This is a genomic window from Empedobacter falsenii (assembly GCF_013488205.1).
Classification (GTDB): domain Bacteria; phylum Bacteroidota; class Bacteroidia; order Flavobacteriales; family Weeksellaceae; genus Empedobacter; species Empedobacter falsenii_C.
In genome coordinates this window covers 3,054,386-3,112,056 of the sequence record NZ_CP040908.1, presented here as the reverse complement: position 1 = coordinate 3,112,056, position 57,671 = coordinate 3,054,386, and the positions used below count along the sequence as shown (strand labels likewise).

General features: G+C 32.2%; 53 protein-coding genes (2 of these 53 running past the window's edge). 26 read left to right on the top strand and 27 right to left on the bottom strand.

The genetic code is table 11. The features are described from left to right. Positions 1-907, bottom strand: the 5' portion of a protein-coding gene (gene gpmI, locus FH779_RS14575) for a 2,3-bisphosphoglycerate-independent phosphoglycerate mutase (RefSeq protein ID WP_180905212.1). It extends 629 nt beyond the left edge of the window; only the first 907 of its 1,536 coding nucleotides appear in the window; the start codon lies at positions 905-907; its stop codon lies beyond the left edge, outside the window. A gap of 66 nt (positions 908-973) precedes the next feature. Then, positions 974-3,175: a DNA helicase RecQ gene (gene recQ / locus FH779_RS14570; protein WP_180905211.1), complete on the bottom strand. Its 2,202-nt coding sequence runs from the start codon at positions 3,173-3,175 to the stop codon at positions 974-976. A gap of 164 nt (positions 3,176-3,339) precedes the next feature. On the opposite strand from recQ, the gene FH779_RS14565 reads away from it, so the two are divergent. From FH779_RS14565 to FH779_RS14540, 6 genes are all read left to right on the top strand, one after another. Beyond that, positions 3,340-4,305, top strand: coding sequence for a KpsF/GutQ family sugar-phosphate isomerase (locus FH779_RS14565; RefSeq protein WP_180905210.1), 966 nt, complete (start codon positions 3,340-3,342; stop codon positions 4,303-4,305). 4 nt (positions 4,306-4,309) lie between these two features. Next, complete coding sequence (gene tatC / locus FH779_RS14560; RefSeq protein ID WP_115001876.1) at positions 4,310-5,143, top strand: twin-arginine translocase subunit TatC; 834 nt, start codon at positions 4,310-4,312, stop codon at positions 5,141-5,143. 68 nt (positions 5,144-5,211) lie between these two features. Continuing rightward, positions 5,212-5,958 (top strand): electron transfer flavoprotein subunit beta/FixA family protein, encoded by a 747-nt coding sequence (locus FH779_RS14555; RefSeq protein WP_038332616.1) that lies wholly within the window; start codon positions 5,212-5,214, stop codon positions 5,956-5,958. A 26-nt stretch (positions 5,959-5,984) separates the two neighbouring features. Continuing rightward, the gene (locus tag FH779_RS14550) at positions 5,985-6,941 is read left to right on the top strand and encodes an electron transfer flavoprotein subunit alpha/FixB family protein (RefSeq protein ID WP_180905209.1); all 957 of its coding nucleotides are present in this window, start codon (positions 5,985-5,987) and stop codon (positions 6,939-6,941) included. A gap of 108 nt (positions 6,942-7,049) precedes the next feature. Next, on the top strand, positions 7,050-7,682 hold the full coding sequence (locus tag FH779_RS14545; RefSeq protein ID WP_115001870.1) for a bifunctional nuclease family protein: 633 nt from the start codon (positions 7,050-7,052) through the stop codon (positions 7,680-7,682). Between the two features lie 18 nt (positions 7,683-7,700). Then, a complete protein-coding gene (locus FH779_RS14540; RefSeq protein WP_180905208.1) occupies positions 7,701-9,035 on the top strand; it encodes an MFS transporter in 1,335 nt (444 codons plus the stop codon). Between the two features lie 59 nt (positions 9,036-9,094). On the opposite strand, the gene FH779_RS14535 is transcribed toward FH779_RS14540, so the two are convergent. The 3 genes from FH779_RS14535 to FH779_RS14525 form a co-directional block, all read right to left on the bottom strand. Beyond that, positions 9,095-9,583 (bottom strand): dihydrofolate reductase, encoded by a 489-nt coding sequence (locus tag FH779_RS14535; protein ID WP_115001867.1) that lies wholly within the window; start codon positions 9,581-9,583, stop codon positions 9,095-9,097. 67 nt (positions 9,584-9,650) lie between these two features. Continuing rightward, positions 9,651-12,185 (bottom strand): M1 family metallopeptidase, encoded by a 2,535-nt coding sequence (locus tag FH779_RS14530; RefSeq protein WP_125349791.1) that lies wholly within the window; start codon positions 12,183-12,185, stop codon positions 9,651-9,653. Positions 12,186-12,274: 89 nt separating this feature from the next. Next, on the bottom strand, positions 12,275-13,069 hold the full coding sequence (locus tag FH779_RS14525; protein ID WP_180905207.1) for a thymidylate synthase: 795 nt from the start codon (positions 13,067-13,069) through the stop codon (positions 12,275-12,277). Positions 13,070-13,112: 43 nt separating this feature from the next. On the opposite strand from FH779_RS14525, the gene FH779_RS14520 reads away from it, so the two are divergent. The 3 genes from FH779_RS14520 to FH779_RS14510 are packed head-to-tail and all read left to right on the top strand — an operon-like array spanning position 13,113 to position 14,485. After that, complete coding sequence (locus tag FH779_RS14520; protein WP_038332632.1) at positions 13,113-13,376, top strand: hypothetical protein; 264 nt, start codon at positions 13,113-13,115, stop codon at positions 13,374-13,376. Between the two features lie 29 nt (positions 13,377-13,405). Continuing rightward, positions 13,406-14,155 carry a 23S rRNA (guanosine(2251)-2'-O)-methyltransferase RlmB gene (gene rlmB / locus FH779_RS14515; protein ID WP_038332636.1) on the top strand — a complete coding sequence of 250 codons (750 nt, stop codon included), beginning with the start codon at positions 13,406-13,408 and terminating at the stop codon, positions 14,153-14,155. A 12-nt stretch (positions 14,156-14,167) separates the two neighbouring features. Beyond that, a complete protein-coding gene (locus FH779_RS14510; RefSeq protein ID WP_038332637.1) occupies positions 14,168-14,485 on the top strand; it encodes a hypothetical protein in 318 nt (105 codons plus the stop codon). 36 nt (positions 14,486-14,521) lie between these two features. On the opposite strand, the gene FH779_RS14505 is transcribed toward FH779_RS14510, so the two are convergent. Both FH779_RS14505 and xrtF read right to left on the bottom strand, forming a co-directional pair. Then, a complete protein-coding gene (locus tag FH779_RS14505) occupies positions 14,522-14,968 on the bottom strand; it encodes an exosortase F system-associated membrane protein (RefSeq protein ID WP_180905206.1) in 447 nt (148 codons plus the stop codon). After that, on the bottom strand, positions 14,958-15,500 hold the full coding sequence (gene xrtF, locus FH779_RS14500; RefSeq protein ID WP_180905205.1) for an exosortase family protein XrtF: 543 nt from the start codon (positions 15,498-15,500) through the stop codon (positions 14,958-14,960). Before xrtF ends, FH779_RS14505 begins: the two co-directional genes overlap by 11 nt. A 95-nt stretch (positions 15,501-15,595) precedes the next feature. On the opposite strand from xrtF, the gene FH779_RS14495 reads away from it, so the two are divergent. The 3 genes from FH779_RS14495 to gyrB all read left to right on the top strand — a co-directional run bounded on the left by FH779_RS14495 (position 15,596) and on the right by gyrB (position 18,806). Continuing rightward, positions 15,596-16,042: a GAF domain-containing protein gene (locus FH779_RS14495; RefSeq protein WP_038332644.1), complete on the top strand. Its 447-nt coding sequence runs from the start codon at positions 15,596-15,598 to the stop codon at positions 16,040-16,042. A gap of 6 nt (positions 16,043-16,048) precedes the next feature. Continuing rightward, positions 16,049-16,675, top strand: a complete 627-nt coding sequence (gene rsmG, locus FH779_RS14490; protein ID WP_180906869.1) for a 16S rRNA (guanine(527)-N(7))-methyltransferase RsmG — start codon at positions 16,049-16,051, stop codon at positions 16,673-16,675. Between the two features lie 187 nt (positions 16,676-16,862). Continuing rightward, a complete protein-coding gene (gene gyrB / locus FH779_RS14485) occupies positions 16,863-18,806 on the top strand; it encodes a DNA topoisomerase (ATP-hydrolyzing) subunit B (RefSeq protein WP_125349786.1) in 1,944 nt (647 codons plus the stop codon). 62 nt (positions 18,807-18,868) lie between these two features. Here the strand turns inward: gyrB and FH779_RS14480 are convergent, their stop codons facing one another. The 5 genes from FH779_RS14480 to FH779_RS14460 form a co-directional block, all read right to left on the bottom strand. Beyond that, positions 18,869-19,681 carry a hypothetical protein gene (locus tag FH779_RS14480; RefSeq protein WP_125349785.1) on the bottom strand — a complete coding sequence of 271 codons (813 nt, stop codon included), beginning with the start codon at positions 19,679-19,681 and terminating at the stop codon, positions 18,869-18,871. A gap of 30 nt (positions 19,682-19,711) precedes the next feature. Beyond that, positions 19,712-21,988 (bottom strand): cation:proton antiporter, encoded by a 2,277-nt coding sequence (locus FH779_RS14475; RefSeq protein ID WP_221414068.1) that lies wholly within the window; start codon positions 21,986-21,988, stop codon positions 19,712-19,714. 98 nt (positions 21,989-22,086) lie between these two features. Beyond that, positions 22,087-22,746, bottom strand: coding sequence for a LytR/AlgR family response regulator transcription factor (locus tag FH779_RS14470; protein ID WP_244957972.1), 660 nt, complete (start codon positions 22,744-22,746; stop codon positions 22,087-22,089). Between the two features lie 31 nt (positions 22,747-22,777). Beyond that, positions 22,778-23,473: a sensor histidine kinase gene (locus tag FH779_RS14465; protein ID WP_084106856.1), complete on the bottom strand. Its 696-nt coding sequence runs from the start codon at positions 23,471-23,473 to the stop codon at positions 22,778-22,780. Positions 23,474-23,632: 159 nt separating this feature from the next. Beyond that, positions 23,633-25,255: an ABC-F family ATP-binding cassette domain-containing protein gene (locus tag FH779_RS14460; protein ID WP_115002136.1), complete on the bottom strand. Its 1,623-nt coding sequence runs from the start codon at positions 25,253-25,255 to the stop codon at positions 23,633-23,635. Positions 25,256-25,321: 66 nt separating this feature from the next. Between FH779_RS14460 and smpB the strand changes: the two genes are divergently transcribed. After that, positions 25,322-25,774: an SsrA-binding protein SmpB gene (smpB, locus tag FH779_RS14455; protein WP_038332657.1), complete on the top strand. Its 453-nt coding sequence runs from the start codon at positions 25,322-25,324 to the stop codon at positions 25,772-25,774. Positions 25,775-25,839: 65 nt separating this feature from the next. Then, a complete protein-coding gene (locus FH779_RS14450; RefSeq protein ID WP_180905203.1) occupies positions 25,840-27,342 on the top strand; it encodes an OmpA family protein in 1,503 nt (500 codons plus the stop codon). A 77-nt stretch (positions 27,343-27,419) separates the two neighbouring features. On the opposite strand, the gene FH779_RS14445 is transcribed toward FH779_RS14450, so the two are convergent. Next, complete coding sequence (locus FH779_RS14445) at positions 27,420-29,051, bottom strand: ABC1 kinase family protein (protein ID WP_180905202.1); 1,632 nt, start codon at positions 29,049-29,051, stop codon at positions 27,420-27,422. Between the two features lie 241 nt (positions 29,052-29,292). Between FH779_RS14445 and rpsA the strand changes: the two genes are divergently transcribed. The 3 genes from rpsA to FH779_RS14430 all read left to right on the top strand — a co-directional run bounded on the left by rpsA (position 29,293) and on the right by FH779_RS14430 (position 32,806). After that, on the top strand, positions 29,293-31,119 hold the full coding sequence (gene rpsA, locus FH779_RS14440; protein WP_180905201.1) for a 30S ribosomal protein S1: 1,827 nt from the start codon (positions 29,293-29,295) through the stop codon (positions 31,117-31,119). Between the two features lie 188 nt (positions 31,120-31,307). Further along, positions 31,308-31,784: an Lrp/AsnC family transcriptional regulator gene (locus FH779_RS14435; protein WP_038332665.1), complete on the top strand. Its 477-nt coding sequence runs from the start codon at positions 31,308-31,310 to the stop codon at positions 31,782-31,784. Positions 31,785-31,798: 14 nt separating this feature from the next. Continuing rightward, positions 31,799-32,806, top strand: coding sequence for an EamA family transporter (locus tag FH779_RS14430; protein WP_180905200.1), 1,008 nt, complete (start codon positions 31,799-31,801; stop codon positions 32,804-32,806). A 57-nt stretch (positions 32,807-32,863) separates the two neighbouring features. Here FH779_RS14430 and FH779_RS14425 read toward each other — a convergent pair whose 3' ends face one another. The 9 genes from FH779_RS14425 to FH779_RS14385 form a co-directional block, all read right to left on the bottom strand. Then, positions 32,864-34,177, bottom strand: a complete 1,314-nt coding sequence (locus FH779_RS14425) for a gliding motility protein GldB-related protein (protein WP_180905199.1) — start codon at positions 34,175-34,177, stop codon at positions 32,864-32,866. Positions 34,178-34,284: 107 nt separating this feature from the next. Then, a complete protein-coding gene (gene ribB / locus FH779_RS14420; protein ID WP_180905198.1) occupies positions 34,285-35,409 on the bottom strand; it encodes a 3,4-dihydroxy-2-butanone-4-phosphate synthase in 1,125 nt (374 codons plus the stop codon). A gap of 9 nt (positions 35,410-35,418) precedes the next feature. Continuing rightward, positions 35,419-36,879 (bottom strand): LptF/LptG family permease, encoded by a 1,461-nt coding sequence (locus FH779_RS14415; RefSeq protein ID WP_038332671.1) that lies wholly within the window; start codon positions 36,877-36,879, stop codon positions 35,419-35,421. A gap of 3 nt (positions 36,880-36,882) precedes the next feature. After that, positions 36,883-37,512 carry a LolA family protein gene (locus tag FH779_RS14410; protein WP_115001837.1) on the bottom strand — a complete coding sequence of 210 codons (630 nt, stop codon included), beginning with the start codon at positions 37,510-37,512 and terminating at the stop codon, positions 36,883-36,885. 32 nt (positions 37,513-37,544) lie between these two features. Next, positions 37,545-40,118, bottom strand: coding sequence for an FtsK/SpoIIIE family DNA translocase (locus FH779_RS14405; protein ID WP_180905197.1), 2,574 nt, complete (start codon positions 40,116-40,118; stop codon positions 37,545-37,547). Between the two features lie 216 nt (positions 40,119-40,334). Next, positions 40,335-40,799, bottom strand: a complete 465-nt coding sequence (locus FH779_RS14400) for a hypothetical protein (protein WP_115001833.1) — start codon at positions 40,797-40,799, stop codon at positions 40,335-40,337. Positions 40,800-40,863: 64 nt separating this feature from the next. Continuing rightward, complete coding sequence (locus FH779_RS14395) at positions 40,864-42,108, bottom strand: amidohydrolase (protein WP_115001831.1); 1,245 nt, start codon at positions 42,106-42,108, stop codon at positions 40,864-40,866. A 6-nt stretch (positions 42,109-42,114) separates the two neighbouring features. Next, on the bottom strand, positions 42,115-42,786 hold the full coding sequence (locus tag FH779_RS14390) for an ankyrin repeat domain-containing protein (RefSeq protein ID WP_038332680.1): 672 nt from the start codon (positions 42,784-42,786) through the stop codon (positions 42,115-42,117). Between the two features lie 43 nt (positions 42,787-42,829). Beyond that, positions 42,830-44,158 (bottom strand): amidohydrolase, encoded by a 1,329-nt coding sequence (locus FH779_RS14385; RefSeq protein WP_038332683.1) that lies wholly within the window; start codon positions 44,156-44,158, stop codon positions 42,830-42,832. A gap of 149 nt (positions 44,159-44,307) precedes the next feature. On the opposite strand from FH779_RS14385, the gene FH779_RS14380 reads away from it, so the two are divergent. Then, positions 44,308-44,811 (top strand): hypothetical protein, encoded by a 504-nt coding sequence (locus FH779_RS14380; protein ID WP_180905196.1) that lies wholly within the window; start codon positions 44,308-44,310, stop codon positions 44,809-44,811. Positions 44,812-44,833: 22 nt separating this feature from the next. Here the strand turns inward: FH779_RS14380 and FH779_RS14375 are convergent, their stop codons facing one another. Then, positions 44,834-45,694: a helix-turn-helix domain-containing protein gene (locus tag FH779_RS14375; protein ID WP_180905195.1), complete on the bottom strand. Its 861-nt coding sequence runs from the start codon at positions 45,692-45,694 to the stop codon at positions 44,834-44,836. A 146-nt stretch (positions 45,695-45,840) separates the two neighbouring features. Here FH779_RS14375 and dnaX point away from each other — a divergent pair, with 146 nt between their 5' ends. From dnaX to FH779_RS14360, 3 genes are all read left to right on the top strand, one after another. Further along, complete coding sequence (dnaX, locus tag FH779_RS14370; protein ID WP_180905194.1) at positions 45,841-46,929, top strand: DNA polymerase III subunit gamma/tau; 1,089 nt, start codon at positions 45,841-45,843, stop codon at positions 46,927-46,929. A 209-nt stretch (positions 46,930-47,138) separates the two neighbouring features. Continuing rightward, positions 47,139-47,570 (top strand): hypothetical protein, encoded by a 432-nt coding sequence (locus tag FH779_RS14365; protein ID WP_115001825.1) that lies wholly within the window; start codon positions 47,139-47,141, stop codon positions 47,568-47,570. Between the two features lie 41 nt (positions 47,571-47,611). Further along, positions 47,612-48,562: an FKBP-type peptidyl-prolyl cis-trans isomerase gene (locus tag FH779_RS14360; protein ID WP_038332691.1), complete on the top strand. Its 951-nt coding sequence runs from the start codon at positions 47,612-47,614 to the stop codon at positions 48,560-48,562. Between the two features lie 68 nt (positions 48,563-48,630). Here FH779_RS14360 and FH779_RS14355 read toward each other — a convergent pair whose 3' ends face one another. From FH779_RS14355 to FH779_RS14340, 4 genes are all read right to left on the bottom strand, one after another. Further along, positions 48,631-49,119: a TlpA family protein disulfide reductase gene (locus FH779_RS14355; RefSeq protein WP_180905193.1), complete on the bottom strand. Its 489-nt coding sequence runs from the start codon at positions 49,117-49,119 to the stop codon at positions 48,631-48,633. Between the two features lie 118 nt (positions 49,120-49,237). Next, entirely contained in the window at positions 49,238-51,406 is a 2,169-nt protein-coding gene (locus FH779_RS14350; protein ID WP_125349772.1) for a TonB-dependent siderophore receptor, read from the bottom strand. A gap of 134 nt (positions 51,407-51,540) precedes the next feature. Further along, a complete protein-coding gene (gene rsmD, locus FH779_RS14345; RefSeq protein WP_180905192.1) occupies positions 51,541-52,083 on the bottom strand; it encodes a 16S rRNA (guanine(966)-N(2))-methyltransferase RsmD in 543 nt (180 codons plus the stop codon). After that, positions 52,059-52,850 carry a DUF3822 family protein gene (locus FH779_RS14340; RefSeq protein WP_180905191.1) on the bottom strand — a complete coding sequence of 264 codons (792 nt, stop codon included), beginning with the start codon at positions 52,848-52,850 and terminating at the stop codon, positions 52,059-52,061. The genes rsmD and FH779_RS14340 overlap by 25 nt, the downstream gene beginning before the upstream one ends. A gap of 200 nt (positions 52,851-53,050) precedes the next feature. On the opposite strand from FH779_RS14340, the gene kdsB reads away from it, so the two are divergent. The 5 genes from kdsB to FH779_RS14315 all read left to right on the top strand — a co-directional run. Beyond that, on the top strand, positions 53,051-53,794 hold the full coding sequence (gene kdsB / locus FH779_RS14335; protein ID WP_180905190.1) for a 3-deoxy-manno-octulosonate cytidylyltransferase: 744 nt from the start codon (positions 53,051-53,053) through the stop codon (positions 53,792-53,794). A gap of 144 nt (positions 53,795-53,938) precedes the next feature. Beyond that, complete coding sequence (locus tag FH779_RS14330; protein ID WP_038332702.1) at positions 53,939-54,490, top strand: HNH endonuclease; 552 nt, start codon at positions 53,939-53,941, stop codon at positions 54,488-54,490. A 79-nt stretch (positions 54,491-54,569) separates the two neighbouring features. Beyond that, on the top strand, positions 54,570-55,238 hold the full coding sequence (locus tag FH779_RS14325; RefSeq protein ID WP_221627915.1) for a LolA family protein: 669 nt from the start codon (positions 54,570-54,572) through the stop codon (positions 55,236-55,238). A 108-nt stretch (positions 55,239-55,346) separates the two neighbouring features. Further along, the gene (locus tag FH779_RS14320; RefSeq protein ID WP_180905189.1) at positions 55,347-57,308 is read left to right on the top strand and encodes a site-specific recombinase Gcr; all 1,962 of its coding nucleotides are present in this window, start codon (positions 55,347-55,349) and stop codon (positions 57,306-57,308) included. 6 nt (positions 57,309-57,314) lie between these two features. Next, positions 57,315-57,671, top strand: partial view of a deoxycytidylate deaminase gene (locus FH779_RS14315; protein WP_180905188.1) — the 5' portion only. It continues 87 nt past the right edge of the window; only the first 357 of its 444 coding nucleotides appear in the window; it begins with the start codon at positions 57,315-57,317; the stop codon falls past the right edge of the window.

Genomic DNA, 57,671 nt, shown 5'->3' with positions numbered 1-57,671 from the left:
CCGCAACTCCAGTATATGTAGCATCATATTCTGTGAGAGTGATATATTTTAGATTTAATTTATGCATTCCAAATTCTGGAAAATCATGTTGCGTTAAAACTTCTGTGATTTCACGTCCACGATCAGTTCTAAAATTGAAACAAATCACTACATCATCATTCTCGATTTTAGCTTTTGGCTGATCATTTTCATCCGTTACAATAATCGGTTTGATGAATTCATCTGTCACGCCTTCATTATAAGATGCACGAATTGCTTCTAATGGATTTGTTGTTGTTTCACCAACTGCATTTACCATTGCATCGTATGCTAATTTCACGCGTTCCCAACGTTTATCACGATCCATTGCATAATAACGACCAGTAATCGAAGCGATTTCTCCTGTTGATTTTGTCATGTGGTTCATCAATTCTGTGATAAATCCTTCGCCAGATTTTGGATCGGTATCACGACCATCTGTGAAAGCATGTACAAAAACATTTTGTTGTAAACCTGATTGATTTGCTGCATCTAACAAACCTTTCAAATGATTGATATGTGAGTGTACACCACCATCAGAAACTAAACCGATGAAATGTACTTTTTTGTTATTCTCTAAAGCATATTGAAAAGCATCTTTTAAGATAGGTTCGTTTTGTAACGTTCCGTTTTCAGCCGCCATATTGATTCGAACTAAGTTTTGGAAAACTACGCGTCCAGCACCCAAGTTCATATGTCCAACTTCCGAATTACCCATTTGTCCTTCTGGTAAACCAACGGCTAAACCAAACGTATCCAACGTAGAATGTGGAAATTTCTCGAAACAGCTATCTATAAAAGGTGTATTTGCTTGCGCGATTGCAGAAACAGCAGGGTTTGGTCCAATTCCCCATCCGTCCAAAATCATTAATATTGCTTTATTGTTCATTTTTCTTGTAATAATTAAGCCCAAAGATAAGCATTCCTTGGGCTGAAAGTTTATTTTTTGTATGGTTTAATTTGCGACTTCACTGATGAATTTGATACGCATTAAACGTAATTCTTCTTCATCATAATCGTCACCAAATTCATCTAACAATGATGACATTGAGTCAGAATCTGCGTCCATCAAGAATTCATAAATTTCCTCTTGTTGATCTTCGTCCAAAACTTCGTCAATGTAATAATTGATATTTAATTTTGTTCCTTGATAAACGATACTTTCCATTTCTGAAAGCAAATCGCTCATCGTCATATTTTTTGCTTCCGCAACATCTTCAAGATTTAACTTTCTGTCTGTCGATTGAATGATATAAACTTTGTGACTCGATTTGTCAGCAACTTGTTTAATCACCATATCTTCAGGTCGAATAATGTCGTTGTCTTTAACATATTGCGCAATAAAATCTACAAATTCTTTCCCGAATTTCTGAGCTTTTCCTTCTCCAACACCAAATACATTTGTTAACTCCTTAACTGTTGTTGGATATTGCATTGTCATATCATCTAAACTCGAATCTTGGAAAACTGCAAAAGGTGGAATTTGATGTTTTTTAGAGATTTTTTTACGTAAATCTTTCAATTGTTTCAATAAAACATCATCAAAAGCAATAGGTGCAGAAGATGTTTCTTCTTTTTCAAAGCTACCTTCTGATAATAATTTTTTGAAATCAATATCTTCGGCAATTTCAAAAGAAGTTGGCTTACTAATGAAATCTTTTCCAGATTTGGTAATTTTTAAAATACCATATGATTCGATTTCTTTCTCTAATAAATTACGTACAATTAATTGGCGTAAAATAGATTTCCAATAATAATCTTCTTTTGCTTTTCCAATTCCGAAGAAATCTTCAGAGCTCAAATTATATGATTTTGTAATAGAAGTTTCTTTACCAACTATAACATTTACAACATCATTTAATTTTAATTTTTGATTTGTTTTCTGAACAACATCTAATGCAATTACTGCATCAACTTTTGCCTCAATCATTTTTTTAGGATTGCGCATATTGTCGTCCATATTTGCCCCTTCGCCGTTTTTGTCGTCAAATTCTTCTCCAAAATAATGTAACAAAAATTTACGACGCGACATCGAAGTTTCGGCATATGCTACAACCTCAGAAAGTAATTGCATTCCAACTTCGCGTTCTGCAACAGGTTTACTTGCTAAGAATTTTTCTAACTTTTCGATATCTTTATAATCATAGAAAGCAATACAAACACCTTCACCACCATCGCGACCTGCACGACCAGTTTCTTGGTAATAACTTTCTAACGATTTTGGCATATCGTAATGCATTACAAAACGTACATCTGGCTTGTCAATTCCCATTCCGAAAGCAATTGTAGCGACAACGACACTTGCATCTTCCATCAAAAACATATCTTGATGTTTGCTACGTGTTTTGGCATCTAAACCTGCGTGATAAGGAATAGCATTGATTCCGTTTACTTGTAAAAGTTGCGTAATTTCTTCAACTTTTTTACGACTCAAGCAATAAATGACACCAGATTTACCATCGTTTTGTTTGATAAATTTGATGATTTGTTTGTCTTGATCAACCTTTGGGCGGATTTCGTAAAATAAATTCGTACGATTAAAAGAATCTTTAAAAACTTTAGCGCTTTGCATTCCCAAAGTTTTCTGAATATCTTCTTGTACTTTTGGTGTTGCTGTTGCTGTTAAAGCAATAATTGGCGCATCACCAATTTTGTTGATAATCGCTTTTAGATTACGATATTCTGGTCGAAAATCGTGTCCCCATTCAGAAATACAGTGCGCTTCATCAATCGCAAAAAAAGAAATTTTCACCGATTTAAAGAAATCGATGTATTCTTCTTTTGTCAAAGATTCGGGCGCAACGTACAACATTTTAGTTACTCCATCTTTAATATCTGTCATAACTGTTTTTGTTTCTGACTTATTTAAAGATGAGTTTAATACGTGGGCAATTCCATCATTTTCAGAAATTCCACGTATAGCGTCTACTTGATTCTTCATCAGCGCGATTAAAGGGGATACAATAATCGCAACTCCATCTGACATTAATGCCGGTAATTGATAACATAAAGACTTACCTCCTCCAGTTGGCATCAAAACAAATACATCTTCTTTATTTAGTAAGCTTGTAATGATTTCGTGCTGCTGTCCTTTAAATTGGTCGAAACCAAAATATTTTTTTAGGTAAGATGTTAAGTTTTTCGAAGTGGCTTCCATCTACACAAAAGACTAAAATTAATATTATAAATTAAATAGTTCCTATATTTGATAACTCTTAAATATACACATAAATTTTATATGATTTATATATAATTGAGTGTAAATAAAAAAGGAGAGTAAAAGTACGAAAAATTTTAAAAATAGACAATAGAAATTTTATTGTGGGAAATTCAGAATTAATACAAATAGCGCAAGGTGTTTTTCGAGAAGAAATTCAAGCGCTGGAAGCAATAGCTTCTCGTATTAGCGAGTCTTTTGTTGATGCGGTAAATGCGATATATAACACGAAAGGAAAGTTGGTAGTTGTTGGAGTAGGAAAGAGTGCACATATTGCAAATAAAATTGTAGCAACGTTAAATTCTACCGGAACTCCAAGTCAATTTTTGCATGCGACGGAAGCCATTCATGGCGATTTGGGTCTTGTAAGACCAGAAGATGTAGTGATTTGCATCTCGAAAAGTGGAAATACGCCAGAGATTACTTACTTGGCTCCGATTCTTAAACAATATGCTTCGGTTTTGATTGGATTGACATCAAATTTGAAATCAGAATTAGCAAAAAATTCAGACATTGTTTTGGATGTTAATATTGATAAAGAAGCTTGTCCAGTAAATTTGGCACCAACAACTTCTACAACAGCTCAATTAGTAATGGGTGATGCTTTGGCAGTTGCTTTGATGAAATTGAGAGCATTTACACAAAACGATTTTGCAAAATATCATCCAGGTGGAGCATTAGGGAAACGATTATTGTGGACAGTTGAAAATATTGTCGATCCAGAAAGAAAACCTTTTGTACATCCAGATTCTTCGATTACAGAAGTGATTAATTCATTAACATCAGGTCGTCATGGAATTACAGTTGTGATTGATCATGATAAAATTGTTGGTGTGATAACAGACGGAGATTTGCGCCGAATGTTATTAAATAATGAAACTTTTGCGCATTTAACAGCGAAAAATATTGCTTCAATGAATCCGAAAACAATTCAAAAAACTGAAAAAGCAAGAGAAGCTTTAGCGATTCTTCGTCACAACAGTATTGGACAATTGGTGGTGGTTGATGAAGAAAATCATTATTATGGAATTTTGGATATTCACTCAATTTTAAACGAAGGAATCGAATAAGCGTATGGCAGATAATACAAAATCGAGTATGTCATTTTTGGCTCATATTGGTGAGTTGAGAGGACATTTGGTTCGTTCTATTTTATCAATTGTGATTACATCTATTGCAGTCGCTATTTATTGGGACGAATTGGTGGAACATGTAATAATGGCTCCACTAAAATCAACTTTTCCTACGTTTGATATTTTTAATCAATTTGGTGAATTAACAGGTTTCGGAAAAATTTATACTGAATCATTTGACATTTCGAAAGAATTGACCAATCTTAATCCATCAGGACAGATTACTTCACAGTTTTTTGCAGTAATTGTGTGTGGCGTAATTATCGCAATTCCTTATATTATTTTTGAAATTTGGCGATTTGTAAAACCAGCCTTAAAAGAAGCTGAACGAAAGTATGCAGGATTTACCATCTTTGCTGTTTCGTTTTTCTTTGTGACAGGAGTACTATTTAGCTACTATATGCTGCTACCATTATGTACGCAATTCTTATTTACTTACGATCCTTTTGGTGTAGGAAATACATGGACATTGCCAAGTTATATCGATTTATTTGTTCAATTATTATTATCGATGGGAGTTATGTTTTTGATGCCAGTTTTCGTTTACTTCTTAACGAGTATTGGAATCTTAACACCAAAATTCTTGAAAGAATACCGTAAACACGCATTTATCGTTGTATTAGTGATTGCAGCTGCAATTACACCAAACGATGTGTACAGTATGATTTTAGTTACAATTCCTCTTTGGTTATTGTACGAACTAAGTGTATTGGTTTCAAATTCAGTTTATAAAAAACAATTGAAAGCGAAAAGTAACGACTTAGTAAAGAATTAACAATGTTATGCTTGCATAATAAAATAAATTAGTTATTTTTACATAAAAGAAAGAGTAAACACAAAATTATGAAGATATTAGTTTGTATTAGTAGTGTACCAGATACTACAGCAAAAATCAACTTCACAGCTGACGGAAAATCATTTGACAAAAATGGCGTTCAGTTCGTTATTAACCCGCACGACGAATTTAGTTTAAACAAAGCAGTAGAGTTACAAGAAAAACAAGGCGCTACTGTTACAATTTTAACTGTTGGAGATGCAACTGTAGATCCAGTTATGCGTAAAGCTTTAGCAATTGGTGCGAATGATGGAATTCGTATTGATGCTGATGCTCGTGATGATTTCTTTGTTGCTACACAAATCGCAAAAGCTGCTAAAGATGGTGGTTTCGATTTAGTATTGACAGGAAAAGAATCAATTGATTATAATGGAGGTTCTGTACCAGGATTAGTTGCAGCAATGTTAGATTATGGTTTTGTAAACGGATGTATCGGTCTTGATGTAGAAGGTTCTTCTGCAAAAGCTGTTCGCGAAATTGATGGAGGAAAAGAAACTGTAGAAGTTGCTTTACCAGCTGTTATCGCAGGACAAAAAGGATTGGTTGACGAAGCTGCATTAAGAATTCCTAACATGCGTGGAATTATGCAAGCGCGTACAAAACAAATCACAGTTGTTGCACCAGAAGCAACAGAAACTAAAGTTGAAGTTGTTGGTTATGTAAAACCTGCTGAAAGAGGTAATGTAACATTAATCGACAAAGACAATGTAGCAGAATTGGTAAGATTATTACACGAAGAAGCTAAAGTAATCTAATTATTCACCTAAAAAGAAATTAAAAAATGGCAATTTTTGTATACGCAGAGTCACACGACGGAAAATATAAAAAAGCAGGATTAGAAGCAGTTTCTTATGCAAAAGCTACAGCTGATGTTGCTGGAGATACTGTTACAGCAATCGTTTTTGGAAATGCTGCTGCTGACGAATTATATAAATATGGAGCATCTAAAGTAGTTAAAGTTGAGAATGCAGCTTTAGTAAAATTTGATGCAAATTCTTACGCAAAAGCTTTGGCTGAAGTTGCTCAAGGAGATGTTGTAGTTTTACCATCAACAAACGAAGGAGCGACTATAGCACCAGTTTTAGCATACAAAACAGGAGCATCTTTAGTAACAAATGTAGAAAAAGCTCCAACAGCAGTTTCTCCATTCACAGTTGCACGTAAAGCATTCTCAGGGAAAGGAGTAGAGACTGTTGCAGTTTCAGGAAAAGTTGTAGTTACAGTTTTACAAAACGCATTCGGAGCAAAAGAAAATGCAGTTTCAGGTTCAGAAGAATCAGCTTCAGTATCAGTTTCTGATGCAGATGCTAAAGTAAAAGTTGTTTCAACAGAAATGGCTTCTTCTGATAAAATCGATTTGAAAGAAGCTGATATCGTAGTTTCTGCAGGTCGTGGAATGAAAGGTCCTGAAAACTGGGGAATGATCGAAGATTTAGCAAAAGTTTTAGGAGCTGCTACAGCATCATCTAAACCAGTTGCTGATATCGGTTGGAGACCTCATGCTGAGCACGTAGGACAAACAGGAAAAGCAATTGCGCCAAATTTATACATCGCAGTTGGTATTTCAGGAGCTATTCAGCACTTAGCTGGAGTTAACGGATCTAAAACAATTGTTGTGATCAACAATGATCCAGAAGCGCCTTTCTTCAAAGCAGCAGATTACGGAATCGTAGGAGATGCTTTTGAGATTGTTCCTAAATTAACTGAAGAGTTAAAAAAATATAAAGGTCAAGCTTAATCATTTTAAGCTTATAAATTCAATCCGAATCATTTAGGTGGTTCGGATTTTTTTTATTCATTAAAAAAAGATTAAATATTCATCAGTTTTTCATAGATTTACGCCCAAATGGACAATTTAATTAGATTAAATATTAAAGGAATATCTTACAGTCAAACTCAGACTGGCGCATATGCGTTGATTCTAGAGGAAAATGTAGGAGGAAGAAAGTTGCCAATTATTATTGGGAGCTTTGAGGCACAATCAATCGCATTAGCTTTAGAGAAAGATATTAATCCACCTCGTCCATTAACACACGATTTGTTTATTTCATTAGGAAAAGAATTTCAATTGAATGTTGATTCTATTTATATTTATAAATTAGAAGATGGCGTTTTCTATTCGAATATTATTTTTGTAAATAATGATGGACAACGTGCCGAAATTGATTCGAGAACTTCTGATGCAATTGCGTTGGCTGTTCGTTTCAATGCACCTATCTATGCCTATGATAATGTTGTAGAAAAAGCTGGAATTCATTTGGACGTTATTGAAGAAGAAGAAAATATACGTCGCGCAGCAAATAACTTTGAAGATGATTTGGATATCTTGGCTGGTTTGGAAAATGATTTGTCTGATATCAATGAATATGAAGGTTGGACAAAATCTGAACTTGAAACTGAGATGGAAAAAGCTGTGAAGAATGAAGATTATGAATTGGCAGCTCGCCTTCGTGATCAAATCGATAACATGGGAAACTAATAACTATTTCAAATAATTATGTCTGTAAAGCTTAGACTTACAATCATGAGTTTCCTTGAGTTTGCGGTATGGGGAGCATACCTAACCTCTATGGGAAATTACTTAGGATCAGTTGGCTTAGGTCCAAAAATTGGTCTTTTTTACGCGATGCAAGGTATTGTGTCGATTTTTATGCCCGCAATAATGGGTATTGTAGCGGATAGATGGATTCCTGTACAACGTTTGTTGGGATTGAATCATTTATTAGCTGCGATTTTTATGTTTGCAGCAGGTTATTACGGAATGACAGCTGGAAACGATGTAGATTTTACAACAATCTTCGCACTTTATTCGGTTAGTGTGGCGTTCTTTATGCCAACAATCGCCCTTTCTAACTCAACAGCCTACACAATTTTAAAACAAAATAATTTAGACACAATCAAATCCTTTCCTCCAATCAGAACGTTTGGAACAGTTGGTTTTATTGTAGCGATGTTATTTGTTAATTTCTCTGGATTTAAAGATGGTGTTTTTGGATTTAACTTTTCAAGTGATCCAACATTCGTAAGTTTTCAATCCAATTATTATCAGTTCTTTGTATCTGGATTTTTAGGAGTTATATTGTTTTTATACAGTTTCTTATTACCTAATTGCCCAGTTAACAAAAGTTCTGAAAAACAATCTATTTCTGATGCATTTGGTTTAAAAGCTTTTGCATTATTTAAAGATAGAAAAATGGCAATTTTCTTTATCTTTTCAATGCTTTTAGGCGTTTCTTTGCAAATTACAAATGGATATGCAAATCCATTTATCACAACGTTTAAGGATATTCCAGATTATGCCAATACGTGGGGAGCAAGTAATGCAAATGCTTTAATTTCGTTGTCTCAAGTTTCTGAAACATTGTGTATTTTATTAATTCCTTTCGTGCTAAAACGATTCGGAATCAAAATCGTGATGTTGATGGCAATGGTAGGTTGGGTCTTACGTTTCGGATTATTTGGATTAGGAGATCCAGGATCTGGTGTTTGGATGTTTATCTTATCAATGATTGTTTACGGAATCGCTTTCGATTTTTTCAATGTATCAGGTTCGTTGTATGTAGACAAAGAAACAAACGAAGAAATTCGTTCTTCTGCACAAGGAGTTTTTATGATGATGACCAATGGTTTTGGAGCAACAATCGGAATGTTAATTGCACAATACATCGTGAATCATTTAGTGTATAGTCAAACTGATTTGACATTGCAGCTAGAAGGATGGAGACATTCTTGGTTTATTTTCGCAGGCTACGCATTAGTTGTTACGGTATTGTTCGCAATTGTGTTCAAATACAAACACAATCCAGACGAAGTACAAGATGTAAAACATTAAGGTGTAAAAAATATAAAAGCAAGAATCAAAATTCTTGCTTTTTTTATGCACGAAAGTTTCTAATCTATTCTTTTATACGTCACAAACGAGTAAGCATATGGATGTTTTTCATCTTTTTTGAAATCTTCTCGTTCTACTTCTTCCCATTCGTCCAAGTCTATTTCTGGGAAATAAGTGTCTCCATCAAATTCGTGATGAACTTCTGTGATGTACAAAATATCAGTAAATTCCATCGCTTGTTTGTAAATATTTCCACCACCGATAATGTAAATATCATCGTCAATTTTTTTCGCAACTTCTATTGCTTTTGGTAAAGAAGACGCAATTTCGATACCTTCTGTATTCCAATTCTGATCTCTTGTCACAACAATATTGGTACGATTTGGTAAAGGTCTACCCAATGATTCGAACGTTTTTCGTCCCATAATAATAGGATGCCCAGAAGTTATACTTTTGAAATGTTTCAGATCATTTGGTAAATGCCAAATCAAATCATTTTTTGCACCAATTACGTTGTTGCTTGCTTTTGCTACTACAATGTTTATCATAAGTTATAAGGTAAAAAAAGCTATCCTCTTGCAAGGATAGCTTAACAAATATAATAATTTTAGTGAATTATTTCATTTTATTTATAGCATCTTGTAATTGCTCCACTTGTTTTGCAATAGTTGCTGATTTAATTGTTTTTGCAGCATTCGTTTTTACTTGCAATGCTTTTTCAGCCATCATTTTCACAGCTTGTCCTGCTTGTGGATTTTGTTCATTCAAATATGGATAATAACGCGAATATGTTTTAGCAATTTCAGCCGTTGCATCTGGTGTGTCATTGTTCATAATCCAATTGAAAGCTTGTTCAGCAATTTTTCCTTTTTCTGGATCTTGGAATTTTACGAATTCATACATCGCAGCAGATTCCGAAATTAAAGCAGCTTTATCCAATTGATTATTTTTGATCCAAGTCGGAACTAATGCCATTGCTAAATCTGGTGAACCTTTAATCACTTCATTATCAAGATTAGTTGTTAAATCATTAATTTTTGAAGGATTATTTTTTAAGATTCCAGTTAACGAGGCTCCTTGAACACTAAATGAAGGGCTTTTTGAAGCTTTCTCGAAAATTGCTACATCATAAATATTGGCATCATTCAAAGCACTTAAAGCAGCCGCTTGAACCAATGTTTTAGGATCATTAGAAGCCAATTGTTTTAATTTTGATGAAGCTTTATCAACAATCGTTTTTGATTTTGTGTCCAATTTATGAATCGCATAAATTCTTAATCCATCAAATGAATCATCTAAAGCATTAACCAAGGCATCAGCCGCTTTTGGATTAGTTGCTTGCGCATTTGCCATTGCTTCAATCGCTAATAAACGTGTCGTGTAATTTCCTTTTCCAGCTTTGTATTGCGCAATAAAATCTTCAACAGGTTTTTTATCGTCGATATCTGCTAATAAAACTTGATCCGCATTTGGAATAACGACATCAGGTTTTTGGTTTGCTGCAAATTCGAAAACAGTTTCGGCTTGTTTTGGAACCCAAACTTGTTGACGCGTTGTTTTTCCATTTTCGACAATATCAATCGCAAAAGGAAATTCAAATAATTTTGAAGCATCTTGACGAACAACAACTTTTATTTTTTTATTTGCTGAAGAATAATCTGAAACAACTGTTAATTTTGGATGACCATTTTCGTAATACCATTGATTGAAAAACCAATTTAAGTCACGACCAGAAACTTCTTCCAAAGCCAATCGTAATTGAGCAGATTCAGCTTTTCCGTATTCATTATCTTTCAAATATTTGTTCAAACCTTTGAAGAAAGCATCATCTCCTAAGAAGTTTCTCAACATATGTAAGATAATTCCACCTTTGTTGTACGAAACACCATCAAACATGTCTTCGCGAGAATTGTAATGAACTCGAACCAAATTTTTCGTTGGTCCATCGCCTTGTTTATAACCAAACATTTCGTTGTAACGATGCTCATCCGCTTTCTCTTTTCCGTATTTATATTCAAACCATAAATATTCAGAATAATTAGCAAACGATTCATTCACTGTTAAATTTCCCCAACTTTCAGCCGTAACTAAATCTCCAAACCAATGGTGAAATAATTCGTGCGCAATAACATATTCAGCAGTGTTTTCATCGACTAATTGACCAGCTTTTTGCTGAACACCATCATGAAATAAAGAAGCTGTTGTATTTTCCATCGCTCCAGAAACATATTCGCGAGCCGTCATTTGTGCATATTTATCCCAAGGATAAGGATAGTTTAATCTATCAGAAAAGAACTGAATCATTTCTGGTGTATTACCAAAAATTTGCTTTGCAACATCTTTATATTCTGGTTCTACGTAATAATCAACATTGATATTTTTCCATTTATCATTGATGACTGCGTAATCTCCAATCCCGAAAAAGAATAAATATGGCGCATGTTTTTTATCAAATTTCCAATAATCAGTTTTTGTTCCATCCGAATTTTTCTTCGAAGATTTCATTGTTCCATTTGATAATGAAACATATTTATCAGGATATGTTAACGTGATTTCTTGTGAAGTTTTTTGATTCGTTTTATCAATTGTCGGGAACCAACAAGAAGAAGATTCAGTTTCGCCTTGTGTCCAAATTTGAGTTGGATAATTTGGTCGTTCACCTTTTGCATTGATAAAATAAACACCTTTTGCATCGTTTATGGCCGCACTTCCTTCTTGTTTTACTTCGTTTGGACGCGCTGTATACTTGATGTAAAGTGTATATTCTTGATCTTTTTTGTATTCTTTATCCAAATCGATGACTAATTGTAAATCATCATATTTATAATTTAATTTCTTTTTTGTAGCACCATTTACCAAAGCAACTTCGCTAATCAACATTGCTTTTGCGTCTAATGTAACTTTGTTTGTAGCATAGAAATGTGGTTTCAATGTTACCCAAGCTTCACCTAAAACGTGCTCTTTTGCATAATCAAATTTAAGATCCAATTTGGTATGAACAAGATTATTAATTCGTTCTGCTTCTGCACGATAAATATCTAATTTGTTCGTTTGGTTTTCGTTATAACTCGGCGGTGGCGTCATTACTTGCGCATAAGTAAGACTTGATATAATAAAGGCTGATGAAAGCCAAAGGATTCGTTTTTTCATCGTAAAAATTTATTTCTATTGGTTGATAATTTTCTCGAAAAGTTACAAAAAAAGCCTCCAATTTGGAGACTTTAAGTGTTTTTTTATGATTAAACTGCTACAATTCCTTTGATGTGAGGATGAGCTTGATAATTTTCTAATTCGAAATCTTCGTATGTAAAATCAAAAATATCCTTTACATTCGGATTGATTTTCATTGTTGGAAGAGGAAAAGGTTCGCGTGTTAATTGTAGTTCAACTTGTTCAAAATGATTTTTGTAAATATGTGCATCTCCAAAAGTATGCACAAAATCGCCGACTTCTAAATCACAAACTTGTGCAACCATCATTTGTAATAACGCATATGACGCAATATTGAATGGAACACCTAAGAAAATATCTGCACTACGTTGATACAATTGCAACGATAATTTTCCATCATTCACATAAAACTGAAAAAATGCATGACATGGAGCTAAAGCCATTTGATCTAATTCTCCAACATTCCAAGCAGAAACTATAATTCTACGTGAATCAGGATTATTTTTTATTTGATCAATCGCAACTTTAATTTGGTCAACAACTTCTCCATTTGGTTTCCCCCATGAACGCCATTGATGACCATAAATAGGACCTAAATCACCATTTTCGTCAGCCCATTCGTTCCATATTCTTACACCATTATCTGTTAAATATTTGATATTCGTATCACCTTTCAAAAACCACAACAATTCGTAGATAATCGATTTTAAATGTAATTTTTTAGTCGTCACCAAAGGGAAACCTTTCGACAAATCGAAACGCATTTGGTAACCAAAAATACTTTTAGTTCCTGTTCCCGTTCTGTCTTCTTTAAAAGCGCCTTCTGCTAAAACCTTTTTACATAAATCGTGATATTGTTGCATTTTGAGTATATTTAACCTTTCAAATTTAGTGAATTTTTTTAGAATGAAAATTAGTTTAATTCTTACAATTTTAGTGCTTTTTATGTTTTTTGCTTCATATAGCAAATCAGATTTTGGACGAAAAATTGCGCAACATTTTTATTTTCAAACCTTATTTAATGTTGTTTTGGTGGTTGTTTTTGTGTCAAAAATCATTCATCTCAAACTAAATTTAATCTCAATGATTTCGCTAATTGTCATTGGTTGCATGTTGTATATGAGCTTTCCAAATTATTTGCAACAATTGAGAAGAAGGATTGGTAAATAGTTACGTATAATTTTTTTATCTTTGCACTTATGAAAAACGAAGCAGGAATTTTTGGTTTAAGACCAGTAATAGAAGCGATTGAAGCAGGGAAAACAATCGACAAAATTTTTATTCAAAAAGGTTTACAAGGAGAAATTTTTTCAGAATTGAGAAAATTAATCACTGAATATGAAATTCCTGTAAGTTATGTGCCTTTAGAAAAACTAAATCGTTTTACTGGAAAAAATCATCAAGGTGTTTACGCATTCGTTTCTCCAATCGAATTTGATTCAATCGAAAATGTATTACCTCAAATTTGGGAACAAGGAAAAACGCCTTTTATTTTGATTTTAGATCGTGTTTCTGATGTTCGTAATTTTGGTGCGATCGCTCGTACAGCAGAATGTGTTGGTGTTGACGCGATTATTATTCCAGCAAAAGGTTCGGCTTCTGTAAATGCAGATGCGATCAAAACTTCGACAGGGGCGTTGTATAATATTCCGGTTTGTAAAGAAGGAAATTTAGTGAATGTTATTAAATATTTACAATCGGCTGGAATCTCAATTTTTAGTGCTTCTGAAAAATCAGCAGAATTTATTTATGATGCAGATTTCTCTGTTCCTGCAGCTATTGTGATGGGAAGTGAGGAAGATGGTGTTTCGGATTCTATTATTAAAATTTCGGATAAAATTATTAAATTGCCTATGGCTGGACAAACTGCTTCATTGAATGTTTCGGTTGCGGCTGGAGCGATTTTGTACGAAGCTGTTCGCCAAAGAATGTTACAAGATTTATTTTAAAAACATATAACGATGACCTATTCTACTTTTATTGGATTTTTGTTGATTGCGATTAGTATTGCAATGTATTATTTTACGAATTTGGATATTTCGAGATTATTTTCGGATAAAGAATTTTTGGTAGGAATTACTGGAGGTGCTGGTATCGGATTTATTTTGGGAGGATTTTTAGGCTGGCTTTATAAATACAAAGCGGTGAATAAAGCAAATGCAGAGATTGCAAACGAAGAAAAACGTAAAGTTGCAGAACAAAAAGCACAAGAAGCTGCTGCAAAAGAGCAAGCAAAATTGGATGCACAACAAGAAAAAGATGAATCAGGTTTATTGTAAAATATAAATTAGATAAAATAAAAAAACGGTCGAAAATTAATTTTCGACCGTTTTTTTATATTGTATTTCTTGGTAATAAAAACAAGGAACTAAAATCAATAAAAACATAGGCTGAATGAGAAATCTTCTCACATAAAAGAAAATCATTTCGCCTGATGAAAATTGTGTCGAAATCAAATAATTATAGATTGGTAAAAGAACGATTAATCCAATAATCATGATAATGATAGAGAATTTAACGTAAATTTTTTTCCAGAAAATAAACCAAATAATTAATACAGTTAATAATGTATTGATAAGATAACGAACTGTCAAACTAGCGCTCAATTTTGGTAAATCAATTTCTGGGAATTTTGAATGACCAACAAAATGAAAGTATTTTATGAAAGGATCATAAAATAAAACATCTTCAAATTTTCGGACTAATATCAATCCAAAAACAAGTAAAACTGCAATTGCATAACGTAAATATTTATTTAGCATTTTGCTTATTGTATTTTGTTACAAAAAATTTGATCCAAACAATCCAAAGAATCACGATTGAACCATAAATAATTGCAGGGAATAGATAATCGTGCGCCATTTTACCATATTCTGCGTGGTATCTAAAAATATAATTTAACAACATAATTCTCGAAATATTCATCACAAAAAGAATTGCTAAACCAGACAAAATAAACAAAAAAGTTTGTTTGAAATTCGTGTAAAAAGCAACGATAAACGCTATGAAAATTATCAAAATAGAAATCGCATTACAACCTTCATTTACAATAGACGCGACTTGTCCGTCCATTACCAAACGCATCCAAGGTTGGTTTTCTGCAATATTAGAAAAAGTAAAAAAACCACATTTGTTCAAACCAAAAGCTGTTACATCAGATGTTAATTTTGTAAATGGATCAGGGGTATTGTGCGGTAAATATTGATCCAAATACAATTTATAAGCTAAACTTAAAATAATGTAAGTTCCTAAAAAACGTGCAAGGAATAACAATAAAGGTTTAAATTCTTTCATTTGGTTAAAAAATCTTGAACAAATATAAATGAAAAACGTCAACTTTTGATTAAGTTATGATTAATCAATAAATTTGCTTTTTTAGAAGTAACAAAATGCAAGATTTACATAAACGCGTGGATGTCATAATTGATAGCGCAATTTCTACGGAAGATAGATTACAAAAGATTTGTCAATTGTTGAGTGACGAAGTTGAATACTATAATTGGGTGGGATTTTATTTCAAGAATGGAGATAAAAATGAACTAAAACTTGGACCTTATGTTGGTGCAGCTACCGATCATACAATAATTCCTTATGGTAAAGGAATTTGTGGGCAAGTGGCAGAATCTAACGAAACTTTTGTTGTGCCAGACGTTTATGCACAAGATAATTATTTGGCTTGTTCAATAGAAACGAAAGCTGAAATTGTTGTTCCAATTTTCAAAAATGGAGAAAATATTGGTCAAATTGATATCGATTCGCACAAAATTAATCCGTTTACAGAAGACGATACAAAGTTGTTAGATTACGTTTGTCAGCGAGTTTCAGAAATTATTTAAGCAATGATTGATTTAATTTTAAAATATTTTCCTGACTTAACGGAAAAACAAATTGAGCAATTTTCGAAAGTTGGTGATTTGTACAAAGAATGGAACGATCAAATCAATGTTGTTTCTCGAAAAGATATCGACGAAATTTATACGAATCATATTTTACATTCGTTAGCGATTGCAAAAGTAATGGAGTTTGCAGATGGTTCTTCTGTTCTGGATGTAGGAACTGGCGGAGGTTTACCAGGAATTCCGTTGGCAATTTTGTTTCCGAATGTTCAGTTTCATTTGGTAGATTCTATCGGGAAAAAAATCAAGGTTGTAAAAGGTGTGGCTGATGGTTTAGGTTTGACGAATGTAAAAGCTGAACAGAAGCGTGCCGAAGAGTTGACAGATAAATATGATTTTGTTGTTTCTCGTGCGGTAACAGCAATGCCAAGATTTGCGGAATGGATTCGCGGGAAATTCAAAAAAGAAGCGATTAATCCTTTTCCAAATGGTTTGTTATACCTAAAAGGAGGCGATTTGACAGAAGAATTAGCAGGTTTTCCAAATGCAGTTTTATTTGATATTCAAAACTTTTTTGACGAAGATTTTTTCGAAACGAAAAAAGTCGTTTACATAGAAAAGAAAGATATTTAATTTATAGAAATTATATACTTCAAAACCGAAATCAATTTGATTTCGGTTTTTTATTTTAACAATTATTGAATTAATCCAAAAAATGATGTTTAAAACGTTATTTTATCCAATACTTTAAGTTCTTTTTAAGAGGTTTTCTCGTCAAAATTCACTATATTTGTTTGTTTTAAAAAGTTAGAGACATATTATGAGTAATAACACATATACGGCGGATAATATCCAAGCGTTAGAAGGAATGGAGCACGTACGTCTTCGTCCATCGATGTACATTGGTGACGTCGGAGTTAGAGGATTACACCACTTAGTTTACGAGGTTGTTGATAACTCTATTGATGAAGCTTTAGCAGGATACTGTGATACAATCAAGGTGACAATTTTAGAAGGAAACTCGATTCGTGTAGAAGATAACGGACGTGGTATTCCTGTCGACTTACATAAAAAAGAAGGAAAATCTGCATTAGAAGTTGTAATGACGAAAATTGGTGCAGGAGGTAAGTTTGATAAAGATACGTACAAAGTTTCTGGAGGTTTGCACGGTGTTGGAGTTTCGTGTGTTAATGCACTTTCTAACCATTTATCGGCAGAAGTTTTCAAGAACGGAAAACAATATATTCAGGAATATTCGAAAGGGAAACCTTTGTATGATGTAAAAGAAGTTGGAACGACTGATAAAAGTGGTACAACAGTTACTTTTACGCCAGATGATACAATTTTCCAAGAAGTACAAACATATAACTATTCTACTTTAGCAAATCGTTTGCGTGAGTTAGCTTTCTTAAACAAAGGAATCAATATTGTATTGGTTGACGAACGCGAAAAAGATGCTGATGGAAATCCTGTAACAGAAACTTTTCATTCTGAAGAAGGATTAAAAGAATTTGTTGAGTTTATCGACGGTAGCCGCGAATCTATCATGGACAAAGTAATCTTCATGGAAGGTGAACGTGATGGAATTCCAGTTGAGGTTGCAATGCGATACAATACATCGTATAACGAAAATGTGCATTCGTATGTAAATAATATCAATACACACGAAGGTGGAACGCATTTATCTGGTTTTCGTCGTGCATTGACACGTACATTGAAAAAATATGCTGAAGAAAACTTTAATCTTGCAAAAGAAAAAGTTGAAATTGTTGGAGATGACTTCCGAGAAGGATTAACAGCAGTTATTTCGGTAAAAGTAATGGAACCTCAATTCGAAGGTCAAACAAAAACGAAATTAGGAAACTCTGAGGTTTCTCCTGCGGTAGATAAAATTGTGGCAGAAATGTTAACGAATTTCTTAGAAGAGAATCCAACAGAAGCAAAACAAATTGTTGATAAAGTAATTTTAGCAGCAAAAGCTCGTCAGGCAGCGAAGAAAGCTCGTGAAATGGTACAACGCAAAAATCCAATGGGAGGAAGCGGATTGCCAGGGAAATTAGCGGATTGTTCATCTCGTAAACCAGAAGAATCTGAGTTATTCTTAGTCGAGGGAGATTCTGCCGGAGGAACGGCAAAACAAGGTCGTGATCGTCATTTTCAAGCAATTTTACCATTGCGTGGTAAGATTTTGAATGTAGAGAAAGCGATGGCGCACAAAGTTTTGGATAACGAAGAGATTAAAAATATTTATACAGCTTTAGGTGTAACAATCGGAACTGAAGAAGATTCAAAAGCACTTAATATCTCAAAATTACGTTACCACAAGGTTGTAATTATGACCGATGCCGATGTCGACGGTTCTCACATCGCGACATTAATTTTGACATTCTTCTTCCGTTATATGAAAGAATTGATTGAGCAAGGACATATTTATATTGCAACGCCACCTTTATATTTGATCAAAAAAGGAGCGAAAGCAGAATATGCTTGGGACGAAAAAGATCGTGAGCGTTTAACTGCAGAATTCTCTACAGATGGTTCTGGTAAAGGAGTTACAATTCAACGATATAAAGGTCTTGGGGAAATGAACGCGGAGCAATTATGGGATACAACACTTAATCCAGAACACAGAACGTTGCGTAAAGTAACGATTGACAATGCGACAGAAGCAGATCGCGTGTTCTCTATGTTGATGGGTGATGATGTACCGCCTCGTCGTGAGTTTATCGAGAAAAATGCACATTATGCAAAAATTGATGTTTAATCAATTTTGAATGATATAAAACAAAAAAATCCAGCTTTTAAGCTGGATTTTTTTTGTGTAGATTATTCTTTTGTTTTTTTGATTTCTGTATTCTGTTCAAAAATACTTTTTGAGTTTATTTCTATTATAATTGGTTTTATGTCAATATTTAAAGACATATTCATTTCTAAAAAATATTTTTTGTAAAATTTATTTTCAATATCATAATGTATTTTTCCAACTCCTGAACCAGTAATTTTTGCATCATAACCTTCGATTTTTGATTTTATACTGTATTCTTGGTTTAGATTAAAATAACCTATTCCATTTTCAATATTTTTTAGAGTATACAAAGAATTTATATTCATTTCAAGGTTTACATTTTCGATTGGAATTGACATAGTAGTTTCTTGATTAAAACTCTCTCCAACTTTCACTTTTTTATTTGGAAATTCAACTTGATTGAATACAGATTCCATCATTTTCATTAAAGCTTCTTTTTGATTTTTAGTCATTATTGAAGAAAAAATAGAGTCGATTTTTATCTTTTGATTAATGTATTTTCCAGAAAATTTTGTTCCTTTTGTAAGAACAGAATTATTTGATTCTAATAACTCAATATTAATCGGAAATTCATTATTTTTTAGATTACCAGTTTTAGAAATACTTTTTAGTATGATTGTATCTTTAGATAATGTTGGATTTTCTATTCCTTTGTTTTTTAATGCTAATAATATATCTTCAGAACCGATGTATTTAACACTATTTTCCGAAGTTTGATTTAGAGATAAAGTATAATTATAGTTAGGTAAATACTTAATATTAAAATCAATTTGCTCTTGACTTTTACAAAAAGTTGAAATTATTATTAAAACAAAGAATACTATTTTTTTCATGTTTAGTTAAATTTTCAACAAATATATATTCTACTCCGAAATAATCAAAGTTGTTGGGACATTGGAAATCCAAATACTTTTTGTTTCGATTAAGTTTTTCCAACTTTCCATACTAATCATCATCAAATCCATTTCATCCAAAAACTCTTTATCCAATTGTTGTTTGTACGAAAGGCTAATATGATTTGGAGCAATATTTTCGATACTACGAATAATTTCTTTTACTTCTGAATGACGTTTTGTGTAACCGCTCACGTCTACAATAATAATTTGAGATTCGCTATTTGAGATTAAACGTTGTGCGTATTTCAGTAAATCGGCATCTTTATTTCCGAAAAGAGGAAGAAAAACTTTCTCAGCTTTTGTGAAATTTTTGTCCAAAACAATTCCAACAGGAACAGTTGATTTGTTCAATAATTGTTTCGTTCTTTCGTTGAAAATTGAATGATCAAACATGTTTTCTTTTCCAGTAACTTGACCTATCAAAATATCTGGATCGATGATTTTTGTCGTAAATCCTAAAATATTTCCTAACAACGAACCAGAATAAATAGAATTTCTTACACCCATCAACATCAAATCGTAATCACCTTTTTGCGCAACATCAATTGTCTCAAAAACCATATCTGTAGAGACTTTGAACATGGTTGTTACATCTTGGTGTAACTCTTCGGAAACCTCAATAATCGGCTCGAAAATTTCTGCTTCTCTATCCTCAAGATTGAAATGTTGCACTTCGCTACTTTTCATCACATGAATTGCAGAAACAAGTGAATTTTCGTCTTGTTTTTTGATAAAGCTATTAGCTATTCGCAACAATTCAGCACCTTTCTCGGGTGTTTGAAAATCAATTAAAATTTTATATTTCTGACTTTGACTAATTTCAGAAAGTTCATTTTCTGTTTTTTGTTTGCGGAAAATCCAATTGATTAAATCCAAAGCTGGACCTGTCATAAAAGTTGTGACCAAAGCCATTATCACCATCATAGCGAAAACTTCTGGTGTTAAAACTCCTAAATCATATCCAATGTTTAGCACGACTAATTCCATCAAACCTCGTGTATTCATCAAGGCTCCAATGGTCAAACTATCTTTCCAATTTTGTCCTACAAATTTTGCGGCGACTGCACTTCCAACAAATTTTCCTGTTACAGCAACCAAAATAATCAATCCCGCTGTTTGCCATAAATGTGGACTATCTAATAATCCAATTTGTGTTCTTAAACCCGTAAAAACAAAGAATAGTGGAAGTAATAAAACTAATGAAACATCTTCTATTTTTTCGATGAATAAATTTCTGAATTTTACATTTTCAGGCATAATTGTTCCAGCTAAAAAAGCTCCAAATAATGCATGAATTCCAATGATTTCGCTTAAATATGAAGAAATAATTAAGACCAAGAAAAAGATTCCTATGATAGGTTTTGTAAGCGTTGTTTTACTCGAATGTACGTCTGCAATGCGCTTTAAAAAAGGGCGAACGAAACGAACCATTGCGATAACGTAAACAATTGCTAGTAAAATAACATATAATGAACTGACGAATGATCCAGCTTTTACGATGGCGATAACCGCAGCTAATAAACACCAAGCCGTGATATCGTCGGCAGCAGCGCAAGTAATTACAATAGAACCTAAACGAGTTTTACTAATTCCGCGTTCTTGTACAATACGAGCCAAAACGGGAAAGGCTGTAATACTCATCGAAATTCCGATAAAAAGGGCAAATGATAAAAAGTTAATTCCTTCTGGAGCAAATTCCATATAAATTAATCCAGCCAAAGCCAAACCAAGTGTAAATGGAATAATGATACTTGCGTGACTAATAACTATGGCGTCTTGTGCATTTTTCTTTAGCACTTTCAGGTCTAACTCCATTCCGATGACATACATGAATAGAATCAAACCGATTTGACTGATAAATTCTAAGTTTCCTAACGATTCTTTTGGGAAAAGATCACCAAAAAACTCTGGGAAATGCATACCAATAAAAGAAGGACCAAGGAAAATACCCGCAATAATTTCTCCAATTACAGTTGGTTGTCCAATTTTATTAAAAATCCATCCAAAAACTCTTGCGGTAAATATAATGGTCACAATTTGTGCTAATAAAATAGCAAGAGGGTGTCCAATATTATGTGTTATACTGTTGATGAAGTCATTGAAGTAATTGCTTCCGTTTGCAGCGTGAACAACATGTTTTCCAGTTTCCATTTCTTCTGCTCTTATCACAATAAAATACATCATGATTGAACAAAGTAGAATGGTTACGATATAAAAAATTGAATTTCTTGTCGATTTTTTCATGGCGTTAATTTTCAACAAAAGTCAGAAATTAATTTACAGAAAAATATCAATATTTTTTAAACTTGAGTAAAATGTAATGAAATGGATTTTTTTTGTAATCAAATTGAAATTTGAGCAATAAAATTAGCTTTGTAAACTTCGCTTAATACCAAATTGATTTCTTTATTTTCTTTTGATAAAACGTCTAAAGTAACGTTGTCTGAGTGGAAATATTTGATGTGATGTAAGCTGATTATTTCTCGTTTATTGATACGAACAAAATCTTTTTCGGGTAACATTTCTGATAATGCATCGAGTGTGATATTTTTCAAAATCAAGAATGATAAATCTTGATAATAAACCACTTTATCACGGCTGTCAACGGTAGAAGTTGTAATGTACAAAATTTGATTAAACTGCAACAAAATTTTTCCTTTATCCGAATTTAATTGTACAAAATTATTTGGCGTCGAAAAACTATTTTGCAAACGTTTTTTTACTTTGTCAACAGCTTGTTGTAAACGCTCTTTTTTGATTGGTTTTTGAATATAATCTGTCGCATCTAAATCAAAAGCATCAACAGCATATCCCTTATAAGCAGTGGAAAAAATAAACGGTTTTTCTTTTAATAAATTAGCGATTTGTAAACCATTTATTTTAGGCATTTCGATGTCTAAAATACAAAAGTCAAAATCTAAGTTTTCAATTTCGTTAATGAATAATTCAGGATCAACATAAGCTTTCACAACTTCTATGTCCTCCATTTGTTCACACAACATTTTCAGGTATTTTAACCCAAGAATTTCGTCGTCAATTAGTATGCATTTTAGTGTAAAACTCATGTAGATTTATTTTTAAGTTGGCTACAAAAATATCCTGTTCAATAGTTTTAGAAAGTGAAAAATCGTCGTCGTAAACCATTTTCAAGCGATGTTCTAAGGATTGACTTCCATGTCCGCCAGTTTCTTTTTTTAAACTATTTTTTGGTGAAATTTTATTCATTACCTGAATTTGAAATGATTTATTATTCAGTTCAAGCAAAATTTTTATAAATGAATTGGCTTGTTGAAAGTCGGTATGTTTGAAAGCATTTTCAATAAAATCAATACTTAATAAAGGTAAAATAATTTTTTCTTGATAATAAGGTGAAGTTTCATCAATTTTCGTTTTAACTTGAAAATCAAACAAAGGCGAAACTTTTACTTTATTAATTTCAATAAAGTTTTTAGTGAAATCTATTTCATCTTTTATCGTCACAAAATTGTCTTTGCTTTCGTACAAAATATAATCCAACACATTTGCCAATTTATCAATCGTATAATAGGTTTGATAAGCATTTGACTGAATAGAATTAAGTATGTTTTTGAATAAATGAGGATTCAGTTTAGCTTCGTATGACTCCAATTTTAACTCATCAACTTTTGTAGATAAATTGTCTAAACGTTGCGTTTGCTCATGACTTATTTTTTTCTCAGATTTTAATGAATGGATTAAATATGTAATCATAATGATTAGAAAAATAATCAATGCAATAATGAGATAAAGTAATATGGTAGGAAGTTGAATCATGCGAAAAATTCTAACTCAAAGATAGAATAATTTATGAATAAAAAAATCCAGAAAGTAGAACCTTCTGGATTTTTAGAAATATGGTGAAAGAAATTATTAAGCGTAATATTTTGCTTTTAATTCTTTTACTTTTGGATCATCTAAGAATTCATCATACGTCATATAACGATCGATGATTCCGTTTGGAGTTAACTCGATAATACGGTTACAAGTTGTTTGAATCAATTCGTGGTCATGAGAACCCATTAAAATTGTTCCTTTGAAATTAACCAAAGAATTATTCAATGCTGTAATCGATTCTAAGTCTAAGTGACCTGTTGGCTCGTCTAACAATAATACGTTTGCACGTAATAACATCATGCGAGAGAACATACAACGCATTTTTTCACCTCCTGATAAAACAGAAGATTTTTTAAGAGCTTCGTCTCCAGAGAATAACATTTTCCCTAAGAAACCACGCATAAATTCTTCGTGACGTTCATCGTCTGATTCTGTATATTGACGTAACCAATCAACCAAGTTGATATCTTCTTTGAAGAAATCTGTATTATCTAAAGGTAAATACGCTTGTGTTGTTGTAATTCCCCAAGTAAAATCTCCAGAATCTGGCTGAGCTTTTCCTGAAAGAATTTCGAAAAATTGAGAAACTGCTTTCGAGTTACGAGAGAAAATACCAATTTTATCACCTTTTTTCAAGTTGATGTTCGCATCTTTAAATAAAACTTCTCCATCTACAGAAGCAGATAAATTGTTTACTTCTAAGATTTGATCACCAGCCTCACGCGATTGTTCCCAGATAAGTGCTGGATATCGACGAGAAGAAGGTTTGATATCTTCGATATTTAATTTCTCGATCATTTTTTTACGAGAAGTCGTTTGTTTTGCTTTAGCAACGTTAGAAGAGAAACGAGCAATGAAATCTTGTAATTCCTTTTTCTTTTCTTCTGCTTTTTTGTTTTGTTGCGCACGTTGTTTTGCAGCTAACTGAGAAGACTCGTACCAGAATGTGTAGTTACCAGAATATAGGTTTAATTTAGAGAAATCTAAATCACAAATATGCGTACAAACTGCGTCTAAGAAGTGACGGTCGTGCGATACAACGATTACAGTATTCTCGAAATTACCTAAGAAATCCTCTAACCATTGAATTGTATTAACGTCCAATTCGTTGGTAGGCTCATCTAAGATTAACACGTCAGGATTTCCAAATAAAGCTTGAGCAATCAAAATACGAACTTTCGCTTTATTATCTAAATCTCCCATTAATGAATAATGCATATCCGAATCAATTCCTACATTCGATAATAATGTAGCAGCATCAGATTCTGCATTCCATCCGTTCATTTCTTCATAAACGACACCTAATTCTCCTGCTTTGATACCATCTTCTTCAGAAAAATCTGGTTTAGCATATAAAGCATCCATACGTTCTTTAATATCGTATAATACTTTATTTCCACGTAAAACAGTATCCAATACTGTATATTCGTCATATTTGAAGTGATTCTGTTCTAAAACAGACATACGTTTTCCTTTTTCAAGACTAACTTGTCCTGAAGTTGGATCGATTTCACCTGATAATATTTTTAAGAAAGTAGATTTTCCTGCTCCATTGGCACCAATTATCCCGTAACAGTTGCCATTTGTAAATTTTATATTAACTTCGTCGAAAAGTACACGCTTGCCGAATTGAAGCGATAAATTAGAAACATTTAACATAATTTTTGGTATGATGTTTGTTTGACCTTCCGGCAAAGTTACAAATTTTAATTGGAATAAAATAAAGTGCAGAAAGAAGTTACGATTAAGAATAAACGTGCAAGGTTTGAGTATGAATTATTAGATTCTTACGAAGCCGGCATCCAATTATTTGGGACTGAAATAAAATCTATCCGAATGGGAAAAGCTTCGATTACCGAAAGTTTTTGTCAAATGAAGGATGGAGAACTCTATATTGTCAATATGTTTATTGACGAATATGATTGGGGAACATACTTTAATCATAAAACTAGACGAGACAGAAAACTTTTATTACAAAAATCTGAGTTGAGAAAATTAGAACGCAAAACGAAAGAGACTGGATTAACGATTGTAGCAACCACGCTATTTATAAACAATAAAGGGTTGGCAAAATTGAAGATATATTTGGCAAAAGGGAAGAAACTTTTTGACAAAAGAAACACAATAAAAGGAAAAGATTTGAAAAGAGATTTGGATAGAATGATAAAGAATTCTTAAATTTGTCTTATAATTGTATAAAATTAAGTAAAATTTAATATATTTAAAACGCTAAATATTTGATAATGAAAAAGTTTAATCTATTATTATCTGCAGTAGTATTATTCCTAGCGGGTAATTCTTTTGTAGATGCTCAGAATTCTAAGAATCCTTGGGCAATTACAGTTGGTGCTCACGCAGTTGATCACAACTCAGTGACTGGACCATTCAACCAGTATTTCAAAACAGATAATTGGGATATCGTTCCTCCTTTATCTAAATTATCTATCATCCGTAACTTAAACAGATCTTTTGATGTTGATTTAACTGCTTCAGTAGGTGAAGTTGATAACAACAGATTACGTATCAAAGATGAATTATTCATCAATGCTGGTTTAGGTTTACGTTATAAGTTAGCTAATGGTTATATCTTAAAAGAAGATTCTTGGTTTGATCCATATATCCGTGTAGGTGCTGGTTACCACAGATACGACTACACAGGATTACAATTTCCATTAACAGCTTACTATGGTAATGGTGATGGAAATGAAACTTACCAATTAACAGAAGTTGAAGATTTAGAGAAAAATCACTTTGTAGCTTCTTTAGGTGCTGGATTTAACTTATGGTTTACTAAAAACTTTGGTTTAAACGTTGCTTCTGATTACAACTGGTTACCAGCTTACGGAGGAAACAATTATTTCGATTTCTTCCAACACACAGTAGGTGTTACTTTCCGTTTCGGAAAACAAGATAGAGATGGTGATGGTATTCCTGATGACGAAGATGCATGTCCAGATACTCCAGGTATCGCTACAAATGATCCATCTACAAACGGATGTCCAGATACAGATGGTGATGGAATCTTTGATAAAGATGATGCTTGTCCAACAGAATTTGGTTTAGCTGAATTCCAAGGTTGTCCAGATACAGATGGTGATGGTGTTCCAGATAAAGATGATGCTTGTCCTACAGTTGCAGGTCCAGTAGAAAATAATGGATGTCCTTGGCCAGATACAGATGGTGATGGAATCTTTGATAAAGATGATGCTTGTCCAAACGAATATGGTTTAGCTGAATTCCAAGGTTGTCCAGATACAGATGGAGATGGTATTCCAGATAAAGATGATGCTTGTCCAACAGTAAAAGGACCAAAAGAAAATAATGGATGTCCATGGACAGAAGTTCACGTAGCAAAACGTTTATCTAATATTTTATTCGAATACAACTCTGATAAAATTGTTCCTTCTTCTTACGAAGATGTACGTGTAGCTGCTCAAATTTTAAATTCTGATGATTTAAAAGAAAAAAGCTTCTACATTGACGGACATGCTGACCAAAGAGGTAAAGACGCTTATAACAAAACATTATCTTTAAAACGTGCTCAAGCGTTAGTTAATATTTTAGTTGAAAGAGGTGGAGTGGATAAAGCTCGTTTAACTGCTCGTGGTTTAGGAAAATCTCAATTGTTATGTACTGAAAACACTGAAGAGTGTTACCAAAGAAACAGACGTGTTGAGGTATTACCTAGAACAGCTGTAGTAACTGAAACAAAAGTTATCAAAAAAACAGCTACAAAAAAGAAATAATAATTCTTTGAATAGCTTACAATAGAAATAGCCACCTCATTGAGGTGGCTATTTTATTTTTATTAATTTTAATTTTATTATTTCTTTCTAAAAACTAATATAATAATACATCCAGCTGTAAAGATAGATAATAAATAACCAATCCAAGAAAGTAGTGGCATGTCTAGAATCACAGGACGAACAGTTGTATTAGCTAACATACTTGCTCCAATTCCAAAAGCTAAAGTAAGTATCGCTAAAACCAGTTTATTAATGCTGTCTTTTATTAATTTCTGAATATTACCTATTTGATCAATCTTAAAGTTTAAAGCCAATTTATCATTGTTTACTTTTTCGATTAATTTCAAGGTATCTTCTGGTAAATCGTTGATTAAATCCTGAATATCTTTAAAATTATCAATTGCTTTTTTACTCAAATATTTAGGATGAAATTTTTGTCGAGCCAATTTTACTGCATAAGGGCGCATCGAACGTTGTACATTAAGATCAGCGTGTAATTGTTGTCCAATTCCTTCTATAAGCGCAATTCCGCGTAGTAAAATATAAACATATTCGGGTAATAAAACATGATTTCGCTGTAGAATATTGTTGAATTTCTTGATGATAATTTGAACTTCTATCGTATCAACTGTATTGTATTCTAAATAATCAAAAATATCTGCAATATCACGTTCTAATTGTTTTTCGTTTTCGATATAATGTTTAATCGCCATTTTTTTGAGTGAACGAACAATGCGTTTCGGATTTTTTAATCCAAAATCAATTACAACATTTTCTAAAGCTTCTTTTTCGTTGATGGCTAGAATTCCCATCGAACCAAAATCAATAAAAGCTAAACGTCCATCTTTTAAAATAAAAATATTTCCGGGATGTGGATCAGCATGGAAAAATCCATCATCAAGTAATTGTTTCAAATAAATATCAAAACCTTTCTGTACGATTTTTTTCGGATCAAGTCCCAAAGCTTCTAATTGCTCAACATCGTTTACTTTAAAACCTTCGATAAATTCCATACAAAGAAAATTATTGTTGGAATAATCTTCATATGTTTTCGGAACATAAACATCTTTACTATTCTCGAAATTTTTTCTGAAACGTTCGATGTTCTGAAATTCATTGGTTAATGAAAGTTCTTTCAGAATTGAATTTTCAAATGATTTTTCGATTTCAGAAATGAATAATTTTTGAAGTTTCTCATATTTTTTTTCTAAAAAATGAACAATATCTCGAATCAGGGCTAAATCAGACTCAATTATTTTCTGAATATTAGATCGTTTTACTTTGAACACAACTTTTTCTCCATTCAATAAAGTTGCGCGATAAACTTGCGAAATACTTGCTGCCGCAAAAGGTTGTTCTTCTATAAAAAGAAAATGCTCGTCAGGCTCAATTCCAAATTCGTCTCTAATTTTTTGTTTGATGTCAATTTCTTCTGGAGGAACATTATCTTGTAATTTTTTTAATTCTTCTACCAAAGATTCAGGAACCAAATCTTTTCGATTACTCAATAATTGTCCAAATTTGATATAAGTAGGACCAAGTTCTTCCAAAGCCATTCGGAAACGTTGATTGAATGATTGGTTGAAAAATTCGTTGTTTTGGTCAGAATGGAACAAATCATTTCCGCGAGAAAGTATTTCTTCAAAACCATATTTCGAAACGACTTTTACGATTTTAGAAAATCGTTTTATTTTCTTTAGACTATCCATAAAGTTGAGATTCGATTACAAGTTACGAATAAACAAGAGTGTAATTCGTTTATAAAATCTTAAATTTCTTTGAGTTGAATCTAAAATTATTCCAAATATTAAAATATTATTGTTTATCTTTGCACTCGCTAAAATGGTTTAGGAATCAAGCGATTAATTATTAAGTTAAACATCTCTCGGTCATTTATTTGCATTTGAAGATTCCGAAATAAAATAGATTGAGATACAAATTTTTAGAATTATGTCTAAAGAAACAAAACAAGAGGAAGTACAAGAAGTTGTATTAAACACTCCAGTATTAGATGCGTCTGCAAATGCAAACGTAGCGCCAGAATCATTTGATTGGGAATCTTTCGAATCAGGATTAAACGAAGAAGATCGTAAAGAAAAAGCTGAATTAGAGCAAATGTACGATACAACTTTAGAAGACTTACATGAGAATGAAGTATTCAAAGGACAAGTTGTACGTATTACAGATAAAGAAGCTATCGTTGACATCAACTTCAAATCAGAAGGTGTTATTTCATTAAACGAATTCCGTTACAACTCAGACTTGAAAGTTGGGGATATCGTTGAAGTAATGGTTGATCAACGTGAAGATAAAAATGGACAATTAATTTTATCTCACAAAAAAGCTCGTACATTAAATGCATGGGATGCTGTTAACAAAGCACACGATTCTCAAGAAATTGTTAACGGTTACATCAAAGCTCGTACTAAAGGTGGTATGATCGTTGACGTATTCGGAATTGAAGCTTTCTTACCAGGTTCTCAAATCGATGTTAAACCAATTCGTGATTACGAACAATTCGTAGGAAAAACTATGGAGTTCAAAGTTGTTAAAATCAACCCAGAATTCAAAAACGTAGTAGTTTCTCACAAAGCGTTAATCGAGGCTGATATCGAAGTTCAGAAAAAAGAAATCGTTGCTCAATTAGAGAAAGGACAAGTATTAGAAGGTGAAGTTAAAAACATCACATCTTACGGTGTATTCGTAGACTTAGGAGGTGTTGATGGTTTAATCCACATCACTGACTTATCTTGGTCTCGTATCAACCACCCATCTGAAATCTTAGAAGATGGACAAAAAATCAACGTTGTAATCTTAGATTTCGACGAAGATAAATCTCGTATCCAATTAGGTATTAAACAATTAGAGGCTCATCCATGGGATGCTTTAGATGCTGATATCAAAGTTGGTGATAAAGTTAAAGGAAAAGTAGTTGTTTTAGCTGACTACGGTGCATTCGTTGAGGTTGCTCCAGGTGTAGAAGGTTTAATCCACGTTTCTGAAATGTCATGGTCTACTCACTTACGTTCTGCTCAAGATTTCGTAAAAGTAGGTGATGAGGTTGAAGCAGTAGTTTTAACTTTAGATAGAGAAGAAAGAAAAATGTCTTTAGGTATCAAACAATTAACTCCAGATCCTTGGACAGATATTACAACTAAATACCCAGTAGGTTCTACTCACAAAGGTAAAGTTCGTAACTTCACTAACTTCGGTGTATTCGTAGAATTAGAAGAAGGTGTTGACGGATTAATCTACATCTCTGACTTATCTTGGACTAAGAAAATCAAACACCCATCAGAATTCTGTGCAGTTGATGATATCTTAGACGTAGTAGTTTTAGAATTAGACGTAGAAGCTCGTCGTTTATCTTTAGGTCACAAACAATTAACTGAAAATCCATGGGATCAGTACGAAGCTAAATATGCTGTAGGTACAGTTCACACAGGTAAAGCAGTTGACGTATTTGACAAAGGTGCTACAGTACAATTCGAAGATGCTGACGTTGAAGCTTTCGCTCCAGCTCGTACATTAGAGAAAGAAGACGGATCTCGTATCAAAAAAGGTGAAGAAACATCTTTCAAAGTTATCGAGTTCAACAAAGAATTCCGTCGTGTAGTAGTTTCTCACACAGCTACTTTCCGTGAGGAAGAAGTTAAATCTGAGAGATCATCTAACAACAATAACAACAATTCATCTAACACAATCGAAACTTCTACTTTAGGAGATATCGATTCATTAGCAGAATTGAAAAAGAAAATGGAAGAAGGAGGAAACTAATTCTCTAACCGAAATTTTTAAATAACATAAGCTGTCCAGTAATGGGCAGCTTTTTTTATGAATAATGATTAAATTTATTTAGTATAAAATGAATTTAATTTATAGTTTAAAATAATATCAAGAATAACATACAATTTTTGATATATTTTTTGAATATTATTCAAAATAGTCTTAATTTTGCAGTCGAAATGGAAAAGATAGAATTTAATTTAGATGCTACTGATTTGAAAATCATGCGATTAATGCAAGATAATGCACGCATTAACAATGCAGACATCGCAAGAGAATTGGGAATGGCTCCTTCTGGAATATTAGAACGAGTGAAAAAGCTTGAAAATAAGCAAGTTATTTTGGCTTATCACGCAAAAATAAATCCAGTGGCAGTTGGACAAAAATTACTTTCGTATATGTTTATCAAAACCGTAGATATTATCGGTGATGAAACAGTAGGAAGACAACTTGCCGAAATTCCAGAAGTTTTAGAGGTTCATGATATTGCTGGAGAAGATGGTTATCTAATCAAAGTGAGAACTTCTGATAACGAAGGTTTGGTAGAATTGATGCGCAAACATTTGAGTAAAATTGGCGGAATCACTTCTACGCGTACAACTATAGTTTTACAAACAATAAAAGAAGAACAAAATATCGTTATACCAACGATTTAAAAAATAGAGATTGAATGAAAGGGAATCAACCAAGTAAGTGGCTGATTATTGCAGCGTATTTCGTGGTTTATGTAGTTTGGGGATCAACTTATTTTTTTATAGATAAGGCTTTACATGGTTTTAGTCCGTTTATTTTGGGTTCGTTTCGCTTTATTGCGGCGAGCACAATGTTGATGGGATATTGTAAACTGAAAGGTTACAAGCTGTGGGATAAACAAATTGTGAAACAATGTATGTTTACAGGGTTTATGTTGTTGTTTATTGATATGGCTGGGATTATTTGGTCCGAACAATTTTTACCAAGTGGAATTGTTGCAATTATGGCAGCATCGGCAGCAATTTGGTTTATTGTGTTAGATAAACCGAAATGGAAACAAAATTTTTCAAGTATTCCTACTGTTTTAGGTGTTCTGTTAGGTTTTGTTGGTGTTTTGATGTTGTTTTATGAACAGACAACCACTGTGCACGCAGATGTAGATCAACAGTTCCTAAACATGATTGGGTTGATTGTTCTTATCTTTTGTTCGATTGCTTGGACGTTAGGTTCTTTGTATTCAAAATATGTAACAGAAAAGCAGAAAAAAGAAGTTACGAAACCAAAAGAAGATTTGAACATTATGGTCAAAACGGCTTGGCAAATGATTACTGCTGGAGTTTTGTTTAATACAGTTGCAATTTTCAATGGAGAATATGCTAATTTCAATTTTGCGAATGTAGCGACAGAAGATTGGTTGGCAATGGCTTATTTAACAACTTTTGGCTCTATTCTTGCTTTCGGATCATATGTTTGGTTGTTGCAATATCGTCCAGCTGTGGAAGTTTCTACATATGCGTATGTAAACCCTATTGTAGCCGTTGCATTGAGTTATTTTTTTACAGATGATGTCGTAACTCATTTGCAAATTTACGGTTTGGCAGTAATTTTGTTCAGTGTTTTATTAATGAACTGGAATCTTTATAAAAACACAAAATTAGTTCAGAAAATTCTGCATTTTGTTTCTCGTAAACATTATGCGCATTAAATATTATGATGATTATTAATAAGAAAGCTTCTCGATCCCGAGAAGCTTTTTTTTGTTTTATTTAGTTTTAAAATTTACGATTAGTTCATTATTATCTAATTTTAAAGCATATCCGTCTTCTGATTTGAAACGATTTGAAATTACAAATTCATATTCTTTAGTTGGAATTAATTCCAAACTTAAAACGAATGTAGTATTATTGTTATAGAAATTAGCTTTTGTAATCTTAGGACTATACTCTTTTCCTTTTTTTGAGAATTGTATTGAATATTCTTTTGGATTCATTGGTTTAGAAAATGTAATTCTAAATTCTTTGATAGATGAATCTACATTTGTTGAACCATTTCCGAAAGGTTCAATTTTTACGATATAAGGTTGTTTTTTTTCGTATTCTTTTAATAATCGATTTTTATCAAAACCTTCTTCATAAAAACCAGATTTTCGAAGAAAATTTTCAACTGCTTTTTCATCTTGATAATTCAGTTCTATAATATCTTTTATCGCTTGTTTTTTATTTTTAGCTTGATTATAATATGATTTACATATTTCATATCCAATAAAATATCCCAAATCAGCAGCTTTACCCTTTTGTCCTCCATTGTATAACCAATTTGAAAAATCATCTACAAACATCTCTTCTTTAAATTGTTTTTTCAATTCATCGAAATGTTGTTTTCCATAAAAAATATATTGTTTTTCGATTGGTTCTCCTAATACAAGTTCTGTAATAAAATCGCACGAACCTTCTTTTAATGTATGATGTAATAATGAGTTGTTTTCATTTGGTTTTTGTTGCGTGTGTACATATTCATGAATATTTAGTGAAATAATATTATCAAGTGATTGCTTCGCAAAAACATTTTTTAGCCAATTATTTTCAAATTCTGAAACATCTGTTTTTGGAGTTCCTGTTGCAATTTCAGCACCAACTAAAACCATATTTTCATATAAAGTTCCACCCGAGCGTAAACCTCCAATTGTAAAATACATTTCACCTTCTTTTAGTTCTGGATATAGTTTTTTGAGTTTTTTTACAGTTTTAGTTAACTCTTTTGTTTTATTCTTTATGGTAAGTGTATTTGGTCTTACTGAATTCCAAAATTTAGGATAACTATCAATAAGTTTAACGTAAATAGTGTCACTATAATCTCTTACTTTCATAAAAGTTTTTAAACCTTTTGTTCCTTTGTCGATGTATAAAGTGTTGATAAACTTTATTTTTTGAGAATAATCATTTGTTGATTGAATACTATCATAAGCGACCCAAAAATTATCAATATCTGATATGTAGATATTTTTTGAATTCGTTTTTTGCCCAAATCCAATACTTGAAATGATAAAGAGTACAAGAACTAACGTTTTATTTCGCATATAGTGTTTATTATAAGACTACAATATAACGAAAAGGTTACAGAACGATACAAAAAAAAAGCAGCTCTTTTCAGAACTGCTTTCGTTAGTATAAAGTTTAATTTATTTTATAACTGAGTGCATTTTACAATTTCCAAACCATATTGTGTAGTATGCGGTTCTTCTAAAGTACGTGTAATCAAATTCATTTTTTGGATGCCTAAATCTTTGATGATTTGAGAACCAATTCCGTGATCTTTTTCATCGGCTGGTAAAACACCAGATTTTGATTTTCCTTCAGAAAAACTTTTGAAAATCTCTAATTTTTGTTCAATCAACTCAGAACTTTGAATGTTATTAATAAAAATTACAACACCTCTTTCTTCTTCATTAATGATGTTCATTGTTTTTTCTAACAATGGTGTTTCGCCGTTTTGTAAAGCGCTAAACAAATCATAATAGCTATTTGTTGATTTTACACGAACTGGAACTACATCATCTTTTGTCCATTTTCCTTTTTTTAAAGCGAAGTGAACTTGATTATTTGTTGTTTGTTGATAAGCGATTAATTCGTATTCTCCGAATCTTGTTTTTGCTGGAAATTGCTCGATACGTTTTACTAATGATTCGTTTTCTAATCGGTAAGCAATCAAATCCTCAATCGAAACAATTTTAAGATCAAATTTCTTCGCAATCTCTAACAATTCTGGCAAACGAGCCATTTCTCCATCTTCTTTTAAAATTTCGACAATACATCCAGCAGGATAATGTCCCGCCATGCGTGCCAAATCAACAGCAGCTTCTGTATGTCCCATGCGAACTAAAACTCCACCATCTTTTGCAATTAATGGGAAAATATGTCCTGGTTTTCCTAAATCATCTGGATTTGTATTTTCGTCAATTAAAGCTTGAATAGTTTTAGAACGATCCGAAGCCGAAATTCCTGTCGTACATCCGTGACCTTGTAAATCCACAGAAACAGTAAAATTAGTTTCGTAAATAGCCGTATTGTGTCCAACCATAAGGTCCAAACCTAATGCTTTACATCTTTGTTGTGTAAGTGGCGTACAAACCAATCCGCGTCCGTGCGTAACCATAAAGTTGATGACTTCTGGTGTTGCAAATTCGGCGATACATAGGAAATCTCCTTCATTTTCACGATCTTCATCGTCAACTACAATGATAACTTTTCCTTGTTTTAAATCTTCTAAAGCTTCTTCAATTGTGTTTAATTGAGATGATCTATTTTCCATTGTTTTATGTTATTGATAACGAGAATGCTCCTCGTTTTTGTTTGTTTTCTTAAACTTATTAAAGTATTTTACAATTGGATCAACGTAAATACTGATGTCAAATAATCCAGAATCTTGATTGGCTTTGTAACTAAACAAAATAGAGAAAGGAAGCGCGATAATATTCGCTGCCCAAGCGGCAAAAGTTGGATCTAATTTTCCGTTTTTCGCCATATTTTCTGCCGAGAAATTAAGGATAAAATAAATAACGAAAATGATAATTGAAATGACAACTGGCATTCCGATTCCTCCTTTTTTTACGATTGCACCTAATGATGATCCAATCAAAAAGAAAATAATACATGTTACTGCATACGAGAAATTTCGTTGGTAATGAATATTTACTTTTGAATATAACTTTTCTCTGTTTACAATTTCTTGTTCAGAAAACGTCATATTTTCTTGATCACGATTTACCATTTGTACGGCTTGATTAAGAACTTGATCTTGTTCTTGACGATTTCGCTCTTTCAAGTCAAAAATCATATTTGTTTTTACCGTATCAATATCTTTTACTTTGATTGAATAGAAATAGTTTTGATTAAACATATTCGTTTTCAAATCTTTGTAATACTTCTTATAATCTGTGTTTAATGAATCGATAAGATGTCTTAAACCTTTTCCGTCCAAGTATTTGTAAGAGTTTCCTGGATCTTCGTCTTTACCAGAATTTAGAATATCTGAAATGTCAATATAATAGTTTAATGTATCAAATTTAGTATATTGATTTTCTTGACGTTTACGTTGATCAAAGTTTTTATTTTTGATATTATCGGTATAAGCAATTCCATCAAAAAGTTCCATTTTTAGATAATGGTTGTCATTTTTGTCTGGAGCAAGATTTCCTTTTTTCGCAATAATTGTCATCGTATTTTCACCAAAAGGTGCATTTTGATGGACAAAAACGTCTTCTAATTTTTCTGAATTTTCGCCCGAAACTTTATTAATTTTCATCTGAAATCCGGGAACGGTTTCGATAAAAACACCTTCTTTCATACTTACCGTTGGTTTGGTTTGTAAGATATTGAAGTACATTGTTCGCGCTTTTTGTTGGGAATAAGGCATCACTTTGTCTCCGAAAAAATACAATCCGACAGACATTAAAGCGACTAACGTAAATAATGGAGCAAGGATTCTGGTAAGTGAAATTCCAGATGCTTTCATTGCAGCTAATTCGTATCGTTCTCCAAAACCTCCCATGGTCATAATAGACCCCAAAAGGATTGTAAGCGGTAATACAAGCTGAATAACGTTAATTCCTAACCAAAAAAGTAATTCGGTAATAGTGTACCATTCTAAACCTTTTCCAACAAATTTTTCCATTTGTTGCCATGCAAATTGCACGATAAAGATGAAAAATAGAACACTAAATATGAAAAAAAATGGACCTAAAAAGGTCTTGATTATATACCAGTCAAGTTTTTTTAACATTGATTATAATTGAGTAATCATATAGCCTTGCGACTTATATTTCTTTTGGTCAAAGTTAAAGTAACTTTTGTGAATAAGTAAATTTTGAACGTAATCTTTTACAATGATTGATGTTGTGTCGCCATTTTTACCATATTCCTTGTAATCGTAGATTTCATTATTCGCTGTATTCACTCCCAAAACCGAATATTTGATTGTAGAAGTTTTAGTTGGCGTTAATTTTATATACTGAATTGTTTTTCCTCCAACGGTTTTTTTATCTGTTAAAGCGTAGCTGAAATCAGTACGATATGTGTTCAAAACTTTAGTTGGTGTTAAGAAATCATCTGTGTTAGATGCATCAGAAATAGTGACTTCTTTGTCATCTTTTGCAATTGTATATAATTTAGTTCCTGTAAAAATTTGGTTGATGTCGCCTACATTCAAGTTAAATTTTTGTTTCATTGCAAAAACTTCTCCCGAACGACTTGTTGATTTTCCATTTGCATTATGGCTAAAATCAAATTTGATGTAATACGAGTTTGCGTTGGTATATTTAGCGTAAACTTTGTCTAAGATTTGTTTTGCTGATTGAGCGTTTAATGTTCCAACCCCTACTAATAAGAGTATGAAAGAATAGATTATCTTTTTCATACAATTTAATTTCTATCTGTTTTTAATAAATTTTAGTTCAAATTATTCAACAACTGTTCCAAACTCATGTCATCTTGTATCAACACTTGTCTTGCTTTACTTCCTTCGAAAGGACCAACAATTCCGGCAGCTTCCAATTGATCAATCAATCGTCCGGCACGGTTATATCCTAATTTTAATTTTCGTTGTAATAAAGACGCGGAACCTTGTTGATTCATTACAATTAATCTTGCAGCATCTTCAAAAAGTACATCACGATCAGATAAATCAATATCTAAATTAGAACCACCTTCTTCGCCAACATATTCTGGCAAATGCATCGCATCTGGATAACCACGTTGTTCACCAATAAATTCGGTTATTTTATCTACTTCTGGTGTATCCACAAACGCACATTGTAAACGTATTAATTCGTTTCCAGTTGTGTACAACATATCACCTTTACCAATTAATTGATCGGCTCCTTGCGAATCTAAAATTGTTCTCGAATCGATTTTTGACGTTACACGGAAAGCGACACGTCCTGGAAAATTGGCTTTAATTGTTCCTGTAATCACATTTACAGATGGACGTTGAGTCGCAACAATCAAGTGAATACCAACGGCACGAGCCAACTGAGCCAAACGAGCAATCGGTAATTCAACTTCTTTACCAGCTGTCATAATCAAATCTGCAAACTCATCCACAATTAATACAATATACGGTAAGAATCTATGACCTACTTCTGGATTTAATTTGCGTTGTTTAAATTTCGCGTTATATTCTTTGATATTTCGAACGAAAGCATTTTTTAATAATTCGTAACGATCATCCATTTCAATACAAAGTGAATTTAACGTGTTAATTACTTTTGTATTATCTGTGATAATTGCTTCTTCCGAATCTGGTAATTTTGCTAAATAATGACGCTCTATTTTAGAATATAAAGTAAGCTCAACTTTTTTCGGATCGACCATCACAAATTTTAATTCAGATGGATGTTTTTTATAGATTAATGAAGCAATAATTGCATTCAAACCAACCGATTTACCTTGTCCAGTTGCACCAGCCATCAACAAGTGAGGCATTTTCGCTAAATCGGCAACAAAGGTTTCATTCGTAATTGTTTTCCCGAAAGCAATTGGCAATTCCATATCAGCATTTTGGAACTTTTGTGAAGCAATAACCGAATGCATAGAAACCATTGAAGGATTAGAATTTGGAACCTCGATACCAATTGTTCCTTTTCCAGGAATCGGCGCAATAATACGAATACCAAGCGCTGCCAAACTTAAGGCAATATCATCCTCAAGATTTTTGATTTTAGAAATACGAACTCCAGCTTTTGGTACAATTTCGTATAATGTAACTGTAGGACCGATTGTTGCTGAAATTTCATCGATTCCGATTCCGTAGTTTCCTAAGGTTTCGACAATTCTATTTTTGTTCGTTTCTAATTCTTTTTGATCAATTAACGTATTTCCGTTGTCATATTTTTTCAATAATGAAATAGGAGGAAATTGATAATTTGGCAAATCTAAACGTTGATTGTATTCACCTTGTTCTTGCACCAATCGAGCAGAAGCCGCTTCAAATTCTTCTTCCTCATCAACATGTTGAACTTTTAATTCTAATCCATTTTCAGAAGAATTTTGAGTTGGTTGAGCAGGTTGAATTTCTGTTTCGAAATTTTGTTCATCATTAATTGATAAAAAATCTACTTGATCATATTCTTCCTCCTCATCAGCCAAATCTTCAACCACTAATTCTGTAATATTAAGTGGAGTTTCTTCGATTATTTCTTCTTCTTTTGGTTGATTAATTTTAAATTCTTGATGAAACGCTTCGTTTGGATTTACTTTATGAGATTGAATTGCTTCTTTCTCTTGTTGTTCTATTAATTCTAATTCTTGCGATAAACTATCTTCTTGTTGCTTTTCGGCATCTTGATTGAATTTATTTATCTTTTCTTGTTCTTCTTTTTCCTTGCGTTTTCTTAATTCAAGCTGTTCTTTCTTGATTTTTTCTTGCTCTTTTTCTATGCGCTCAATTTCTTTTTGTTTCGCACGTTCTTCCATTTTTTCTTGGATTGATTGATACGTCATTCGGAAATGAATCACACAATAAATCAATAAACTAACGAAAAGCAATAAAATCACACCCCATTTACCAATAAAGCTATTTAGGAAATCATTAATTTCAAATCCCATTACGCCAGAAAGCATGTGTTGAGTTGGTAAAATGCAACCAAAAAATATTGGCAACCAAATCATGAAGAAAATGCTTTGATAAAGCGTTGTGAAAGGTTTAATTTTTTTCCAATTTGTAGCTACTTTAATTCCTAAAAGAATAAAGAAAACTGGGACAAAAAATGAAACGATTCCAATTCCTTGCAAAATGAATGTTTCGCCTAATAATGCGCCAAACTTCCCGAAGATATTTTCGGCGGTTTGACTTTTGTCTAATAAATCAGAGATTTGACTCTGATCCATAAAACCATTAAAAAAATAAGAGATAAACGAAGCTAATAGTAATAAACCGATTACTAAAAACAGTATACCTATAATTGTTTTGACGATTTGTTTTTTAGGAGTTTTTGGTGCTTCCTGCGTGTTTTTTATAGCCATTTTAAGGTTGAGTATAATTGAGGCAAAAATAATAAATCTTTGACAGACGAATCTAACGAAAAGTATTTAAATTTACTAAAATCGCAATCAATTTTAACTCAATTTGCTATCTATGATTGATTATTATTAGAAATGATTTAGAAAAAATAAAAAACTGAGTTAGATATTGTATCTAACTCAGTTTTGAATATTTGATTATTTAGTCTGTTTTTTTGCTTAATCATTTTTGAAATGATTCATTTGACGTTTGGCTTCTGCACGAATTAGATTTAATTCTATTTCAGATTCTTTCTTAATTTTTTCAAGACTTTCTTCCATCGATTGTTTCAAGGCATCAATATCTTTTTTGAGTTCTAATGATTTTCTCTTGTTAAAACGTTCTAGATAATAACCTGCAGCAGCGATGACAACCGAAACAATAATTCCCATCACAACCAATAAATAATTCAAAGTTCGATGAAATTCCTCCATTCCTTCTTTATGAAAATTGATAATATCAGCGACATTTTGTTTGCTTAATTCTAAATTATCTTCTTTCAAATCAAGTTCTCTTAGCTTAGAATCAATTTTATTTTCATACAATTCTATCTTAGCATCTATAACCTCACTTTTCGAAATAGTTTGTTGTCCGTAATTATTTATTGATAGTAGTAAAATAAAAATTATAAAAGTAAACTTCATCTTAATCGCATTAATTTTAAACAATGTACTAATATAGTAAAATATAACGATTGTTTCTTTCTGATTAATTCTTCCAAACTAAATTTCCTTTGTGCGCTAAAGCTAAAACAGGCGACATTCTTGCAACCGCTTCAGCAGAGCAACTTGCATCAATCAAAACGATATCAGCATTATCACCAGTTTTTGGCCATTGTTGACTTCCTTTGTTGTCTAATGGCGTAATGTTTTTTGTTGCAAAACCTAAATTTCTCGATAAATCATATTCAGTTTCTAAACCATATAATTCTGAAATCAAATTTGCTTTTTGCAACATATTTCCCGTTCCAAACGTGCTCCAGTAATCTTGTACATTATCATTTCCTATTAAAACTTCAACACCATTTTTTACCAAAGTAGGAATTGGCATGGCGACTTTATTGCGGAAAGGAACAGAAGAAACAATTCCAACTTTTGCTTCGGCTAATTTTTCTGCAATTTCTTGTTCCTCATTTTTTGATAAATGTGCTAAAGCAAAGGCGTGACTTACATATGATTTTCCTTTTAATTGAGGATTTTTTATCGTTAATTCAGCTAAATATTCAATTGTACGCATTCCTTCTTTTCCTGTGTCATGCAAATGAATATCGATTCCTTTATTATGATCCAAAGCCAATTGAACCGTAAAATCAATTGCTTTTTCGATGTTTTTATCAATACTGAAAGGATCTAATCCACCAACAAAAGCAACGCTTTTTAATTGCGCAGCTTCTTTCATCAACGAAGCAGAATCGGTATAGTATAAACCGTGTTGAGGAAAAGCAACCAATTCGGCACTGAATGTTTCCTTTTTATTTTCTAAGGCTTTTTCTAAATTTTCTAAAGACTTCAACCCAGAAGTTGTGTCAACATTGAAATGTGTACGCGCATAAGTAGTTCCGTAATGTTGTAATAAATTGATTAATTGCTCGCCACGCTCAACTGAAGTTTTTAACAATTCTGGAATAATTTCTTGCTCATACGCAATCATATCCGCAACTGTTCTTCGTTTTGGCGAAAGCGCTTGCCAAGGTAAGCCATACAATGTTTTATCCAAATGAACGTGCATATCTTTGAAAGAAGGCAACATTAACAATCTTTTTGCATCAATTGCATCTGTTAATTGAGGATTTTTAGCACTTATTTTTGCTATTTTACCATCTTTTATTTCAATCGAAAATAAATCGGTTTTTGTTCCGATAATTCCAGATTCATCCTCAATAAAACCTGTTTCTAATCGTACATTTTTTAAGGTATAATTTCCTTTTGCGATTGTTTTATAATTTGTTTGCATGATGATTTATGATTTAATAATGGCTACAATTTCTTTATAACCTCTTTGTTGTGCATGTTGCAAAGGCGTTACTCCATCAGAATCTGGAATATCCATTTTTGCACCTGCATCTTTTAATATCTGAACAATTTGTTGATATTTTTTGCTTCCGTCACCCAAAACAATGGCTTCCATTAATCCAGTCCAACCCAAACGATTCACATGATCTACAGGATAATTTTTGGTATTGGCTAATAATCGTACCGTTTCTACATGTCCGCGCTCACAAGCAGGAATTAAAGCAGAACCATTGTAACGATTAAATACATCAAAACGAGCGCCATGATCTAAAAATAATTTCACTAATTCTGTTTGTCCACTTGCGCCTGCATATAAAAATGCACTATCTTGATTATCGGCTTGCTGATTAACATCTGCGCCATGTTTTACCAATAATTTTGCGATTTCTATATTTGAATTATTAGTTGCAATTAACAATAACGAACGCTTGCTACTATCAATGCTATTGACATCTTCACCACTTTCTAATAAGTTTTTAACAGATTGTAAATTGTTATTTTTAACTGCTTTTACAATATCTTTTTCATTCATAATTTCTGTATTTGAATCTTCTGTTGGAGTTGAATGACATGCTGTAACCGTTGTCATCATAAACATTAAAATTAAAACTGATTTCATAATGATTTATAGTTTGAATGATTTTGAATGACGAAGTTTTGAATTAATAGACAATATTTCCTTTTACAATTAAGGAACGAACAGGTGATATTCTCGAAACCGCTTCTGCAGAACAACTTGCATCAATCAAGATAATATTTGCATCATCGCCTTCTTTTGGCCATTGTTGTACACCTTTATCATTCAATGGAATTGGTCCTGCGGTTGCTAATTTCAACATTCTTGATAAACCAAATTCAGAACTTTGTCCGTATAACTGTGCTGCAAGATTTGCTTTCTGTAAAACACTTCCTGTTCCAAACGTATTCCAATAATCCACAATGCTGTCGTTTCCTGTCATTACGGTTACACCATGTTTTAATAAAGTTGGAATTGGCATAACTAAGCTTCCGAAAGGAATCGTAGAAACAATTCCGATTTGCGCTGCACCCAATTGTTCGGCAATGGCTTCTTGTTTTGATTTATCTAAAGTTGCTAATGCAAAAGAATGACTGACGAATGTTTTTCCTTTTAATTGTGGATTTTCGTTTACTTTTTTGATTAAATAGTCAATGGTATCATGACCAGATTTTCCTGATTCGTGCAAATGAATATCAATTCCTTTGTTATGATCTAACGCTAATTGAATTGTTGCATCCATTGTTTTCTCGATTGCGCCATCAACATTTGTAGGATCTAAACCTCCAATAAAATCGATGTTCATTTTAGCAGCTTCTTTCATATACGGCATCGAATCGGTGTAGAATAAACCATGTTGAGGAAAAGCAACCAATTCAGCTCCAAATGAATCTTTTTTATTCGCCAAAGCAATTTCTAAATTTTTCAATGAATCTAATTTAGAAGTTGGTTCAATGTTCACATGGCTACGCGCAAAACCTGTTCCGTACGATTGTAATAATTCAATCAGTTTTTCTGCTTTGTAGGTAGATTTTTTCAACATTTCAGGCAAAACTTTTTGTTCTAATTCAATCATTCCTTTGATTCCTCCAGAACGACGAACTGAGCGCCATCTATCTGCATATAAGGTTTTATCTAAATGAATGTGCATATCTTTGAAAGATGGTAACATCAACAAACCTTTTGCATCGATAGCTTTTGCATTCGGTTGATTTGGGCTGATTTTTTTGATTTTTCCGTTAGAAATTTCAATTGTAAAAAGATCTGTTTTTGTACCAATGATTTCGTCGTTTTCATATTCGAAACCTGTTTCTAAACGAACATTTTTTAGGATGAAATTTCCTGGCTTTGTTACATTCGTCTTATCTAATTGAAAATCTGGTGCAGCTTGTGAAAATCCTGGTAAAAGTGAAAATCCTGCTAATCCTAAAGCTGAATTTTTAAGAAAATCTTTGCGAGATATATTGTTATTCATTATTGCCTTTATTTGTATTAAACAAAGTACTTGAAATTATGTCCACTAAACTATCATAAAAACTGCTTATGCTTGTAGAATTTATCTTTTTCTTAAATATTATGAGAGTTTTGATTGTATATTTGATTATTATGTAATCCTTTAAAAGTATGAATACATACAAAGACTTTTTAATTATCAATAATTTTAAGGAAATCAAAGAAGAGTTTCAACTAAAAAATAACATTTTAGTATTCAGTAACTTTAATAAAAAATTGCACGAAGAATATATAGAAAATAGAAAAGAAATAGTTGAATCTTATTTCGAGAATTTACAAAAAGATCTATTAAATAATACTATAAAAATAGAGGATTATTATGCATTGTTTTTGCTTGAAGATGGATTTGATGAATCACAATCTACTTTTTTTTCAAATTATTTTTTACAATATATCAAGAGTCTGAATATTGCTATATCAAATAAGTATTATAGTGATGAAATTCTTGATTTTACTTGGAATGTTTTAGATCGAATATTTCATGAATGTTTTCATTGTGAACCGGAGTTTGAAGAAGAATATTTGAATGAACTTATCAAATTAAAAAATCAAATTGAAGAAATAGATAGTCAAGATGAACATTTACTTAAGCAAAAAATTGAGCAATTTATATAAGAGAGTATAATGTTTGAAAATACTATTTTTGATTTCGAAATTCTGATGGAGTAATATTGGTTTGAGCTTTGAAAAAGTTCGAAAAATAGGCATGATCTGTAAAACCTAAGTCAAAAGCGATTTCTTTGATGGATAAATCTCCCGATTTTAAAAGTCGCTTTGCTTCGATAATAATTCGTTGTTGAATAAGTTGTGTAGCTGAAACTTTCAGATGTTTTTTGCATAAAATATTCAGATAATTAGCCGAAATATGTAATTTTTCTGCATAAAAAACAACCGATTTTTCTCCTTTGTAAAATTCATCAATCAACATATTAAATTTCGCTAATCTCGGATTGGATTGATAAACTTTAAATTCTGTAAAAATTTGTTCCGCTTCTTTACTCACAATTGCCGCAATAACCGCTGCACGAGCATTAATCAAATGAACCAATGAATTTTCAGATTTTAATTCTTCTTTTATTGCATTGAATTCATACATCAATTTCGAGAAAGCTTCGTCCGATAATTTTATAACAGGATGATTTTGATAATTGGTAAATGAAAAGCGAAAATAAGGCGCGAATTGTTCGAAAAATGAACGTTCTGTCATCAATTGATAACCAATTGTTCCATCATTTATTTGCCATTTATGCATCTGTCCAGGAAACAAAATATGAATTTCTTTGTCATCGATTGGATAATCTTTCGAATCAATATTATGCGTTCCAGAAGCTTTATCGAAAAGAATAATTACAAAAAAATCGTGCTTGTGAGGTTTATCTATATGTCGTTCGCCATGCAATTCATTAAACAACAATTCGTCGCGACCAGCTAATTGTCCTTTTCGAAAACTTTGTATACTGATAATAGGTACTGAATCTTGGTTTTCTGAATTTTGCATAAAATAAAAATGTGTTCAACAATCAAATGAATTGTTAGAGATATTACTTTTTTTGACTTGTGTAATTTATAAATAAAAATAGAATTAATTGATGAGGTTTGAAAGAATTTTTATTAGAAACTTAAAACTATTATATTTGCATTTGTATGGAAAATTTTGTTGTTTCAGCCAGAAAATATCGCCCGCTAAATTTTGAAGATGTAGTTGGACAAGCGTCTATTACAAATACTTTGGAGCAAGCGATAAAGTCAAATCAATTGCCACAAGCTCTTTTATTTTGTGGACCAAGAGGTGTTGGGAAAACAACATGTGCTCGAATTTTAGCGCGTAAAATCAACGAAGAAAATGGAGTAGAAGGCGATCAAGATTTTGCTTTCAATATTTTTGAGTTGGATGCAGCATCTAATAATTCGGTTGATGATATCAGAAATTTAATCGATCAAGTGCGTATTGTTCCTCAAATTGGGAAATATCGTGTCTACATTATTGATGAGGTTCATATGTTGTCAACAGCGGCTTTCAATGCGTTTTTGAAAACGTTAGAAGAGCCACCAGCGCATGCTATTTTTATTTTGGCAACTACAGAAAAACATAAAATTATTCCTACGATTCTTTCTCGTTGTCAGATTTATGATTTCAAACGAATTGGAGTTGAAGATATCAAAGGACATTTGAAAAATGTTGCTGAAAAAGAACAAGTAACTTTTGAAGATGATGCATTGCATTTGATTGCTCAAAAAGCTGATGGTGCGTTACGCGATTCTTTGTCAATCTTTGATAGAATGGCAACTTTTACGAATAAAAATTTGACGTACTCTGCTGTTGCAGAAAACTTGAATGTATTAGATTACGATTACTATTTCAAGATGACAGATGCGTGTTTGGAAAATGATATTCCGCAAGCGATGTTGCAATTTAATGATATTTTGAACAAAGGTTTTGATGCTCATTTATTTATTTGTGGTTTGGGCGCTCATTTCCGAGATTTATTGATGGCGAAAACAGCTAATACAGTAAGTTTGTTGGAAGTTGGTGAGCGTATAAAAGCAAAATATTTGGAGCACGCGCAAAAATGTTCAGCAACGTTTTTATTTGGCGCAATCGAAATTTGTAATGAAGCAGATTTAAACTACAAATCGAGTAAAAATCCACGTTTAACAGTTGAAATTGCATTGATGCAATTGGCTTCGTTAACGGCAGAAGAAAACGGGCTTAAAAAAAAAAGTATAGGATAGTTCCGCCAACGTTTTATTTTTCTGAACAACAAACTTCTAAAATTGAAGTTCCTCAAGTTCAGCAAAATAATTCTATTCCACAAAATGGACAAACTCTACAGCAGGTAAATACGCAACACGTTAAAACTTCGATTTCGGAAGAAGTCAAAGAATATACGCGTGCCTCAAAACCAATTAGAACAAATGGTAATTCGTCGTTTAGTCTTAAGATGGCTTTGCCTGGAGCAAAAGTTGAAGAACATCAGGAAGAGATTTTACGAAATGATTTGCCTCGAGAAAAGTTTACATTGGATCAAGTAAAAGAAGGCTGGAAAAGATTTTTGGATCGATTAAAAATCGAACATAATATTCCGTCTTATAATGCTTTGATGACAACTGAACTTGGTTTGGAAGGTGATGAAATTATTTTCGAATTTACTTCACATTCATCGGAACAAGAGTTTGAGGAATACCGCGATCGAATCAGAAATAGTTTGAGAGCATTCCTTAAGAATCACTATTTTAGTATTCAGATTAAGTTTTCGGAGAAGGAAGCAACGAATCATATCTTATCAAACAAAGAGAAATTTGAGAAATTATCAGATAAAAACCCGATTTTGTTAAAATTAAAAGAAGAATTTGGGTTAGATTTGTATGATTAATGAAAGTTTCTTATTAAACTTGCAATAAATTTTTATAAATAATGAAAAAAGTTCTTTTAGGGATTTTTGTTGTTGCGTCGTTAGTGTCTTGTAACAAAGGAAAATCTGTAGACAAATTAGAAAGCGAAGATCAAAAAGCTTCTTATGCTTTCGGAACTGGTCTTGGTGAGCAAATCAAAGGTCTTGGAGGACGTTTAGTTGAAACTGATAGTATCAACTACGATCAATTAGAAAAAGGGATCCGTGATTACTTAAAAGCAGGTAAAGAAGGTAGAGAGTCTTACGCTATTGGTCAACAAGTTGGTCAGCAAATTGAGACGGTTATTAATCAACAACAATTAGATCAAATGGACAAGGATATCATTGTTCAAGGGATTATGGATGTTGTACGTCACAAAAAATTGTTGATTACACAAGAAGCGGGAATGGGAATTTTAGATACGTATGCAAAAAATCACCAACAAAACTTGGTTAAGAAAAATGCAGACGAGTCTAAAAAATTAGTAGACGAGAAGAAAAAAGCTTCTGGTGCTAAAACAACTGCTTCTGGATTAGTTTATGTTGTAGAAAAAGAAGGAACAGGTGCTAAACCAAACATTAATAGTATTGTTAAAGTAAAATATACTGGTAAAATTTTAGCTACTGGTAAAACTTTTGATAGTACGGATAAAAACCCTGAAGCTAAAGGAGGTGTAGAATTTCCTTTGAATCAAGTTATTCCAGGATGGTCAGAAGGTTTACAATTAATGTCTAAAGGATCAAAATACAAATTCTATATTCCTGCTAACTTAGGTTACGGTGAAATGGGAGCTCCTGGAGGACAAATTGGACCAAACCAAGCATTAGAGTTCGAAGTAGAATTAGTAGACTTTAAAGAAGGTCAACCAGCTCCACAAGGACAACCAGGTGCGCAAGGGGGACAAGGTTTATCTGAAGAGCAAATCAAAGAATTACAAAAACAATTTGAAGCTCAAGCACAACAAGGTAAATAATCATCGATTAGATATAACAAAAAATTCCACTCAATTGAGTGGAATTTTTTTATGGATTAATTTTTAAATTATTTCAAATATTTAAAAATTTGATTTGCTTCTACAGAACCTTTTTTGATGGTAACAAGATTTTGATCCTTGTCGAATAAATAAAATGTAGGAATAGAAGTTGGTTGAAAAATTGGACCAAATTCGTAATTAGAATCATATAATAATTCTACATTTTTATTATTTACAAAATTAGGTGCGTGCTCTTTTAGGAAAGGGATAGCGTCTTTTGCTTCGTATTCAGAAACCAAAATAATCTGAGTATTTTTTAAATGTTCTTCGTAATTATTGCTAAAATGATTCAAGGCTAATTGGCAGTGAATACATGTTGGCGAATATAAAACGATTAACGTTTGTTTTCCTTTTTTGATATCTTTTGAACTGAAAATTCCTTCGGATTGCATTTTTACAAAAGAAAATTCTGGAATAGATTTTAGCGTATTTTCTGTTTGTGCAAATGTAAAAATCGAACAAAAGAATATCAATAAAGCAGTAATTTTTGTTTTCATGTTTTAAGAAAAATTTTGACGAAAGTTAGTCAATTCTATCCAAAATAAAAACGACAGTTTATAAAACTGTCGTTTTCCTATTAAATAAATGCTAAAAATATGTTTAACTCTGAGAAAATTAGAATTTGAAATTTACTTGTGCAGCCATATTAAATGGATCGATTTGGTTGATGTAACCTCCACGGAAGTAAGAATTGTATCCTAACTGATCTGTAATGTTATTAAAGAATAAACGGAAGTCAAATCTTTTCATAGAATATCCAACTTGCGCATTTAATGTATAATAATCTGGCAATAAGAAAGGTTTGCTTCCTCCGTAGAAATTACCATGAGCATCACGATCTAAACTTTGTTCGTTAGATGGTCTTGAACCTACGTAGTAAACACCAGCAGAAACAGTGAAACCATTCAAGAAATTATTTTCAATAAATTTATATTGAACCCAAGCATTTGCTGTATTGTAAGGCGCATTAGATGGTCTTGAATCTTCTACATATTGAGGAGAATCGTGGTAACCAGCATCTAAGTATGCATATCCTAACATAACTTGTAAGTTTGGTAATGGACGACCAGCAACTTCAAACTCGATACCTTTACGTCTCAAATTACCAGCTTTTTCGTATAAACCAGTTGCTGTTTGATTTTCGTATGTTTCGAATGTTAAGTTATCGTTGTTCATGTTGAAGTAAACTACGTTTGCACGTAAACGGTCGTTGAACCATTGTGTTTTAACACCAACTTCTACTTGATCTGTAACAGAAGGTCCAGCTTTGCTTCCATCAGTCATAATGTTTAAAGCAGAGCGTAAACTTGTGTTTGTTGCATAAGTAATGTAAGCATTTACATTTCTCCAAGGAGAAACAACTAAACCAACAACAGGATCTACAACACCATCGTGGTTATCGATTAAATAGCTATAACGTAAACCTCCAACAAATGTGATTAAATCTTTATAAGAGAAATGATGTTGTGTCATAAATCCGTAAGAATAACCTCTTGATAGATTTGTTTTGTCTTTGTTCCAAGCTAATTTAGCTTCTTGCTCAGGAGTTAAGTTGATCGAATGGTTAATATCTTTGAAAACATCAATTTGATCAATAGTTCCGATACCATCTGCAGTTCTTGTTTCTAAACGGTTGATTGTATAATCATATCCAGCTTGCCAATTCCATTTGAAATCACCAAATCTCATATCTTTACCAATCAAGTCAATTTGTAAAGTCGAGTTTCTATCATCTCTAAAAGAACGACCTAATCCACGATTACGAATGTTATATTCTGTACTTCCTTTTGGTAAAGCTAACGTTGCTCCTAATTGGTCACTGTTGTAGAAGTTACTAAAGTAAGCAACTCTAGCACTAATATTATTTGTTAACTGTCTTGTAATACGAGCAGCGTAAGAATAGTTTTTGATTTCGGTATTATCGATATCATATCCCATAAATTTATCACCGATATCGTATAAAGCTTCAGTAAAATTATCTCCTAAATTGATAGTTCCACGATCTGGCGTTTTATCTCCTTTGTAATAATCAAACTCAGCAACAAATTCAGTTTTATCATCAATTTTCCAAGCCATAGATGGATTTACATAGAAAGAATTACTGTTAATAACATCTCTATAACTATCTCCATTGTTATATGAACCTGTTAAACGGAAAGCTAAATTTTTATCTTCTGTAACTGTTCGTTGAATATCATATGTAGAACGGAAAGTATTCCAGCTTCCATATTGTGCAGAAATATGTCCTTGGTTAATATAACGTGGCGTTTTTGTTGTAACGTTAATTACACCACCAGCAGAACCTAATCCATTTCCAATTCCTTGTGTAACCGCAGCAGAACCACGAATAACTTGAATAGATTCTACACCAGCCATATCAATAACAGCAGATCCTGTACGGAAATCAGAGTCCATACGAACACCATTTTTTAAGACAGGAACTCCTCTATATCCACGAATAGACATCGATTCGCGAATACCCCCATAATTTCCAAATAACGTAACACCTGGTACATTACGAGTTGCATCCGTGATTGTTTGTGCACCTTGTTCTTCAATTAACTTTTCAGAAATAATTGAAATAGATTGAACTTGATCTTGAGGATTTGCAGGAAAACGTGTAATTGTTTCTAAACCTCTTTGATTCTTGTTACGATCTCCAAAAATTTCAACTTCTTGTAGATTGCTAATTGAATCTTTTTTTTCTTTCGTTGTTTCTTGTGCGAACGCAGTAGAAAAACTTAGTATAGTAAGTGTAGCTAGTAAAAGTTTATTCCTTTTCATATGTTATGTATATTTATTCTAAATAAAATTAATGCTGCAAATTTAATTAGACTTAGTATAAATAAAAAAAAGAAATCGACTGATAGATATCATCTATCAGTCGATTTTGTTAAATATTTTAAGAAAATGGATGTTTACTCGAAAAAAGAGAAGTGTACGTTTCCGTATTTTTTGTGCTGTACAAAGTTTGGATGCTCTTCAAAAGAAATGCTTGAAGGATGTTCTAAAACAAAATTTCCACCTTCTTCTAACCATTGATTATCGATAACCAAATTTGGGATTTTTTTGTAAGTTTCTACATCCAAATCGTAAGGAGGATCAGCAAAAATAATATCAAACTTTTTGATTGATTGCTTGTCCAAATATTTCATGACATCACTTTTTACAGTAGAAATAATATCATCTAATTTTAATTGTTTCGCTGTTTCGTCCAAAAATTTTACACAACCGTAGAAATTATCAACCGAAGTTACTTTTTTTGCTCCACGTGAAGCAAATTCTAATGAAATACTTCCAATTCCAGAGAATAAATCTAAAACGGTAATTTCGTCGAAATACCATTCGTTGTTTAAGATATTAAATAAAGCTTCTTTCGCGAAGTCTGTTGTTGGGCGCACCGGCAAGTTGGTTGGTGCTGTGATTCTTTTTCCTTTTAATGTTCCTGAAATGATTCGCATTCGAATAATTTATATAATGTAAAATATTGCCCAAGTTGTTTGTCTGCTTCGTTAAACGAAATATGACGCACATATTTTTGTAAAGTTTCGTAAAAATCTGGCGAATTTAAGATATCACCAAAAGCATACAATGAAACGGTATTTGGACTAATATTTAATTGATTTAATGTATACAAAATGTAAAACAAAAAGTCTTCTTTCGTTTTTGTTTCAAATAGATTATAAAAAATAAATTCTCCATTGCTCAACACGCAAACTTCTAATTTTTGATGCATTAAATTGATATAAATTTCATCGTTTTTAGAATTAATCATTCCATAATCTACCAAGAATTTGCCCGAATGATACAAACGCGCATTTTGCAAATTCGGTAATGAAAGCAAAATATCTTTTAGTGGATAATGAATATTGTAGATAATTGATGCATCTACATTTTCCAAAGGACAATCGATCGCTAATTTTACAGGACTATAGTTAGAAAGTGATAACAATTCCTCAAAAGGTTTGTGCGCAAAGTGATTTGGAACAACATTTACAGTTGTCGACAAAAAACAAATATGCACATAATCATATTCTTGTAGCAAAGTCAAATTAGAACGCAATTCATGTTCAATCTCAATTTCCGTTTTGTTAAGATTTGTAAAATCTACCGAATAGTCATACACATCCGAGTACGAAGTCGTTTCTCCGTCGGTTGTTTTGGTAATATAACTAAGCATATCGTGAGATAGTAAAATCGCTAACGAATGTTGAGTTGTTTTTGACATAAATTTTTCTTTATCCTTGAATTTTTAACTCGTTGATTAAGATATATATTAATCCTAATGAAATCAAAAATAACAAAATTTTGAAAGCAATCTTCATACAGAAAATTTATTTTAGCAAAGATACTATAATTATTTTGTTGATTAAAGAAGCATTTCAGCCGAATCTATTTTAAATTTACAGAAATTTGAAATTAAAAATTGTGAAAAAAATAGCCGTAATTCCAGCTCGTTATGCAGCAACACGTTTTCCAGGTAAATTGATGCAACAATTGGGCGATAAAACTGTGATAAGAATGACGTACGAAAATGTTGTCGCTACTAATTTGTTTGACGATGTTTTTGTGGTGACAGATTCTGATTTAATTTTTGATGAAATTGTTTCGCACAACGGAAAAGCAATCATGAGTATCAAAGATCACGAAACAGGAAGTGATAGAATTGCTGAAGCTATACAAGATATAGAATGTGATATTATCTTGAATGTGCAAGGCGATGAACCATTTGTGAACGAAAAAGCTTTGGCAGATATTTTATCCTCTTTTGATGGAGAATTGGGAAAAACTGTAGATGTGGTGACTTTAAAAGAATCCATTACAAAGGAAGAAGATATTAACAATCCTAATTTTGTAAAAGTGGTCACTGATATTAACGATTTTGCACTTTATTTTTCGCGTTCAGCAATTCCATTTGCACGTGAAACTAATTTTACACCAAATTATTTTCGTCATTTAGGGATTTATGCGTTTAGAAAAGAAGCTTTGTTGAAGTTTTCAACACTTGAAATGCGTCAAAATGAGCGTGCAGAAAAATTAGAACAATTGCGTTATTTGGAATACGGAATGAAGATTAAAGTGATTGAAACCGAATCGATAGGAGTAGGAATTGATACACCAGAAGATTTAGAGCGTGCAAAAAAGTACTTATCCACTATTGTTAAAAAATAATCTTTAAACTTTTTATGATTTATATTTGCCCTAAAATCAGCTATACTTGACGTGGAAATGAAATAATTAAGTTAATTAATACTTAAAAAATTATTTCGGTATGAATGTTGTTGTAAAATGGAGTAAATAAGTAAAATAGTGATTATGAGTGATTCATGGAAAGAATACGAAGCAGAAGGATTAATTGAAAAAAGATCCTTTTTAGTTTCAAAAGATGGTCTTGTGAAAAAATTATACACAGGACAAGATAAATACAAAATCTTAGAAGGAGCGATTAACAATGGTTATCGTGCGATTTGGGTAACAAAAGCAGACGGAAAACGTACAGCTAAATATGTACATAAAATGGTTGCCGAAACTTTTTTACCAAATAAAGACAATAAAGAATATGTAGTGCATTTGGATCATAACAAATTAAACAACGCAATGGATAATTTGAAATGGGCAACATTGGACGAATGGAAAGAGCACAACAAGGATTTATTTAGAATGATGAAAGGACGTTCTCGTTTAGACAGTATTCCAAATAGTAAGTTGACAGAAGCACAAGTTATTCGTCTGAAAAAGAAATTAATTGATCCAAATAGAAAAACAAAAATTTCTACACTAGCAAAACAATTTAATATTTCTCAAGGTCAGGTTTACCGTATTTTAAGAGGTGAAAATTGGGCTCATATAGAAGTTAAAAAAGACTAAAAGACAATATTTCTTTACAGAACTTTAAATTAGTTTTTATATCTTGTTCGACAGATTGTTAAAAATTAAAAAAGTTCTTATGTCGAAATTGACGTTTAGCGCGCTTATGATTTCATTATTTTCTGTGACTACATTTGCACAAAATGCAGAGAAAATAATCGAAACTCATATTCAAAAAACAGGAGGAGAAGCAGCTTGGAATAATTTGAACAGTATTATCCTAAAAGGAGAAGCCATTATAAATGTTGGAGATTCTTATCCAATGATTGTTTATCATCAACGCCCTTACAACAAAAAAGTAGTGTTTGTGATGAATGGAAAAGAAATCTTGAACGAAGGATATGATGGTAGAATGGGATGGACATACAGTGAAGTTGCTAAGAAAAATGTAGCTGTAAAAGATTATAAACCAGACTCTTTTGATTCGGATATTTTGAAATATAAACAAAAAGGATTTAAAGTAAAATACTTAGGTGTAGATAAATACGATCAAAATAATAGCTGTTACAAAATAGAATTAACAAAAAATACAAATTCTACAATATATTGTTTTGATAAAAATTCGTACGAAATTGTAATGGAAAAAAATAAAGACGAAACACTTTATTACTCTAATTTCAAGACGTATAACGGATTATCTTTTGCCACAAAAGTGGTAGGAAAACCAGTTGATGGAGGAGAATATGTGATTAAATTTAATGACATAAAAATCAACCCAGCAATAGATAAGAAAAATTTTAAATTCTAAATATATAAAAAGTGGTTCATCAAGAATCACTTTTTTATTTCTGTTGATTTATACTGCTTAGGTAATATAAGTTTTTTACTTTTGTACTCTGAATGAAGAAATTAAAATATGGCTTTAGACTCTATATTTGATCAAAATAAAAAATACGAGAAGAGCTTTTTTCTAAGATTATTAGAGAAAGCAAGAAAAGATTATCCAGATTCAATTTCTTTTATAGATGATCTAATTTCTAAACTTCAAAATAACTCTACATATCGATTAATTTTTCGCGAAGAACTTCAAAATACATTCGGGAAAATCAATTTCGTTAGCTATTTAGTAGATAGTGGAATTCATCTGGAAGATAATTTATTATCCATTTTTCGAAAGAAAATAATGGATTCTCTTTTACCAGATATCGAAGATAATAATGAATTAACTTCTGTGGTAAATGAGATTTTTTATAATTCGAAAAACTTATCAGCAATCCGAATTATTCCAAGAGATCGTTGGCGAAAATTTTTCGAAGTATTGTATCAAGATATCGAACCAGATAATTTTAAAGGAAACGTTAACAATATTCAGAATCAGCTTTTACAAGCAATTTCTATTTTGACGGTTCGTATTACTGGAGGATTTTCGGATAAAGAAATGATGCGTTACAGTAACGAGGTTAATTATCTTGATAATCCATTCTCTAAACTTTCGATGCAGATTAGTAACATTATCGAAAATCCACAAGCTGGCTTTGATATGTTAGAAATCAAAGAAAGTATTTCGAAATGTAAACATTTGTTAAATGATATTTTAACACAAAAAGATTACAAAGGAATTTCATTGAAAGTTGCATCAAAAATCAATCGTTTGCAACAACAATTAGTTCGTTTGCAAACAATTTTAAATAGTTATAATGAACTAAGATTACACGGAATAATTTCTTTCTATAGTCTTGCAACAAAGAAATGGGTTGAATTTTATGCACCAAAGAATTTTATGAGTAATCAGTTAGGTTCTACGGTTTATTTAATCACTTTCTTAGTTACTTATCATAATGGTAAGACAGGAGAAAAATATATTACGCAGACAGCCAAAGAGTATAACAAGATGTTTTGGACAGCTTGTGGAGGTGGTTTTATTGTTTCTTTTTTGTGTTTTATCAAAACCGGAATTGGAAATATACATGATACATCGCCATTGTTTAAAGCATTTTTCTTTAGTATTAATTACGCTGTTGGTTTCTGTACGATTTATTTGACACATATGACGCTTGCTACAAAACAGCCTTCTATGACAGCAGCTCGTTTAGCTCGTTCGCTTGTGCCGACTTCTGGTTCTGAACTGAATGTGAAAGATTTTACAACTTTATTTGCGCAATTAGTAAGAAGCCAAATGATTGCTTTTTTAGGAAATGTTGTTGCTGGTTTTGTTGTTTCATTAGGAATATTTTATTTATTGAACGAAATCTTAGGATTAGAAGTTTTAAAATATTCTAAAGCTTATCATTATTGGGAAGAAGTGGTAACAATGGATTGGCATATTTTTTACTTTGGAGCAATTGCTGGAGTCTTCTTATTCCTTTCAGGATTAATTTCGGGAATAACAATTAATAATCAACGTTTTCATAATATTCCAGAACGTATTTATAATCATCCAATTTTGAAAAAATCATTTTCAGAACGTAGAAGAAGAAGAATTTCGAATTGGTTTGAGAAAAATATGGGTGGAGTTGTAGGTAATGTTGCATTCGGTTTTATGATGGGATGTGCTTTTTTGATTGGTGATTTTACTGGTCAACCTTTCGATATTCGACACATTACTTTCGTTTCAGGAAACTTCGCGATTGGTATTGGAGGAATGGGTTATCATTTTGATATTGGACCAATGATTATTGGTTTTATTGCAATTTTTATGGTAGGTTGGAGCAACTTCTTAGTTAGTTTTATCTTATCATTATTAATGGCAATGCGATCTAATAATATTCCTTTTTATAAGATTTTTACGATGATTTCGCATACATTAAAAGCATTTTTCCGAAATCCATTACCATTTTTTATTCCGCCTTTATGGACAAAAAACAAAGAAGAAGCTTAGTTAGAAATGGAAACAAACTTTGAAAAACAATTACGTTACGATAAAGCTTATCTTAAAATGGCTTTTGAATGGGCGAATCTATCCTATTGTGAACGCAAAAAAGTTGGTGCAATTATTGTTAAAAATCGAATGATTATTTCTGATGGTTACAATGGTACGCCAAGTGGTTTTGAGAACAAATGCGAAGATGAAGAGGGGAATACAAAATGGCATGTTTTGCATGCTGAAGCAAATGCAATTCTAAAATGTGCAACTTCCACTCAATCTGCAGAAGGAGCGACGTTGTATATTACACTTTCGCCTTGTACAGATTGTAGCAAACTTATTCTGCAAGCAGGTATAAAGCGCATCGTTTACATTCAA

Coding starts and splice junctions, on each gene's coding strand:
- FH779_RS14400 (WP_115001833.1), bottom strand. CDS start 40,799: ATGAAGTTTACTTTTATAATTTTTATTTTACTACTATCAATAAATAAT.
- FH779_RS14415 (WP_038332671.1), bottom strand. CDS start 36,879: ATGTTAAAAAAACTTGACTGGTATATAATCAAGACCTTTTTAGGTCCA.
- rpsA (WP_180905201.1), top strand. CDS start 29,293: ATGTCTAAAGAAACAAAACAAGAGGAAGTACAAGAAGTTGTATTAAAC.
- recQ (WP_180905211.1), bottom strand. CDS start 3,175: ATGGAAGCCACTTCGAAAAACTTAACATCTTACCTAAAAAAATATTTT.
- FH779_RS14380 (WP_180905196.1), top strand. CDS start 44,308: ATGAATACATACAAAGACTTTTTAATTATCAATAATTTTAAGGAAATC.
- FH779_RS14545 (WP_115001870.1), top strand. CDS start 7,050: ATGGACAATTTAATTAGATTAAATATTAAAGGAATATCTTACAGTCAA.
- FH779_RS14540 (WP_180905208.1), top strand. CDS start 7,701: ATGTCTGTAAAGCTTAGACTTACAATCATGAGTTTCCTTGAGTTTGCG.
- FH779_RS14395 (WP_115001831.1), bottom strand. CDS start 42,108: ATGCAAACAAATTATAAAACAATCGCAAAAGGAAATTATACCTTAAAA.
- FH779_RS14320 (WP_180905189.1), top strand. CDS start 55,347: ATGGCTTTAGACTCTATATTTGATCAAAATAAAAAATACGAGAAGAGC.
- FH779_RS14510 (WP_038332637.1), top strand. CDS start 14,168: ATGACCTATTCTACTTTTATTGGATTTTTGTTGATTGCGATTAGTATT.
- FH779_RS14520 (WP_038332632.1), top strand. CDS start 13,113: ATGAAAATTAGTTTAATTCTTACAATTTTAGTGCTTTTTATGTTTTTT.
- gyrB (WP_125349786.1), top strand. CDS start 16,863: ATGAGTAATAACACATATACGGCGGATAATATCCAAGCGTTAGAAGGA.
- FH779_RS14495 (WP_038332644.1), top strand. CDS start 15,596: ATGCAAGATTTACATAAACGCGTGGATGTCATAATTGATAGCGCAATT.
- FH779_RS14340 (WP_180905191.1), bottom strand. CDS start 52,850: ATGTCAAAAACAACTCAACATTCGTTAGCGATTTTACTATCTCACGAT.
- rlmB (WP_038332636.1), top strand. CDS start 13,406: ATGAAAAACGAAGCAGGAATTTTTGGTTTAAGACCAGTAATAGAAGCG.
- FH779_RS14460 (WP_115002136.1), bottom strand. CDS start 25,255: ATGTTAAATGTTTCTAATTTATCGCTTCAATTCGGCAAGCGTGTACTT.
- FH779_RS14385 (WP_038332683.1), bottom strand. CDS start 44,158: ATGAATAACAATATATCTCGCAAAGATTTTCTTAAAAATTCAGCTTTA.
- FH779_RS14405 (WP_180905197.1), bottom strand. CDS start 40,118: ATGGCTATAAAAAACACGCAGGAAGCACCAAAAACTCCTAAAAAACAA.
- xrtF (WP_180905205.1), bottom strand. CDS start 15,500: ATGAAAGAATTTAAACCTTTATTGTTATTCCTTGCACGTTTTTTAGGA.
- FH779_RS14475 (WP_221414068.1), bottom strand. CDS start 21,988: ATGAAAAAATCGACAAGAAATTCAATTTTTTATATCGTAACCATTCTA.
- FH779_RS14435 (WP_038332665.1), top strand. CDS start 31,308: ATGGAAAAGATAGAATTTAATTTAGATGCTACTGATTTGAAAATCATG.
- rsmD (WP_180905192.1), bottom strand. CDS start 52,083: ATGCGAATCATTTCAGGAACATTAAAAGGAAAAAGAATCACAGCACCA.
- FH779_RS14555 (WP_038332616.1), top strand. CDS start 5,212: ATGAAGATATTAGTTTGTATTAGTAGTGTACCAGATACTACAGCAAAA.
- ribB (WP_180905198.1), bottom strand. CDS start 35,409: ATGGAAAATAGATCATCTCAATTAAACACAATTGAAGAAGCTTTAGAA.
- FH779_RS14550 (WP_180905209.1), top strand. CDS start 5,985: ATGGCAATTTTTGTATACGCAGAGTCACACGACGGAAAATATAAAAAA.
- FH779_RS14360 (WP_038332691.1), top strand. CDS start 47,612: ATGAAAAAAGTTCTTTTAGGGATTTTTGTTGTTGCGTCGTTAGTGTCT.
- FH779_RS14525 (WP_180905207.1), bottom strand. CDS start 13,069: ATGCAACAATATCACGATTTATGTAAAAAGGTTTTAGCAGAAGGCGCT.
- FH779_RS14355 (WP_180905193.1), bottom strand. CDS start 49,119: ATGAAAACAAAAATTACTGCTTTATTGATATTCTTTTGTTCGATTTTT.
- FH779_RS14505 (WP_180905206.1), bottom strand. CDS start 14,968: ATGCTAAATAAATATTTACGTTATGCAATTGCAGTTTTACTTGTTTTT.
- FH779_RS14425 (WP_180905199.1), bottom strand. CDS start 34,177: ATGCGAAATAAAACGTTAGTTCTTGTACTCTTTATCATTTCAAGTATT.
- FH779_RS14470 (WP_244957972.1), bottom strand. CDS start 22,746: ATGTTGTGTGAACAAATGGAGGACATAGAAGTTGTGAAAGCTTATGTT.
- tatC (WP_115001876.1), top strand. CDS start 4,310: ATGGCAGATAATACAAAATCGAGTATGTCATTTTTGGCTCATATTGGT.
- FH779_RS14350 (WP_125349772.1), bottom strand. CDS start 51,406: ATGAAAAGGAATAAACTTTTACTAGCTACACTTACTATACTAAGTTTT.
- FH779_RS14375 (WP_180905195.1), bottom strand. CDS start 45,694: ATGCAAAATTCAGAAAACCAAGATTCAGTACCTATTATCAGTATACAA.
- FH779_RS14465 (WP_084106856.1), bottom strand. CDS start 23,473: ATGATTACATATTTAATCCATTCATTAAAATCTGAGAAAAAAATAAGT.
- FH779_RS14390 (WP_038332680.1), bottom strand. CDS start 42,786: ATGAAATCAGTTTTAATTTTAATGTTTATGATGACAACGGTTACAGCA.
- FH779_RS14445 (WP_180905202.1), bottom strand. CDS start 29,051: ATGGATAGTCTAAAGAAAATAAAACGATTTTCTAAAATCGTAAAAGTC.
- FH779_RS14480 (WP_125349785.1), bottom strand. CDS start 19,681: ATGAAAAAAATAGTATTCTTTGTTTTAATAATAATTTCAACTTTTTGT.
- FH779_RS14365 (WP_115001825.1), top strand. CDS start 47,139: ATGGCTTTGCCTGGAGCAAAAGTTGAAGAACATCAGGAAGAGATTTTA.
- FH779_RS14325 (WP_221627915.1), top strand. CDS start 54,570: ATGTCGAAATTGACGTTTAGCGCGCTTATGATTTCATTATTTTCTGTG.
- FH779_RS14410 (WP_115001837.1), bottom strand. CDS start 37,512: ATGAAAAAGATAATCTATTCTTTCATACTCTTATTAGTAGGGGTTGGA.
- FH779_RS14535 (WP_115001867.1), bottom strand. CDS start 9,583: ATGATAAACATTGTAGTAGCAAAAGCAAGCAACAACGTAATTGGTGCA.
- FH779_RS14450 (WP_180905203.1), top strand. CDS start 25,840: ATGAAAAAGTTTAATCTATTATTATCTGCAGTAGTATTATTCCTAGCG.
- dnaX (WP_180905194.1), top strand. CDS start 45,841: ATGGAAAATTTTGTTGTTTCAGCCAGAAAATATCGCCCGCTAAATTTT.
- FH779_RS14430 (WP_180905200.1), top strand. CDS start 31,799: ATGAAAGGGAATCAACCAAGTAAGTGGCTGATTATTGCAGCGTATTTC.
- FH779_RS14330 (WP_038332702.1), top strand. CDS start 53,939: ATGAGTGATTCATGGAAAGAATACGAAGCAGAAGGATTAATTGAAAAA.
- FH779_RS14530 (WP_125349791.1), bottom strand. CDS start 12,185: ATGAAAAAACGAATCCTTTGGCTTTCATCAGCCTTTATTATATCAAGT.